The following is a 57,671-nucleotide window of genomic DNA, read 5'->3' on the forward strand; positions in this document are numbered from 1 at the left end:
CGCTGCTGATCGTCTGCGGTGACCCGGAGCGGATCACGGCCGTCCTCGGCGCCCACGCCTGACCCTGTCGGCCAGCAACAGCCCGTCGGTCCTCAAGGCCGTCGGGCTCGCTTGCGTGTGTGTCGTGCGGCCCGGCCCGCCCGTGGTGGCGGCCGCCCCTGCCCCGTGTGGGGACCAGGGGCGTGCCCGCTCGGGTCGCTTCAGCGCGCCGCCGTGTGCCGGTGCGCTTCCGGGGCGCCGCCTGCGCGTCGCGGCAGCGGCCGGTTCTGCATGACGGCAGCGTTCGCGCCGCTGCGTGGCGCCTCCGGCCGCGCAGCCGTCATGCGGCGCGCCTCCGTACGCCCGGTGTCCGTACGCCCGGTGTCCGTACGCCCGGTTTCCGTACGTCCGGCGTCCGGACGGCGCGGTTCGGGGACCGGCAGATCCATGGAGGGCGGCCTGGGGCGGCGCCCGCCGCGGCCCTCTCCCAGCACCTGCCAGCGCTCCGGGGTCAGCGTGATGTACGCCCCGCAGCGGAGCCCGTGCAGGGTGCAGGCATCGCGCAGCCCCCACATCCACGCCCCGTCCGTCTCCGTCCAACGCGGCTCGCCCTCACGGCAGTAGAGCAGTACCGCGGTCCGCACCGGGGCCCGCAACCGCAGATCGTGCGGGATCACTCGACGCAGGTGCGCCAGCAGCGCATTGCGGAACTCCCAGCCGTCGGGCACGGCCGCGAGCTCGGTGAACGAGGCGCTGGCCGTCACCCTGTCGTGCGCGTCGAGCACCGCGACGATCGCCGTCGACGCCCCCGGGCGATGCCGCTCGTGCAGTTCGGCGACGACCTCACGGGGATTGCGCAGCAACGGGATCCCGGCCGAGGCCCATTCGGCGGGCACCAGCATCCGACCCAGTCGCGCGGCGGACTCGGCGGACGCGGGCAAAGACACATGCGGGGGCGGAGCGAAGCCGAAGGTCATGTTCCTCCCTTCGTCAGGCGTCCACGCGTCGGGCGGTGACCGGGCACCAAGGCGCACCACGGCACGGCGCGGCCTGACCACGGACGGCCGGTGGGGGAAGCATTCCAATTCTTCCCGTCGTACACGCATGCGGCAACGAGCAATTCCCGCCGGTGCCGGGAATGACCCGGTAGATCACCGATGTACTTGCCCGCCAGGGCCCCGCCCGTGCCGTATCGCTCCTACCCCTGTACGGCGAGGACCAGCGGAAACACTCCCTCAGCGCCCGCCCTGCGCAGCAGCCGGGCGGTCATGGCCAATGTCCAGCCGGTGTCGGCGTAGTCGTCCACCAGCAACACCGGGCCGCCCGCCGACGCCAGGGCCTGCGCCAACTCCGGCGGCACGCTCAGTGAACCGTGCAGCGCCCGCAGCCGCTGAGCGCTGTTGCTGCGCGGAATCCGGCCCTCGGCGCCGTCGTCCCCCGAGGCCACCGTGCCCAGAAACGGCATCCGGCCGACCCCGGCGATCCGCTCGGCCAGCGACCGGATCAGCTGCGGGCGGCTGCGCGAGGAGAGCGCGACGACACCCACCGGGCGGGCCGGCGCCTCCGCCGCGCCCGACGCCCAACCGCCCGGGCCCTTGGCCCAGTCGGCGAGCACGGTGACCACCGCGGCGGCCACATCGTCGGGCACCGGGCCGTCGGGTGCCTGCGGTGCGAGCATCGGCCGCAGGCGGTTGCCCCACCCGATGTCGGAGAGCCGGCCCAGGGCCCGTCCCGTCGAGGACAGCTCGCCCGCGGGGATGCGCCCCTTGAGGTCGACGCCGACGGCCGGCAGCCCCGTCGGCCACATCCGCCGTGGCTCCACCTCCACCCCAGGGCGCCCCAGCTCACCGCGTGCCGCGTCCAGCGAAGCGGCCGACACCTCGGCGCTGAACTGCGCCCCGGCGCAGTTGTCGCAGCGACCGCAGGCCACCGCGGCCTCGTCGTCCAGCTGCCGCCGCAGGAACTCCATCCGGCAGCCCGTCGTGGTGGCGTACTCCCGCATGGCCTGCTGTTCGGCCTCGCGCTGGCGCGACACCCATGCATAGCGCTCGGTGTCGTACGACCACGGTCGGCCGGTGGACGTCCAGCCGCCCTTGACGCGGTGCACGGCGCCGTCCACATCGAGCACCTTGAGCATGATCTCCAGGCGCGAGCGGCGCAGTTCGACCTGCGGCTCCAAGGCGGGCAGCGACACCGGCCGGTCGGCGGCAGCCAGTACGTCCAGGGTCCGGCGCACCTGCTCCTCGGGCGGGAAGGCCAGCGACGCGAAGTACTTCCAGATCGCTTCGTCCTCACGCCCCGGCAGCAGCAGCACCTCGGCGTGCTTCACCCCGCGCCCGGCCCGGCCCACCTGCTGGTAGTACGCGATGGGCGACGACGGTGACCCGAGATGCACCACGAACCCCAGATCGGGCTTGTCGAATCCCATGCCCAGCGCGGACGTCGCCACCAGCGCCTTGACGCGGTTGGCCAGCAGATCGTCCTCGGCCTGCTGGCGGTCGGCGTTCTCCGTCTTACCGGTGTACGACGAGACCGTGTGCCCCCGGTGACGCAGGAACGCCGTGACCTCCTCGGCGGCTGCGACCGTGAGGGTGTAGATGATCCCCGAGCCCGGCAGCTCGTCCAGATGGTCCGCGAGCCAGGCGAGCCGGTGTGCGGCATCCGGCAGTGGCAGCACGCCCAGGCTCAGGCTCTCCCGGTCCAGCGGCCCGCGCAGCACCAGCGCCTCGGTGGAGCCCTCGCCCGTGCCCAGTTGCTCGGCGACATCGGCCGTCACGCGGGCATTGGCCGTGGCGGTCGTGGCGAGCACCGGCACACCGGGCGGAAGGTCGGCGAGCATCGTGCGCAGCCGCCGGTAGTCCGGTCGGAAATCATGGCCCCAGTCGGAGATGCAATGCGCCTCGTCGACCACCAGCAGACCGGTCGCCGCCGCGAGCTTGGGCAGTACCTGATCACGGAAATCGGGGTTGTTGAGGCGCTCGGGGCTCACCAGCAGGACATCGACCTCACCGGCCGCCACCTCGGCCTGGACGGTGTCCCACTCCTCGGTGTTGGACGAGTTGATCGTGCGCGCCCGGATCCCGGCCCGCGCGGCGGCCTCGACCTGGTTGCGCATCAGCGCGAGCAGCGGGGAGACGATCACGGTCGGCCCGCTGCCGCGCTCGCGCAGCAGCGCCGTCGCGACGAAATAGACCGCGGACTTGCCCCAGCCCGTCCGCTGCACGACCAGCGCCCGGCGGTGGTCGGCCACCAGCGCCTCGATCGCCCGCCACTGATCCTCGCGCAGCCTGGCCTCGCCGCCGGGATCGCCGACGAGTCGGGTCAGGACGGCATCGGCGGCGGCACGCAGATCATCGTTGCTCATGCCTCCATGCAACCCGATGCCACTGACAATGCGCGAACCCCCGCCCGAACCTGTGGACAACTCGCTCCCCCGCGAGTTATCCACAGGGGTCGCGGCGCGACGGCCCGCCGCGAGATCTTCGGGCCATGAATCCGCACAGCGAACCGAGCAAGCGCACCACCGACAGCGATTCCCCCGCTCAGCCCGCCGCCCCGACCCCTCCGAACGCTCCCGGCCCGTCCGAACCGCCGGCTTCCGCCGACTCGCACCGCGCACCCGACCCCGCTCCGCCCACCCGCTCCGCAGAAGATTCCCGCTCCCTCGACTCCGCCGACACCACCAACCCCGCGAATTCGTCTACTCCCTCCGATCCCGCGCCTTCCTCCGCCCCCGCCGACGCGGTCCCGGCGCCGCCCGCCGAGGCCCAGGTCACGCTGCGCAGCCCGGCCGAACTCGCCGACGCCCTGCCGTATCTCATGGGCTTCTACCCGGACGACAGCGTGATCTTGGTCGCCCTCCACGGCGACCGCGGGCGCTTCGGCGGCCGGGTCCGACTCGGCATCCCCAGTGACACCGCACAGTGGCCGGATGTCGCCGACCAGCTCGCCGACTGCCTGGTCAACGCGGGCAAGGACCGTGACGCCCGGCCCGAGGCGATCCTCGTCTACCTCTGCCAGGAGCCCGCGCGGGGCGAGAGCGGCAAGGACGTCAAGGACCGGCTCCGCCCGCTCGCCCAGCGGCTGCGTACGGCCTGCGGCGCGCTCGACGTACCGGTCCTGGAAGCCCTGTGCCTGTCCAACGGCCGCTTCTGGTCCTACTGCTGCCCCGACTTCCGGTGCTGCCCCGCCGATGGCACTCCCATGGTCATGCCCGGCACCTCCGTGATGGCCGCGGCCGCCGCCTACGCGGGCATGCAGGTACGCGGCTCGCTCAAGGAGATGGAGGCCCGGCTGACGCCCCGTACGGGCAGGCGGGCCGCGGAACAGGAGAAGACGCTGGACACGGCAGCCGGCGCGCTGGTGCCGCGCATGCTCGAACGGGACGGTGCGGCGGCCGTCCGGAAGCGCACCCTCGCCCTGGCCGCAGCCATGATCCACCGGTTCCGTCAGGACACCCCCTCGGGCAGCAACCGTGCCCGGGACGCCTGCGACGACGCGCTGATCACCGATGCCGAGGCCGCCGATCTCATCCTTGGCCTCCAGGACCGCGTCACCCGCGACCGGGCGGCGGAGTGGATGGACGGCTCCGTTGCCGCACCGGCCCTGCGGCTGTGGCGCGCACTCGCCCGCCGCTGTGCCGGAGGCTATGCGGAGCACGCGGTGGCGCCGCTCACCCTTGCCGGCTGGGTCTGCTGGTCCACCGAGGACGGGCCGTCGGCGCGCGTCGCCCTCGGCAGCGCCCTCTCGCTCGACCCCGAATACACCTTCGCCCAGCTGTTGTACCGCGCCATCAACGAAGGCCTCGATCCGGAGCCGCTGCGCCGTTGCCTGCGTGAGCAGAACCAGGAGGTGGGGAACGCCGCCGACGGTGCGCCCGCGCCCGACGCCGCATCCGCACCCACCACCGAGGGGACACGACGGCCGGCCGGGCGCTCCGGGCCGGCACGTCGCGGACCGGCCCGCCGCCTCCGCGGACCACGCGGCAACACGGGCCCGGGCACCCGTTCGACGGACGGGCGCGGCAGGCGCCGGACCGGCCGGGACGGCGACCGGAGCCGGCGGTGAACACGCCATGGCTGCGCGGCCGGCGTGACCTGGGCGCCGGCCGGGCCGTTCACCTGAGTGGCGTAGGCCGTACGAAGCCCCGACCTCACCAGGGAGCGCACAGCGTGCCAGGCATCGTCCCCCTCACTCATCAGCTTCCTCGGTCGACCGGCGAGCGGCGTTCAGTGCCGCCCCGGCCCCCGCAACCACAGCCCGTGCACTCCTCACTCGTCTGTGTCGCCCTCCCGGCCCTCGCGGTGTCCCCGCCCTCGGGGCAGTTGACCGGCCAGGGCATGGACGGCTTCTATCGCGACGGACGGCGGATCCTCTCCCGCTGCGAACTCCGGGTCGGTGGCGACGAACCACTGGTCGTCCAGGGGCGGTTGAACGGCGCGGACCGGGCCCGGTTCCTCGGGGTGATCCGCAGGGTGGGAGAGCGCGGACCCGACCCGGACATCCGGGTGGAACGGCTGCGCTCCGCCGACGGCACCGAACGGATCACCTTCCACAGCAGCGCGCCGCGAGCCGTCCGGCTGCCGGTGGAGCTCCATTTGGGAACGGACCTCGCGGAGCTCGGGAGCGTCGCCGTGGGTCTGCCCGGTCCGGAACTGAGAGCCACGGTCCACGGCTCCGGGCTGCGCTGGTCCGGGCCCGGGATGCGTGCGCTGGTGACCGCGTCGCCCACGCCCCAGGACGCGCTCGCCTCAGCGGGCCTGCTGCGCTGGGACCTGGAGCTGCCACCAGGCGGCCGCCGCATCATTGAGCTGGTCACCGCGCTGGAGCACGACGAGGGCGGTTCAGCAGGCCGGCGGCGCCCCGGCACGGTCCTCATCCCGGGCCCGCGCACCGGACCCGGGGTCGTGCGCACCCGCAGCGCCCGGCCCCCGCGGCCCTGGACCGCGGCCCGCCTCGAATGCGACGACCACCGCGCCGACGCGCTCATGGCGGCCGCCCTCGACGATCTCCACGGCCTGGTGATGCGAGACCCGGCCGCCCCCGCGGACACGTTCGTGGCCGGCGGGTTCCCCTGGCGCTGCGGCCTTGCACCCGTCGAGGCCCTGTGGACCGCCCGGATGCTGCTGCCCCTGGGGACCCGGCTCGCCGCGGGCACGCTGCGGATGCTCGCGCGAAGCCAACAAGCCGCACCAGGGGCGGATTTCGGCCGAATTCCCGGCCCGCTCCGGGATGCCGGACCGCATGCCCCGCCGAGCTGCACCGGCGTCGAAACAACCCTGCTGTTCCCCACCGTCCTCGCGGAGGCCCGCCGCTGGGGGCTCCCCGACCACGAGACGGAGCAGCTGCTGCCCGCCGCGGAACGCTGCCTGGGATGGCTGCGGACCGTCACCGACGCACCGGCCGGCGGCCGCGGCGGCTACGTCCCCGACCCCGCGCCCGGCGGACCGTACCGCTGCGAGACCCAGGCCCATGCCCATCGCGCGGCCCTGCTGGGCGCCGACCTCCTCGAAGCCACCGGATCGTCCGACGCGGCGGCACTGCGGGAGTGGGCCGCCGACCTGCGCGCCCGGTTCCGCACGGACTTCTGGTGCGAGGACGGCGCCGGCGGCCGCCCCGCCGCCCTGCTCACGGCGGACGGGCGCCCCGTCCCGCAGCTCGGCTCCACCACTGTCCACCTCCTCGACACGGGGCTGCTCGGCGGTGGAGCCGTGGCTCCCGGCCTGCTGGACGCCATCCAGACCGACCAGCTGGCCAGGGCGTTGGAGAGCCCCGCCATGGACTCCGGGTGGGGCCTGCGCGGAATGGGCACCAAGGAGAGCGGCTACAACCCGTTCGGCCACCGCAGCGGTGCGGTCCGTGTCCACGACACGGCGATCGCCGCCGCCGGACTGGCCGAGGCCGGTCACGAGCAGGCAGCCGGGGCCCTGACCAGGGGCGTCCTCGACGCGGCGGACAGCTTCGCGCACCGCCTCCCGGAGATGTACGCGGGGGAGCAGCGCACCGCCGGCGGCGTCCCCGTACCGCATCCGGCGGCCTGCCGCCCCAGTGCGGTGGCGGCTGCCGGCGCGGTGCACATCCTGATCGCTCTCGCCGGTCTGCGCCCCGATGTCCCGGGCGGGACGGTGTCCCTGCGCCCCCTGCGCACCGCCCCGCTCGGCGCGATACAGCTCACCGGCCTGAGCGTGGCCGAGCAGCCGTTCGCCGTACGGGTCAGCAGGCTCGGCATGGGGATGGTGGAGACGGCAGCGGAGGGTCTGCAACTGGGCTCGTGAGGTGCCGTGGGACCTGTTTATCGTCAGGCGGACGACTATGATCACGCCATGCCTCCCTACGACCCGTCGGCCTTCCCGCCCTTCGCCGTCACTGTCGACCTGGTCGTGCTCACCGTGCGCCGCCACGCCCTGTGTGCGCTGGCCGTGCGACGCGGTGAGCCGCCGTTCCAGGGCCGCTGGGCCCTGCCCGGCGGGTTCGTCCGGGCCGACGAGGACCTCGAGGGCGCGGCCGCGCGGGAGCTCGCCGAGGAGACCGGGCTGCACGCCCACTCCCCGGCCGGACCGGCCCCCGTGTACGGCGCGCACCTCGAACAGCTCGCCACCTACGGCGACCCCAAGCGGGACCCGCGGATGCGGGTCGTCAGCGTCGCGCATCTGGCACTCGCCCCCGACCTTCCCGCTCCCCGGGCCGGTGGCGACGCCCACAGTGCGCGCTGGGCGCCGGTGGACACCCTCCTGGAGCAGGACGACGCCCTCACCCGCGAGGGTGAGATGGCAGCTCCGCTCGCGTTCGACCACGCCCGGATCCTGGCCGACGGCGTCGAGCGGGCCCGCTCGAAGATCGAGTACTCCTCGCTCGCCACGGCGTTCTGCCCGCCGGAGTTCACCGTGGGCGAGCTGCGCCGTGTGTACGAGGCGGTCTGGGGAGTGGCGCTGGACCCCCGCAACTTCCACCGCAAGGTGACCGGGACCCCCGGCTTCCTGGTGCCCACCGGCGGTACGACGACCCGTCAGGGCGGCCGCCCCGCACAGCTGTTCAGGGCCGGTGGAGCGACGCTGCTCAACCCGCCGATGCTCCGCCCCGAAGTCTGAGGTGTCGCACACAAGGCGCGATATCAGAGGGCCGGGCTTCACCCACGGTGACACGACGAGCCGTCAAGATTGAACCATTACGAGAAAATAGGACATATCGCGGGTATCTTGGCCGGGTGAGTCCTTACGTCGCCCCAAGAACTCCCGGCCGGCCTCACGCCCCACGAGGGGCGCCCGGCCCGCCGCCGTCGCGCCCGTCGGTGAACCTCGCGACCGGCGACAGGTCTTCGTCGATGTCCCCGGAGGTGTGACTCCGCGCGGCCGCGATCTCCCAATGCGACGGTGACGGCCCGTCCGGGCTGTAGCCGAGATCTCGAGCGCAAGCCCCGGCCGCCCCCGCATCCCGGGTCCCTGGGGTGGCGTGCTTCGGCATGCCCCATGTTCGCCGCGGTGTGGAATGGCCTGCCCTCGTGGCAAGTTGGACGGAGTGTGGACCGGGCGTGCCCGAGTGAAAAGAGGGACCGGTGAGGTATTCCGTTCCGCCTCCGCCGGATTGCCGGAGAATTCCCTTCAGTTTCCGGTGAGGCGGCGCCGTCACCTGCCCTTCGGTGCCCGCGTCAAGAGGTCGTTCGGAATTGACCAAAGGACGCCGGTTCGTGATGCGGTTCACGAGTCAACCAGCAAGCGGGGGAGGGGTGTTGCTGTGTCGTCCCTGGCCTGCGGTGATGCGCGCCCGGCAGGGTGTGGCTGACCCCGCTGATCGAGTAAGGCATATGTTTTGGCCCCCTGTTGTTATGGCCGCTGCCCATAACTCGCCGCAGAGAGCGCATTTCTTTCCGATAAAGCGTCAATTCGGGGATGGGGGGCGATCACCCTTTCGTGTGCTTTTCACCAAAGACCTCAAGGGTGTTCAGAGTGTCGCCGACAACAGATGCGTGAGTACCCTTGCGCACACCATGATGACCGCGGCTCGCCCCGGCGACACCGGCCTCGCAGGCCCGGGCGAGCTTGACCGCTACCCCTACGCCAACGCCGGCAACGCCGCGAACGCCGCCAGCGCGGCCGGCCAGGACCGTGCAGAGCGCGTTTCGCAGGTCTGGGACGGCTCCGAGGCAGACATCGGCCGGGTCGGCCGTCGCGCCGCCGGAAGTCGCGGACGAGGCCTGCACGGCCAACTCGTCCAGCAGCTCGGCCAGATGATCGTCTCCGGCGATCTCGGCGCCGACCGCCCGCTCGTCCCCGAGGAGATCGGCCAGCGCTTCGAGGTCTCCCGCACCGTCGTCCGTGAGTCGCTGAGAGTCCTCGAGGCCAAGGGCCTCGTCAGCGCCCGCCCGAACGTCGGCACCCGGGTGCGCCCGGTGAGCGACTGGAACCTCCTCGACCCCGACATCATCGAGTGGCGGGCCTACGGGCCGCAACGCGACGACCAGCGCCGTGAGCTGTGTGAGCTGCGCTGGACGATCGAGCCCCTGGCCGCCCGGCTCGCCGCGGGCCACGCCCGTGAGGACATCCAGCAGCGGCTCGCCGACATGGTCGAGATCATGGGCCACTCCGCGGCCCAGGGTGACACCATGACGTTCTCCCGCGCCGACGCCGAGTTCCACTCGCTGCTGCTCCAGCTCGCCGGCAACCGCATGCTCGAGCACCTCTCGGGCATCGTCTCCGCCGCCCTCCATGTCTCGGGCGGCGTCGCGGGTGGCTGCGAGCGGCCGGTCGAGACGTCCGTGGGTCAGCACATGCGGGTCGTCGACGCCATCGGCTCCGGCGACGCCACGGCTGCCGAGTCCGCGATGCGCCAGCTCCTCGCCGCCCATGGCGAGCCCGCCGGACAGGGCTCCGGGACGCCCGCCGACCACGTCGTCCCCGCGCCCCGCGAACACTGAAGGCCCGTACCCGACCGCGTACGGGCCGTGGGCGTCACGCGGCTGCCGTGCCCTGCACGCCCTCCGGGCGGGGCACGCCGCACGCGGCGAAGGCGCAGAAGATCGCCGGATCCGGACCGTCGACCGGATCCGGCGAGAGGTCTCGGGAGGGTTGCATGTCATATGACTGGGAATGGGTCGTTATGGGGTGTGACTCGGGCCACGCAGATTGGGCGTAACACTCTTCAGGGAAGCGCGATGACTTAAGAGGTGATAGCCGAGGAGGGAATAAGAGCGGCGTGAGAGACGCTGTTCAACTCCCCGGTTGCCCCTGCGCCGTCGGTCCATCCCCACCGGCGGTCGTCGGCTCCGATCCACAGTGGACGGGGTCGGAAGCCGTTTCCATCGTTCCGAGAGGTTGTTCGTGTCGGCCAGCACATCCCGTACGCTCCCGCCGGAGATCGCCGAGTCCGAGTCTGTGATGGCGCTCATCGAGCGGGGAAAGGCAGATGGGCAGATCGCCGGCGATGACGTGCGTCGGGCCTTCGAGGCTGACCAGATTCCGCCAACCCAGTGGAAGAACGTTCTGCGCAGCCTCAACCAAATCCTCGACGAGGAGGGTGTGACGCTGATGGTCAGTGCCGCAGAGGCGCCCAAGCGCACCCGCAAGAGCGTCGCAGCGAAGAGTCCGGCGAAGCGCACCGCCACCAAGACCGTCGCGGCGAAGGCCGCCACGGTCAAGAAGACCACCGCAGCCGCGTCCTCCGCCCCCGTGGCGGACCCGTCGGCCGGTGAGTCCGAGTCCGCGCCCGCGAAGAAGGCAGCGGCGAAGAAGACAGCCGCCAAGAAGACTGTCGCGAAGAAGACGACGGCCAAGAAGGCCACCGCCAAGAAGACCGCGTCCAAGAAGGACGTCGACGAGCTCCTCGACGAGGACGTGACCGAGGAGACGCCGGCGCCCGGCAAGGGTGACGCTCCCGAGGCCGCCGAAGGCGCGGAGAACGCCGGCTTCGTCCTGTCCGACGACGACGAGGACGACGCCCCCGCGCAGCAGGTCGCCGCGGCCGGTGCCACCGCCGACCCGGTCAAGGACTACCTCAAGCAGATCGGCAAGGTCCCGCTCCTCAACGCCGAGCAGGAGGTCGAGCTCGCCAAGCGCATCGAGGCCGGCCTGTTCGCCGAGGACAAGCTGGCGAACGCCGACAAGCTCGCACCCAAGCTCAAGCGTGAGCTGGAGATCATCGCCGAGGACGGCCGCCGGGCGAAGAACCACCTCCTGGAGGCCAACCTCCGTCTGGTCGTCTCCCTGGCCAAGCGGTACACCGGCCGCGGCATGCTCTTCCTGGACCTGATCCAGGAGGGCAACCTCGGTCTGATCCGTGCGGTCGAGAAGTTCGACTACACCAAGGGCTACAAGTTCTCGACCTACGCGACGTGGTGGATCCGTCAGGCCATCACCCGCGCCATGGCCGACCAGGCCCGTACGATCCGTATCCCCGTCCACATGGTCGAGGTCATCAACAAGCTCGCGCGCGTCCAGCGCCAGATGCTCCAGGACCTGGGCCGCGAGCCCACCCCGGAGGAGCTGGCCAAGGAACTCGACATGACCCCCGAAAAGGTCATCGAGGTCCAGAAGTACGGCCGCGAGCCGATCTCGCTGCACACCCCCCTGGGTGAGGACGGCGACAGCGAATTCGGTGACCTCATCGAGGACTCCGAGGCCGTCGTCCCGGCCGACGCGGTCAGCTTCACGCTTCTGCAGGAGCAGCTGCACTCGGTTCTCGACACCCTCTCGGAGCGGGAGGCCGGCGTCGTCTCGATGCGCTTCGGCCTCACCGACGGCCAGCCCAAGACGCTGGACGAGATCGGCAAGGTCTACGGCGTCACGCGTGAGCGGATTCGTCAGATCGAGTCGAAGACCATGTCGAAGCTGCGTCACCCGTCGCGTTCCCAGGTACTGCGCGACTACCTCGACTAGTCCGGCCCGCCCGGCGACGTCATGGAGCCCGGTCTCTCCTTTCGGAGGGGCCGGGCTCGCGCATGTCCGGGTGCGCGGGGCGAATCTTGGCGTCACTCTGGGTGTGCGTGCACTGTCCCGGAGTCAGGAGTCCGTATGCGTCCGTCCGCCCACGCTGCCCTTGCAGCCCTCGCGCTGGTTCTCGCCCTGCCGGCGCCGGCGGCCGCGGACGGGTCGGTGATCGGTGGCAGACCCGCGCCGTTGTCGCACAGCCCGTGGGCGGTCGCGCTGGCCTCGCACGAGCGCTTCGGGATCCAGCGCTCCGGACAGTTCTGCGGCGGCGTGCTCGTCGGGCACTCGACGGTCGTGACGGCGGCGCACTGCCTCAGCGCAGAGGTGCTGGGCGTCCCCTGGCGGCAGGTACGGGACCTGCGGATCGTCATCGGACGCGACAACCTCAGCGGTGGCGGCGGCCAGGAACTCAAGCCCGCGAGGGTCTGGGTCAATCCCCGCTACAACACCTGGACCAACGACGGTGACATGGCCGTCCTCACGCTGGCCAGGCCGGTCCCGAACCGGCCCATCGTGGTGGCCAGGCGGCACGACAGCGCCTACCGCCCGGGCAACGCGGCGACGGTCTACGGCTGGGGCGACACGACGGGGGGCGGCAGCTACGCGTCACGGCTGCGGGCGGCGCACGTCAACGTGCTGCGCGACGCGGTCTGCGCCCGTGCCTATCCGGGCAACGCCGACGGCAAGTACCGTGCGCGGTCGATGATGTGCGCAGGGGAGCCGACCGGCGGACGGGATGCCTGCCAGGGGGACAGCGGCGGGCCGCTGGTCGTCCGGGGGCGGCTGGTCGGGCTGGTGTCGTGGGGGACCGGCTGTGGACAGGCGGGCAGTCCAGGGGTCTATACGCGCGCCTCGGCGCTGCTTCCGGCGGTATCCGCACACGGGGCAGGCTGAGCCGCGCCGGGGGCTCTCAGGCCCGCGTGCGGGCGCACGACTGCGGGCGGCCTCCCGGTGGTGCCGGGTGGCCGCCCGCGGTACGGCGCTGTGCCGCTGTTCGCTCGTCGTGGATGCGAAGTGTCAGCGTTCCTCATCGGACGCGGACGCCGGAGAAGCGGTGAGCCGCTCCGTCTCGTCCTGTATTTCCGCGGCGATCTTCTTGAGTTCTGGCTCGAACTTGCGACCGTGGTGGGCGCAGAAGAGCAGTTCTCCGCCGGACATCAGGACGACGCGCAGGTATGCCTGGGCGCCGCAGCGGTCGCAGCGGTCAGCGGCCGTCAGCGGGCTCGCGGGTGTCAGAACAGTAGTCACGTCGCCTCTTCTCTAGCTCGACGAGCTGTCGTACCAGGGTCAACATCCAACCAGGCCGAAAACGTTCCCGCTCGTGCCTTTTCCTCGAAAAATTTCTCCGAGGGGGCCGGGTGCTGCCGGGTGGCGGCGAATGAGCCGTGTTGCGTGGTGGTCTGATTCACGTTGGTTGTTGGTCTCTGTCCTCCCGGCTGGCTTGCCGGTTGTTGATGAGGACGTGCCCGGAGCCTAAATGGTTCATGCCTCGAAGGGAACGTGATGTGCACGTCACTGCGACGTCACCCCAACGAGGGATCGAACGTGTGAGCGAAATTCTACTAGCATGAGCATGCGTACGGGTGGCGTCACATCGGCTCTACCAGGCCTCGGTACCCTCTGACCGGCGACACCGCCACAACCGAGTCCGTGGAATGCGGACTGCCAGAAATTCAGCGAGGAGCGAACCGCGTGACCGCCGAGATGTCCGTGCCGTCCACCGCAGTGCTGACCGGGGCAGACCGGGACGGATCCAACTACACCGCGCGGCATCTGCTCGTCCTCGAGGGGCTCGAAGCCGTCCGCAAGCGCCCGGGCATGTACATCGGCTCGACGGACAGCCGTGGCCTGATGCACTGCCTGTGGGAGATCATCGACAACTCCGTCGACGAGGCGCTGGGCGGCTACTGCGACCACATCGAGGTGATCCTTCACGACGACGGGTCCGTGGAGGTCAGGGACAACGGCCGAGGCATCCCCGTCGATGTCGAGCCGAAGACCGGCCTCAGCGGCGTCGAGGTCGTGATGACCAAGCTGCACGCCGGCGGAAAGTTCGGCGGCGGCTCGTACGCCGCCTCCGGCGGCCTGCACGGCGTCGGCGCCTCCGTCGTCAACGCCCTGTCCGCGAGGCTCGACGTCGAGGTGGACCGCAGCAGCAAGACGCACTCGATCAGCTTCCGCCGCGGCGTACCCGGCATCTTCACCGAATCGGGTCCCGACGCCCCCTTCGACCCGGGCAACGGCCTGCTCAAGGGCAAGCGGATCACCAAGGCGAAGACCGGCACCCGGGTGCGCTACTGGGCCGACCGGCAGATCTTCCTCAAGGACGCCAAGCTCTCCCTTGACACCCTGTACGCCCGCGCCCGGCAGACGGCCTTCCTCGTGCCGGGCCTGACCCTCGTCGTCCGTGACGAGCGGGGCATCGACGGCGCCGGCAAGACGGAAGAGACCTTCCGCTACGACGGCGGCATCAGCGAATTCTGCGAGTACCTCGCGCAGGACAAGGCAGTGTGCGACGTCCTGCGCCTGAGCGGCCAGGGCACCTTCAAGGAGACCGTCCCGGTCCTCGACGACCGCGGCCACATGACCCCGACCGAGGTCACCCGGGAACTCAGCGTCGACATCGCGCTGCGCTGGGGCACCGGCTACGACTCGACGCTCAAGTCGTTCGTCAACATCATCGCGACGCCCAAGGGCGGCACCCACGTCTCCGGGTTCGAGCGGTCGGTCACCAAGACCATCAACGAGGTGCTGCGGTCGAGCAAGCTGCTGCGCGTGGCCGAGGACGACGTCGTCAAGGACGACGCCATGGAGGGCCTCACCGCCGTCGTGACCGTGCGGCTCGCGGAGCCGCAGTTCGAAGGGCAGACCAAGGAGGTGCTCGGCACCTCCGCGGCCTCCCGGATCGTGGCCCAGGTGGTGAGCCGGGAACTCAAGGCGTACCTGACCTCCACGAAGCGGGACGCCAAGCAGCAGGCCCGTGCCGTCCTGGAGAAGATCGTCGCCGCGGCCCGTACGCGCATCGCCGCCCGGCAGCACAAGGAGGCCCAGCGGCGGAAGACCGCGCTGGAGTCGTCCTCACTGCCGGCCAAGCTCGCGGACTGCCGCAGCGACGACGTCGACCGCAGCGAGCTCTTCATCGTCGAGGGTGACTCGGCGCTGGGCACCGCGAAGCTGGCGCGGAACTCCGAGTTCCAGGCACTGCTGCCGATCCGCGGCAAGATCCTCAATGTCCAGAAGTCGTCGGTTTCGGACATGCTCAAGAACGCCGAGTGCGGCGCCATCATCCAGGTCATAGGGGCCGGGTCCGGCCGCACCTTCGACATCGACACCGCCCGTTACGGCAAGGTCATCTTCCTGGCCGACGCGGATGTCGACGGCGCGCACATCCGCTGCCTGCTGCTGACCCTCTTCCAGCGCTACATGCGGCCCATGGTCGAGCAGGGCCGGGTCTTCTCCGCCGTCCCGCCGCTGCACCGGGTCGAGCTGATCAACCCCAAGAAGGGCCAGGACAAGTACATCTACACCTACTCGGACAACGAGCTGCGCCAGACCCTGCTCGAGCTCCAGCGCACGAAGGTCCGCTACAAGGACAGCATCCAGCGCTACAAGGGTCTGGGCGAGATGGACGCCGACCAGCTGGCCGAGACGACCATGGACCCGCGCCACCGCACCCTGCGCCGCATCAACATCAGCGATCTCGAAGCGGCGGAGAAGGCCTTCGACCTCCTGATGGGCAACGAAGTCGCCCCCCGTAAGGAGTTCATCACGAACTCCGCGTCCACTCTGGACCGTTCACGCATCGACACCTGAGTCGTCAGCGTCCGCCGACGGGCGTCTCTCCACCCCGGGGTGGAGAGACGCCCGTCGGCTTTCCACCCGGGACCCACCCTGGCGCCGATCCGCACGGTGACGCCGCTCCATAGCGTCGGAGGCGTCGAAGTTTCCGTCCCATGGAGGGCCAGGTCATGAGCGGCTCGCTCAACATCGTTGTGATCATCGGAGTCATCGCGCTGGTGTTCATCCGGCAGTTCTCGGCGCGGCGGATCTCGTCGGAGGGCAAGGCCTGGTGGCTCGTTCCGGTCGCCCTGATGGTCATGGCACTACGGCAGCCCGGCCTCGTCGACCCGGCGCACCACGTGGCGTCCGGTGTCCTCCTGGGCGCGGAGGTGCTGATCGGGCTGGCCTGCGGCGCCGGCTGGGCCTGGACGACGCGTATCTGGACCGACGACGGCGGCGCGGTGTGGACCAAGGGGAGCTGGGCGGCGGCCGGCGTGTGGGCCTGCGGCATGGCGCTGCGGCTCGGTCTCATGGGGATCGCCGCGGTCCTGGGCGTCCACCAGGGCAGCGCGGCCGCGATGCTCTCCGTCGCGGCGATGCTGCTGACCCGCGCCGGAGTCACCATGTGGCGGGCCCAGGGAATGCAGCCGACGTACCGTATCCCTGTCGCGGGCTGAGATCCCGCGAGCGCCGTGGAAGGGACCGTAGTGCCGCCGAATTCCTGGACGAGCTGGCCGTTGCGGGAATCGCTGGCCCGTGAGGGCGTCACCAGCGCCCGGTTGTGGATCGGCCGGGCGGTGCGCATCGCGGTGGTGGCGGGGCTGGTGTGGACCACCCTGGTGGGGTCGGCCTTCACCGGTTGGCGCCTGGTGGCGTTGTGCGCGGGCATGGCGGCCACACTGCTGACGTTCCGCGGCTTCTTCCGCACGACGCTGGCACAACGCCTGTGGCCGTCCATCGGACTGTTCGTCGTACTGCTGTCCGCGGCCCTGGGCCTCGCCGGCGCGGGGGCGGAGGTGCCCGCCACCGTCCTGTGGTGCTCCTGCGCCGTCGTCGCCATGGAACGGCTGCCACTGGGCGTCGCCGTACCGTGCGCCGTCGGCGCACTGGGCGGGTACGCCGCACTGAACACCGGCAACTGGTGGGCGACCGCCGCGACCGCCGCGGGCCTGGGACTGGCGGGCTACGTCGTACGGCTGGACGCCGAGGCGCGCGGCAACGCCCAGCGGCTGCTTGCCCAGGAACGCGCCGCCCGCAAGGCCGAGGCCGAATCGTCGGCGCTCACCGAACGCGGGCGGATCGCGCGCGAGATCCACGACGTCCTCGCCCACAGCCTCAGTGCCCAACTGGTGCACCTGGAGGCCGCCCGGCTGCTGATCCAGCGCAGCACCGACCTGGAGGCCGACCGGGTACAGCTGCTGGAGCAGGTGACGGCGTGCCGGGGAATGGCCCGAGAAGGGCTGGACGGCACCCGTGAGGCGCTTTCGGCGCTGCGCGGGGAGATGATCCCGGTCGAGGACTTCCTGCGCCGTCTGACCGCCACTGAGAGCGCTCGGCTGGATGTGGCGGGCCGGTCACGCGCCGTGCCGGCCGAGGCGGGCCTCGCGGTCCGCCGTGTCGCCCAGGAGGCCTTCACGAACGTCCGCAAGCACGCACCGGGGGCCCGGGTGAGCGTGCGGCTGGAGTACGCGGCCGACGTGATCGGGCTGGAGGTGCGCGACTCCGGCGGCCGGGGCGCGCCCGGTGAGCTCGCGGGAAGCGGCTCCGGATACGGTCTGCTCGGGATGCGCGAACGCGCCGAACTCCTCGGTGGAACGCTGGAGTCCGGCCCCGACGAGGAGGGTTTCGTGGTGCGGTTGCGGGTGCCCGCATGACGGCGGACGCGACCACGCGGGTCGTGGTCGCCGATGACCAGACGGTGGTGCGCGAGGGGATCGTGATGCTGCTGGGGCTGCTGCCGGGGATCGAGGTCGTCGGATCGGCCGCGGACGGTGAGGAAGCGGTCCGCCTGGTTGCCGGACTCGCCCCCGACGTCGTCCTGATGGATCTGCGGATGCCGCGCTGCGACGGTGTCGAGGCCACCCGTCGTATCCGTGCCGAGCATCCCGGTACCCAGGTGGTGGTGCTCACCACCTATGCGGATGACGAATCGCTCTTTCCGGCACTGCAGGCCGGTGCCCGCGGCTATCTGACCAAGGACGCGGACGGCGACGAGATCGTCCGCGCCATCGCCGACGTGCTCTCGGGGGAGGCCGGGCTGTCGCCCAAGATCCAGCGCCGGCTGCTGGAGCGCTTCACGGAGCCTGTGCGAACGGTGCCGCAGCCGCCCGACGAGCCCCCGGACGGGCTGACCGCCCGCGAGGTGGAGGTGCTGCGGCTGGTCGCCGAGGGCCAGTCCAACCCGGAGATCGCCCGCTCCCTGCACGTCTCCACCGCGACGGTGAAGACCCACATCAACAATCTCTTCGCCAAAGCGGGACTGCGGGACCGCGCCCAGGCCATCCACTACGCGTACCGTCACGGCCTGGCACGGCCGCCCCGATAGCCCGTCACCTGATGGGGTGAAGGGTTCGCAATGAAGAGTCCAGGATCTTCCTTTCTGTCCACTCTTGGGCCACACGGACAACAAACCCGTGCACCAAGGAGAGTTCGGTGGACAAGCAGGACGGCCGTTCGGCCGGTGAGTCAGGGGCCCTACGTCTCGACGACCCCTGGTACGACGCTCTCGCCTCCGGGTGGGGCGAGCTGGATGACGCGACAACACCAGAGGGCGAGTGGGACCGCACGGAGAAACCCGAACCGGTCCCGGTACCCCCGCCCGTACCGGTAGCGGAACCACGGTCCGCACCGCACGACGAGATCTATCTGGCGGTGCAGCGCAGCGCGGCCTTCCAGGAGGTGCGCCGACGCTACCGGCGGTTCGTCCTTCCCGGCACAACGGTCTTCCTGGTCTGGTACCTCGCCTACGTGGTCGCCGCGACCGCCGCGCCGGGCCTCATGGCCCATCGCGTCGTCGGTGCCCTGAACGTCGCGATGCTCGCCGGACTCGGCCAGTTTGCCACCACGTTCCTGCTCACCTGGGCCTACGCGCGCCACGCCCGGCTGCGCAGGGACCGCGCGGCACTCGACATCCGTTGGGAAACCCAGGAACTCACCGGGGGGAACATCCGTTGACCGGCGACCACCAGACCCTCGCACTGGTTTTGTTCAGTGTGTTCATCGCCGTCACCCTGGCGATCACGACCTGGGTGAGCCGCCGCCGGCACGGCTCCGCCGAGGAGTTCTACGCGGGCGGGAGACTCTTCTCTCCCATGGAGAACGGGTTCGCCATCGCGGGTGACTACATGTCCGCCGCGTCCTTCCTCGGCATCTCCGGACTGATCGCCCTCTTCGGCTACGACGGCCTGCTGTACTCGGTCGGCTTCCTCGTCGCCTGGCTTGTCGTCCTCTTCCTGGTCGCCGAACTTGTCCGCAACTGCGGCCGGTTCACCCTCGCCGATGTCGTCGCCGCCCGGATGCGGGAGCGCCCCGTCCGCATCGCGGCCGGCACGGCCTCCGTCACGGTGTCCGTGCTGTACCTCGTCGCGCAGATGGTCGGTGCCGGCAGTCTGGTCGCCCTGCTCCTGGGCGGCGCCAGTCAGCAAGCCCGTACCTGGATGGTGATCGGAGTCGGCGCCCTGATGGTGGTCTACGTCGCCTTCGGCGGCATGCGGGCCACGACCTGGATCCAGATCGTCAAGGCGGTACTGCTCATGGGCGGCGCCATCGCCCTGACCGTCCTGGTACTCATCCGGTTCCACGGCGACTTCAATACGCTGCTGAACACCGCCGCCGAACGCAGCGGACACGGCAGCGAGTTCCTCACTCCCGGCCTCAGGTATGGCGGCGGCTGGACCGCCCGGCTCGACTTCATCAGCCTCGGCATCGCCCTGGTCCTGGGAACCGCCGGACTGCCGCACATCCTCTCCCGCTTCTACACCGTCCCCACGGCACGCTCCGCCCGTCGCTCCGTCGTCTGGTCCATCGGTCTGATCGGTGGCTTCTACCTGATGACCATCGTGCTCGGCTTCGGCGCCGCAGCCGTACTGGGCAGCTCCGCGGTTCATGCGTCCAACGCGGCCGGCAACACCGCGGTCCCGTTGCTCGCCCTCAACCTGGGAGGCGGCGCCGGTTCGACCGGAGGGACGGTTCTCTTCGCCGTGGTGGCCGCGGTCGCGTTCGCCACCATCCTGGCCGTGGTCGCTGGCATCACGCTCGCGTCGTCGGCCTCGGTCGCGCACGACCTGTATGCCTCGCTGCGACGCCCGCGCGGCACCGTGCAGGACGCCCAGCGCGCCGAGGTGGCCGTGGCGCGCATCGCGGCGGTGGCGGTCGGCGCGGTTGCCATCGGCCTCAGCCTTCTCGCCCAGGACCTGAACGTCGCCTTCCTGGTGGGGCTGGCCTTCGCGGTCGCGGCTTCGGCCAACCTGCCGGTCCTGCTGTACACCCTCTTCTGGCGCCGCTTCACCACCCGGGGCGCGGTCTGGTCCGTGTACGGCGGCCTGATCCCGGCGATCACCCTGGTCGTGCTCTCGCCGGTGGTCTCGGGTGGCGCGGAGTCGATCTTCCCCGGAGTGGACTTCGCCGTCTTCCCGCTCGAGAACCCCGGTGTCGTATCGATCCCGCTGGGCTTCCTGATGGGCTGGCTGGGAACGCTGCTCTCCCCGGAGGCTGCTGACGAAGCACGACATGCAGAGACAGAGGTACGGGCGCTCACGGGGGCCGGTGCGGCTTAGGTAGTTGACCGACGAGTCCGGGGGCGGGCAGGCCCTGGGCTCGGAGGGCATGATGCGGGGGTGGGTGGGATCGCGACGGTTGCGCGACGCTCCGGACCTCAGCTCCCGTACGCGTCGTCACCTCCACGCCTGTCGCCCTCCGGGGGTGGCGGTTCGCCGGTCTAGACCCACTCGTAGCGGTGCTCGGGTCGGCCGGTCTCGCCGTACTTGAGGGTCAGGCGCACCCGTCCTGCGCGCTCCAGGAGCTTGAGGTAGCGCTGCGCCGTCTGCCGGCTCAGCCCGGCCTGCATGGCGACGTCTTGCGCGGACAGCGGGGCATCGGCCGAGCGCATGACCGAGCGCACACGGTCCGCGGTGGCGGTGGAGTGTCCCTTCGGCAGCTCAGCGGGTCCCGCGTTGGCGGATGCCAAGGCGCCGAAGATCCGGTCCACTTCGGACTGCTCCGCCTGACCGCCGCCTGCAAAAGTGCGGTGCAATGCGGCATAGCCTTCCAACTTGGAGCGCAGGCCCGCGAAGGTGAACGGCTTGACCAGATACTGCAGTGCGCCGTGCCGCATGGCAGCGTGCACGGTGGCGATGTCGCGCGCGGCCGTCACCATGATCACGTCGGTCAGCACACCTCGGCGTCGCAGGTCGCCGACGAGCTGGAGCCCTGTCCTGTCGGGAAGATAGTGATCCAGGAGGATCAGGTCGACGGGGTGGCTCTCCAGGGCCGCGAGCGCCTCCGCGGCGGTGTGCGCGACACAGCTGACCCGGAACCCGTCAGTCTTGGCGACATACGCCGCGTTGATCTTCGCCACGTGCACGTCATCGTCCACGATCAGTACGTTGATCATTGGCAGCTCCCTGTTGCGCCTTCGGGAAGGCGCGTGCCCGAAGTGGCCGGTCCGGTGCCGTGGGTTTCTGCGACTGCTTCCTGGAGGGGCGTTTCACGCCCCGCTGGAAGCTCATCGGACAGCGCGTCAGGGACCGTCACCGTGAATTCCGCCCCACCACCAGGGCGCTCGCCGACCTCGGCGCTGCCTCCATAGCGCTCGGCGAGACGCCGTACGAGGGCCAGGCCGATTCCGCGCCGCCCATGGGCAGGCGGGTCCTTGGTCGTCCAGCCCTCGGTGAAGATCTCGGCGCGACGTGCTTCGGGCACGCCCGGCCCGTTGTCGCTGACTCGCAGTACGGCGGTCCGGTCGATGGTGCGCACCGCCACTTCCACGAGCGCGTCCTGCCCACCCGACGCAGCGTCCAGGGCGTTGTCCACGAGGTTGCCGAGCACGGTGACGAGGCTGTGCGGATCGATCAGACGGTCGGGCAGGTACGCATCGGGCGAGATGCTGAGGGAGACGCCGCGCTCGGTGGCGACGGTGGCCTTGCCCACAAGGAGGGCGGCCAGCAGCGGATCGTGGATGCGCTCGGTGACCTGCTCGGCGGTCGCGCGATGCACGCCCACCGCCTGGGTCACGAACTCCACGGCCTCTTCGTGCAGTCCGAGTTCGAGCAGGCCGAGGAGCGTGTGCAGGCGGTTGGCGTGCTCGTGATCCTGGGCGCGCAGGGCATCGATGAGACCGCGGGTGCCGTCCAGCTCGCGGCCGAGTCGTTCCAGCTCGGTGCGGTCGCGCAAGGTGACCACGGCACCCCCGTCCTCGGTCGGCATGCGGTTCGCCACCAGAACCCGGTGACGGCTGACGGCCAGCAGGTCAGCTCCTGACACACGGCCGGCCAAAACGTCGGTTGTACGACCGGGAGGCAGGGCCGTGTCCAGGGGACGGCCGATGTCCTCGGTGCGGAGCTCCAGGAGGCGCTGTGCCTCGTCGTTCATGAGGCGAATACGGCCATGCCTGTCGAGCGCGAGGAACCCCTCCCGGATGCCGTGCAGCATGGCTTCCCGCTCGGCGAGCAACGCGGAGATGTCGGAGAACGCCAGGTCGTGCGTGCGGCGCTGGAGGCGGCGGGAAACCAGGTAGGCGGCGAGAGCGCCCACGGCCAGTGCCCCGCCGGCGTAGGCGAGCAGCTGGGGGACGGTGGAGAGGAGCCGTTCCTGGACGCTCTTGTACGCGATGCCGACGGACACCGCTCCGATGATCTTTCCTTGCTCGTCACGGAGCGGGACCTTGCCGCGTGCGGACCGGCCGAGAGTGCCTTCGTCAATCTGCATGACTTCCCGGCCGGAGAGCACGACGCTGGGGTCGGTCGAGACATGGCGTCCGATCTCGGTCGGATCGGTGTGAGACCAGCGGACCCCCCGCTTGTCCATGATCACCACATACTCGGCTCCGGTGGCGGCGCGAATCCGTTCCGCCTCGTTCTGCACGGGGCCGTGCAGTGTCGGCCGGGAGGACTCCAGGGCGTCGTCTAGGCGTGACTCGGCTGCGGTGGTCTGTGCGATGGACAAGGCGCGGCGCATCGCTTGATCGTCGAGTTGCGCGCTGAGCGGGGCGAGGAACAGGCCGGTGGCCAGTGCGGTGACTCCTGCGGCGATGGCCAGCTGCACCATCAGGACCTGGGAGAACACCTTCCGTGGCCAGCCCAGGTGCGGGCGACGAAACCTGGAGGTCGCCGACCCGTAGTCGGGCCGGCCCCGCTGATCGTCGGACGCGTGCGGGGCACCGTGGCGCGCGCTGCTGAGGCGGGAGGGCTTTGCAGCGGTGGGAAGCGGCACGGGACCCGAGGGCTCTGTGGCGCTCGGGCGCGGAACGGAATCCTCCTTTTCGCCCATACGAACGAACAGTAAGCGTGGTGAGGGGCGGGCCGGTAATCCCCCACGGTCACGAATTCGGAGCGTGGCCGCGCCACGACGCAGACGTGATTCCTTTCCGGCCGCGTTCCGATCACGGGCTTGCACGGAAGATGAATTCGGTCCGTGCGTGCGGTTATCCACAGGCCTGTCGGCTGCGGAACGTGCGCACTTAGCCTCGAAAGGTGAGTCGACTGGGCTCTGCGGGCGGCGGTCTGAGGCTGACCGATTGCACGGCGAGGCGCACGCGGAGTGTGCGGAAGGGAGTGGTCATGCGGTGGACGGGGGAGGGCTGCGGGGCCTGGCGAAAGCCGCGGAGGATGGCTGGCGAGATGCTGCGCGGTCGCCGCCGGGCCGGGGGCGAGCCGTCCCGGAATGGCTGGTCAGTGCGTTTCGCCTGCAGTCTCACTCTGTCCTCGCGCGGCCGCCGGCCGACAGAGAATCCTTGCCCCACCACCGAGACAGCACCGTCGAGCCACCGTGCTCACCCACCACGAGATGAGCGTCGAGTAGGCAGAGACGAGGTCCCCGATGTGCGTCGGGTGCGGGAGGACCCCGATGAAGGGCCCGGCGGGTGGGCGGCAGAACCCTCGCGGTCAGCTGCCGACAGCTTGCGCCGTCCTCCCGGGCATGCGGTTCACCGAGTCGATGGAGACAACGGCCATTCGCGCCGGTGGACCGAGCGGCGCACCACAGCTGGCGGGCGCCGCAGCACCATCGGCCCGTTGTTCGACGGTGACCTGCCAGCTGCGGCCGTCGGAGTGCGCCACGGTGACGGCCCACGCGGAGGAGGCTCCCGTGATGGCAGAAGCTCCGGGCGTCGCGCTGTCGGCCGGCCTCGGTTCGGGCCGCACCGTGTCGGTCCGTACGACGTCGAGTGCGTCCGCCCGGTCCTCTCCGAGCAGCTCGCGGATCGCCAGGTCGGCGGCCTGGCCCGGCCGGTCCCACGCCGAGCGGCCACGACTGTGGTCGATCGTGATCCGTCCGTCGCGCGCCGCTTCCACGGCCTCCTTGACGAGGGGGGCCGAGGCGCGCCCGTAGGCGTAACCGAAGGGCAGGACGAACAAAGTGGGGGAGAAGCGATGCCCTCCGATGTGGGTGACCTCCCAGGCCTCGGCTCCGCCCGCAGCGAGCTCGGCGGCCAGCGGGCGCCCGAGCAGGGCGCAGCAACGGTCCCGCTTGCCGTTGGTGCACACGAGGACCAGCGGTTCGCCGATGTACGGTTCCCAGAGGCTGGCGTGCTCGCCCGCTCCCAGAGCCGTGAAGTCCAGACCGAGAGCCGCCCGCGGGTCGCTGACGGTGGTGGTGCGGATCCAGGTGCGTCCGGGGGCGGTGTGCGCGAGGAAAATCCGGTGCCGGGACGTGCCGTTGCAGTCGGCATGGCGCCCGGGTCGGCGGATCAGGGCGACGCGCACGCCCGTCCCCTCGGTCGCGGCCTCCAGGGCCCGGCCGACATCAGGGTCGAGGTGACTGTTCGTCAGCGCTTGGGCTCCCCAGGGCCCCGTCTGCTCGATGAGCAGCCAGGTTCGGGCGGTGGCCGCGGTCGCGGTGAGCGATTCGGCCGATTCACGGGAAGCGGTGGCACAGGTACTCACATAGGTGAGCCTAACCTCATTCGCTGTGCGCCCGACGCCGGGTGGTCCCCCAGCGGGTGACGGCGATGGCCTGCGTTGCCTTCCGTGGGAGGTTTTGCGGACGGCTCAGCAGTGCCTCGGCCGGTCGCGCCGGGCAGAGCCCGTGTCTCGGCGTCGGCTCGTTAATGCTTGTTCGGTCATGCTTGTGAGGAGAGGCGCCCGCCCCCTGTGAACTCATCGCTCACGGCAATGGCTGCGGTGGACGGGGGCCGTGGTACTGGCCGCTGGGCCGCAGTCGGAGGGGCTGCTCGGAGTATTCCTCCAGGGCGTGGGCGATCCAGCCGGCCGTACGGGCAATAGCGAAGATCGCTTCTCCGGCCTCGGCCGGCATGCCTGTGGAAGTGGTCAGTACGGCCAGCGCCAGGTCGACATTTGCGTGCAACTCCGTGTGCCGGGCTGTGGTGGTGATCACTTCACGGGCGGCCTGCAGAGCGAGGTGGGCTCGCGGTACATCCTCCAAAAGCCGGAACAGAGTGCGAGCCCGCGGGTCCTCAACGGGATAGAGGGGATGGCCGAGTCCTGGCACCTGTTGGCCGGCCCGTAGGTGATCGGCCACGACCGCGGCCGCGCTGCCCCGGTCCAGCACCTCCGCCAGCATCCGGTGGGCAAGTCCACTCGCTGCGCCGTGCAGCACGCCGTCCAAGGCCCCGAAGCCGGCCGAAACGATCGCATACGGATGGGCGCGGGCAGAGGCGGCGACCCGGACCGCGAGCGTCGAGGCGGCGAGATCGTGGTCGATGAGCAGGACCATCGCGGCGTCCAGCACGCGGAGTGCCTCGGGAGTGGCCGGTTCCGAGGTCAGTCGTGACCAGAGGCGTGCGGCGAGGGTGCCGTCGGCCGGTGCCGTCGGGGCGTGCGTCGGCAAGGCGTCGACGAGGGTGGGGATGAGGCTGCGGGCGATGTCGACGACGGTGTCCTCGGACAGGTCGAAGCGGAGGGGGTCCGCGGCCGCGGCGGCGATCACGCCGACCCGTAGCCGGTCCATCGGTCCGCTGTGTGCGGGCAGCGCCCCCACGGCGCGTTGGGTGGCGGACAGGGTGTCGCGTGGCGCCGTGAAGCGGATGCCGGGGTGCAGTTCGCGGGTCCACAGCCACTCGGCGACTTCTTCGTAGCTGTATCGGGCGGCGAGTTGTGAGGTGTCGACGCCGCGGAAGTAACAGTGATCACGGTCGATCAAGGTGATGCCGGTGCGGATCGCCAATTCGCTGCCGGGTGCTGAGGGTTCGCGGCGACCGACGCGACGGGCCAGTGCCTCGACCTCTCTCCCGTCGAAAGTGCTGCCGCGGCTGCCCGGCTCCCGGCGGCTGGTCAGTTGGCCGCGGCTGACATAGGCGTACACCGTTTCCGGCTTCACGCCGAGCCGTTCGGCTGTTTGCCGGGTGCTCAGTCGCTGTCCGCCCCGGCCCGGCGCCGCTTCTTGCTGGTCTGCCATGGGATCACCGTATCGGGATCGTCCACATTGATGGAATCAATATTGACAAGTGTTGAGTCAAGGATGGACAGTCGAATCAATTATTCGGGTGAGGGAGAGCAGGAGATCAGCCATGCCGATCGCCGAGGTGAACGCGCCGGTTGACGCACCCCGCGGACTTGCGGGCGTCATTGTCACCGAGACCCAATTGGGCGACGTCCGGGGCGCGGAGGGCTTCTATCACTACCGTCAGTACTCCGCCGTAGAGCTGGCCGCAGCCCGCAGCTTCGAGGACGTGTGGTACCTGATGTTCCACGGCGAGTTGCCCGACGCGGCGCAGCTGGCCGCCTTCCGGGCCGAGACGGCCGCACTGCGCGCCGTACCTGCGCCCGTACGCGAGGCACTGCCTGCCCTCGCCCGGGCCGGTACGCGCTCCGGACCGCTCGCCGGGTTGCGCACCGCGTTGTCGCTGCTCGGCGCGACGGCCGGCTTCCGGCCGCTGTACGACATCGACGCCGACCGCCGCCGCACCGACGCCCTCGCGGTATGCGCCGCAGTGCCGACGCTGATGACCGCGCTGCACAGGCTGGGGCGGGGCCTCCAGCCCGTCGAGCCGCGTTCGGATCTCGGTCACGCGGCCAACTACCTGTACATGCTCACCGGCGAAGAGCCGGACCAGGAGCGAGTCCGGGCGATAGAGGCGTATCTGATCTCCACCATCGACCACGGATTCAACGCCTCGACCTTCACCGCACGCGTCATCGCCTCCACCGGCGCCGACCTCGCGGCCTGCCTCGTGGGCGCCGTCGGCGCGCTCTCCGGCCCGTTGCACGGCGGTGCTCCCAGCCGTGCACTGGACATGCTCGACGAGATCGGTATCCCCGACCGCATCGACTCCTGGGTCCGTGACAGCATCCAGCGCGGCGACCGGATCATGGGGTTCGGGCACTCCGTCTACCGCACCGAGGACCCGCGCTCGAGGATGCTGAGAGGGGTCGCCGAACGGTTCGGCGGGCCGCTGGTGGACTTCGCCGTCCAGGTGGAGGCGCGGGTCGAAGCGCTGCTGGCCGAACTCAAGCCCGGCCGTGAGCTGCACACGAACGTGGAGCTTTACGCGGGCGTCGTCATGGAGCTGTGCGGGTTGCCGCGGGAGATGCTCACGCCCACGTTCTGCGCAGCCCGCGTGGTCGGCTGGAGTGCCAACATCCTGGAGCAGGCCGAGGACTCGAAGATCATCCGTCCGGCCGCCCGTTACGTGGGCCCGCCCCCGCCGCAGCCGCTGCCCGCCGTCGCGTCCCGCTAGTGAGTGGTGCGGGGGTCGAGCCGGGCCCCCGCAGCCGGCCGTCCGTTACGATCGACAGCTCGTCCGCCGCCGGTCCGCGCGGCCCGCCACCCGCACCATGGAGGCGCCCCTTGGTCACGCAACAGATCCCGGTCGTCGTACTCGCGGGCTTCCTCGGATCGGGCAAGACCACCCTCCTCAACCATCTGCTCGGCAACGGCGACGGCACCCGTATCGGCGCGATCGTCAACGACTTCGGCAGCATCGAGATCGACGCCATGACCGTCGCCGGACAGGTGGACTCGATGGTCTCGCTCGGCAACGGCTGCCTGTGCTGCGCCGTCGACACCAGTGAACTGGACACCTACCTGGAACGGCTCGCCCGCCCCGCCGCCCGCATCGATGTAATTGTCATCGAGGCCAGCGGCCTGGCCGAGCCGCAGGAACTCATCCGGATGATCCTCGCCAGCGAGAACGACCGGATCGTCTACGGCGGGCTGATCGAGGTCGTCGACGCCGCCGAATTCGACGACACCAGGGTCCGTCACCCCGAACTGGACCGGCATGTGGGCATCGCCGACATCGTGGTGCTCAACAAGGCCGACCGCATCGCCGACGCGGCACGACAGGAACTCATCTCCACCCTCGCGGACCTCGCCCCCGGCCGGCCGGTGATCTGCACGGCGTACGGCCGGGTCGACCCCGAGCTGTTCTTCGACCGCGCAATGGGGGAGGGCGACGACCCGGCCGTACGGCAGCTGTCCTTCGAGGACCTGCTGCGCGAGGCCGCGGCGGGCGAGGATGCCGCTCACCACTGCGGCGGCGACTGCGCTCACCCCGGCCATGCCCATGAGGGCGGTCATCTCCACGCCGCCTACCAGAGCGTGGAGTTCACCTCGGCCGAGCCGATGCACCCGCGCCGGCTCATGGACTTCCTCGACAGCCGCCCGTCCGGTCTCTACCGCATCAAGGGGTTCGTCCACTTCGACGTGCCGGAGAACCGCCAGAGGTTCACGCTGCACGCCGTAGGCGACTTCCTGCGCTTCTACCCCGAGCCGTGGCCGAAGGGCGAGGAGGGGTGCACCCAGCTCGTCATGATCGGCAGCGGCATCGACGCACCGGCGCTGCGCAAGGAGCTGGAGAACTGCCGGGACAGCACCCCGTCGGAGGCCGGCGCCCACAGCATGTGGGGCGTGCTGCGGTACGTGGCCTCGCGCGAGGAGGAGTGGTGACGCCGCCGGGCCGATGAGTAACCGGCCCGACCGCGTCCACTCGTCCCTCGTGTCCGCTGCCGCCTACACCGGCCCGGCCAGCGCCGCCACCGGCTTCGTCAGCGGCACCCCCGAGCCGTCCCGCCGCGGGTCCACCTCGGGCAGCTCGACGGGCGACCCCTTGGCGTCCGCGGCCCGCACCGGTGTCGGCCCCACCCACGCCAGGGTCAGACAGTCCTCGCCCTTCAGGAACCGCTGACAGCGCACCCCGCCGGTCGCCCGCCCCTTGCGCGGATACTGGTCGAACGGGGTGAGCTTGGCCGTCGCCACCGAATCGTCCAGCGTGCCGTGCGAGCCGGCGACCGTGAACACCATGGCATCGGCGGCCGGATCGACCGCGGAGAACGAGAGCACCTTCGCGCCCTCGCCCAGCTTGATGCCCGTCATACCGCCCGCGGGCCGGCCCTGCGGCCGTACCTGCGCGGCCGGATAGCGCAGCAGTTGTGCCTCGTTGGTGAGGAAGACCAGGTCCTCCTCACCGGTGCGCAGCTCGGCCGCGCCCACGATGCGGTCGCCCTCCTTGAGGGTGATGACTTCCAACTCCTCCTTGTGGGAGGGGTAGTCGGGCACCACCCGCTTGACCACGCCCTGTTCCGTGCCGAGCGCCAGGCCCGGTGAGGCCTCGTCCAGCGTGGTCAGGCAGATCAGCTGCTCGCCGTCCTCCAGCGACAGGAACTCCGAGAGCTGTGCACCGCCGGAGAGACTGGGCGCGGACGCCGTCTCCGGGAGCTGTGGCAGATCGATCACCGAGAGCCGCAGCAGCCGGCCCAGGGACGTCACCGCGCCCACCTCGCCACGGGTCGTCGCCGGCACCACCGAGACGATCACGTCGTGCTTGACGCGCCGGGCGTCGGAGTCGAAGGGCACCTCACCGGTGACCGTACGGGCGAGCAGGCCCGTCGAGGACAGCAGCACCCGGCACGGGTCGTCGGAGACCTCCAGGGGCACCGCGCCGACCGTGGTGCCCGAGGACTCCAGCAGGACCGTGCGGCGGTCCGTGCCGTACTTCTTCGCCACCGCAGCCAGCTCGCCGGACACGAGCTTGCGCAGCTCCGCGTCCGAGTCCAGGATCTGCGTCAGCTTCTCGATCTCGTCCTTCAGACGGTCCCGCTCCGATTCCAGCTCGATCCGGTCGAACTTGGTCAGCCGGCGCAGCGGGGTGTCGAGGATGTACTGCGTCTGGATGTCACTCAGCGAGAAGCGCTCGATCAGCCGCTCCTTGGCCTGCGCGCTGTTCTCGCTGGAGCGGATCAGGCGGATCACCTCGTCGATGTCCACCAGGGCCGTCAGCAGGCCCTCGACCAGGTGAAGACGGTCGCGCCGCTTGCCGCGCCGGAACTCGCTGCGCCGGCGCACCACGGTGAAGCGGTGGTCGACATAGACCTCCAGCAGCTCCTTGAGGCCCAGCGTCAGCGGCTGGCCGTCCACCAGCGCGACGTTGTTGATGCCGAAGGACTCCTCCATCGGCGTGAGCTTGTAGAGCTGCTCCAGGACGGCCTCGGGGTTGAAGCCGTTCTTGACCTCGATCACCAGCCGCAGGCCGTGCTCGCGGTCGGTCAGGTCCTTGACGTCGGCGATGCCCTGGAGCTTCTTCGAGCCGACCAGGTCCTTGATCTTGGAGATGACCTTCTCGGGGCCGACCGTGAACGGGAGTTCGGTGACGACCAGGCCCTTACGGCGGGCGGTGACGCTCTCGACCGTGACCGTGGCGCGGATCTTGAAGGTGCCGCGGCCCTTCTCGTACGCGTCCCGTACGCCGTCGAGCCCCACGATACGGCCGCCCGTCGGCAGGTCGGGACCCGGCACGAACCGCATCAGGGTGTCGAGATCGGCGTTCGGATGCTTGATCAGATGGCGGGCCGCGGCGATGACCTCGCCCAGGTTGTGCGGCGGCATGTTCGTCGCCATGCCGACGGCGATGCCGGACGTGCCGTTGACCAGGAGGTTGGGGTACGCGGCCGGGAGGGCGACCGGCTCCCGCTCCTGGCCGTCGTAGTTCGGCGCGAAGTCGACGGTGTCCTCGTCGATGGACTCCGTCATCAGGGACGTCGCGGAGGCCATCTTGCACTCGGTGTACCGCATCGCGGCGGGCGGGTCGTCATTGCCCAGCGAGCCGAAGTTGCCGTGGCCGTCCACCAGCGGCAGCCGCATCGAGAACGGCTGCGCCATGCGCACCAGGGCGTCGTAGATGGACGCGTCACCGTGCGGATGGAGCTTACCCATCACCTCGCCCACGACGCGGGCGCACTTGACGTAGCCGCGCTCGGGCCGCAGGCCCATCTCGTTCATCTGGTACAGGATCCGGCGGTGCACGGGCTTGAGACCGTCGCGGGCGTCCGGCAGGGCGCGCGAGTAGATGACCGAATACGCGTACTCGAGGAAGGAACCCTGCATCTCGTCGACGACGTCGATGTCGAGGATCCTCTCCTCGAAGTCGTCCGGCGGCGGGGTCTTCGTGCTGCGGCGGGCCATCGCGGCTGCGGCTCCTTCTGCTGCGTCTACTGCCGATAACGGAAAGCGTCGGTCAACCCGTCGGGTCAACCGGGCGGGGGCTCAGCCCGCGCATATCTCAGAGTCTGACGCCGACCATTGTGGACCGCCCCACCGACAACGCCGACCGCGACTCCCCCTTCGGCCCCCGGAGAAGCCGCACGGGGCGCACGTGCAGGCCGGTTGCCCGGGAACTTCGCCAGATGCCGACGCGCTTGCATACAGTGACAGAACTTCCTCGCAAGCGGATCGAAGGGACGTACATGCCCATGGGTCACACGGCCACAGAACAAGCCGGTTCCGGCGGCCTGACAGCGACCGAGCACCGGCTGGCCAACGGCCTGCGCGTGGTGCTCTCCGAAGACCACCTGACACCGGTCGCAGCGGTCTGCCTGTGGTACGACGTCGGCTCCCGCCACGAGGTCAAGGGCCGTACGGGCCTCGCTCACCTCTTCGAGCACCTGATGTTCCAGGGCTCCGCGCAGGTGTCGGGCAACGGCCACTTCGAGCTGGTGCAGGGCGCCGGCGGCTCGCTCAACGGCACCACGAGCTTCGAGCGCACCAACTACTTCGAGACCATGCCCGCCCATGAGCTGGAGCTCGCGCTCTGGCTGGAGGCGGACCGGATGGGCTCGCTGCTGACCGCGCTCGACGACGAGTGCCTGGAGAACCAGCGCGACGTCGTCAAGAACGAACGCCGCCAGCGCTACGACAACGTCCCCTACGGCACGGCCTTCGAGAAGCTGACGGCCATGGCGTACCCGGAGGGGCACCCGTACCACCACACGCCCATCGGGTCGATGGCCGATCTCGACGCGGCCTCGCTGGAGGACGCCCGGGCGTTCTTCCGTACGTATTACGCACCCAACAACGCCGTGCTGTCCGTGGTCGGCGACATCGACCCCGAGCAGACCCTGGCCTGGGTGGAGAAGTACTTCGGTTCGATCCCCTCGCACGACGGCAAGCAGCCGCCGCGCGACGGCTCGCTGCCCGACGTCATGGGCGGCCAGCTGCGCGAGGTCGTCGAGGAGGACGTGCCCTCCCGTGCCCTGATGGCGGCCTACCGGCTGCCGCACGACGGCACCCGTGAGGCGGACGCCGCGGATCTCGCGCTGACCGTACTGGGCGGCGGCGAATCCTCCCGTCTGTACAACCGGCTGGTGCGCCGTGACCGCAGTGCGGTGGCCGCCGGCTTCGGTCTGCTGCGGCTGGCCGGCGCGCCCTCGCTGGGCTGGCTGGACGTGAAGACGTCCGGCGGGGTGGAGGTCCCCGGCATCGAGCGCGCGGTCGACGAGGAGCTGGCCCGCTTCGCCGCCGAGGGCCCGACCCCGGAGGAGATGGAACGCGCCCAGGCCCAGCTGGAGCGGGAGTGGCTGGACCGGCTCGCCACGGTCAGCGGCCGCGCCGACGAACTGTGCCGCTTCGCCGTCCTGTTCGGCGACCCGCAGCTGGCGCTGAACGCCGTGCAACGCGTACTGGACATCACCCCCGAGGAGGTGCAGGCGGTCGCCAAGGCCCGGCTGCGCCCCGACAACCGCGCGGTGCTGGTCTACGAGCCGACCGAGTCGAACGACGCCGCCGACACCGAGGAAGGGCAGGCGGACCAGTGAGCGACGCCACCACCCACGCCGACACCCCTGTGAGCACGATGGACTTCCACCCGCAGCCCCGGGGCGGCGCGCCCAAGCCGTGGGCCTTCCCGGCGCCGGACCGCGGCCAACTGCCCAACGGCCTCACCCTCCTGACCAGCCACCGCCCCGGCCAGCAGGTCGTCGCCGTGGAGATCAACCTCGTCGCGCCCCTGGACGCCGAGCCCGAGGGCCTGGACGGCGTCGCCACGATCATGGCGCGGGCGCTGTCCGAGGGCACCGACAAGCACGACGCGGAGGAGTTCGCCGCCGAGCTGGAGCGCTGCGGCGCCACCCTGGACGCGCACGCCGACCACCCCGGTGTGCGGGTCTCTCTCGAAGTGCCGGCCTCCCGGCTGCACCGCGCGCTCGGCCTGCTCGCCGACGCCCTGCGCGCTCCTGCCTTCCCGGAGAGCGAGGTCGAGCGGCTGGTCCGCAACCGCCTCGACGAGATCCCGCACGAGCTCGCCAACCCGGCCCGGCGCGCCGCGATGGCGCTGTCCAGGGAGCTGTTCCCGGCCACGGCCCGGATGTCGCGTCCGCGCCAGGGCACCGAGGAGACCGTCGCCCGCATCGACGCGGCGGCCGTCCGCGGCTTCTACGACGCCCATGTGCGGCCCGCCACGGCCACCGCGGTCATCGTCGGTGACTTCACCGGCGTCGACCTGGACGCGGCGCTGGCCGACACCCTCGGCGCCTGGACCGGCTCGACGTCCGAGCCGCTGAAGGCCGCGCCGATCACGGCCGACGACACCGGCCGCGTGGTGATCGTCGACCGCCCCGGTGCCGTCCAGACGCAGCTGCTCATCGGCCGGGTCGGCTCCGACCGTCACGACCGGGTGTGGCCCGCGCAGGTCCTCGGCACGTACTGCCTGGGCGGGACCCTCACCTCCCGTCTGGACCGGGTGCTGCGCGAGGAGAAGGGCTACACCTACGGGGTGCGCGCGTTCGGCCAGGTCCTGCGCTCCACCGCCCCCACGTCCCCCGAGGGGGCCACGGGCGCGGCGCTGCTCGCCATCAGCGGCTCGGTGGACACCGCCTCCACCGGCCCGGCGCTCGATGACCTGTGGAAGGTGCTGCGCACGCTCGCGGCAGAGGGGCTGACCGACGACGAGCGGGATGTCGCCGTGCAGAACCTCGTCGGGGTCGCGCCGCTGAAGTACGAGACCGCGGCGGCCGTCGCGGGCACGCTCGCCGACCAGGTCGAGCAGCAGCTCCCGGACGACTTCCAGGCGCAGTTGTATGCCCGCCTCGCGGAGACCGGCACGGTCGAGGCGACCGCGGCGGCGGTCAGCGCGTTCCCCGTGGACCGGCTGGTGACGGTCCTCGTGGGTGACGCCGCGCAGATCGCCGAGCCGGTCAGGGAGCTGGGCATCGGCGAGGTGACCGTCGTCGGCGGCTGACCCCGTCCGTATGACGAAAGGTCATATATCGACAAAGCGGCTCCCGTGGTGCTCGTTCGCCACGGGAGCCGCTGTATGTCCGTTTTCGTACGGCTGGTTGTCCAGGTTCTTGTGGCATCCCGCACAAAAAACGGCATCTGTTTGCCCAACGAAAGTGGCCCCGTTTAGCGTCGTTGCGGCTGTTCGTCACAAGTCCGCCACAACAGTGGCACCGGACAGTCATCGCCGAATCCCCGTACGGTGCGAGCCAGGGGAGCCGGGGACCCACACGTCCCCTGGGGTGAATCGGACTCCTCTCGCGAGGAGCCCGTAGGAGACCTTCCTGCTCCGAACCCGTCAGCTAACCCGGTAGGCGAGAAGGAGGGAAAGGACAAGCCCGTACATGGCGTTCATCCGTGCCACCGGGAAGCACCGCCGCGCCGACCGTCCTACCCGGACGACCCGCAACGTCGCCGGTATAGCCACCCTCGCGGCGGGCGGTGTGGTCGCCTCGGTGGCCTCCCCGGCCCTGGCCGCGACGGAGGTAACGCCCGCCCATGACACCGGTCTGCAGCAGGCCGTCGTGATGGGTGACGAGCTCGCCGGCCATGTCGCGGCCCAGGCCGACGCGCAGCGCGCCGCCGCGGAGTCCGCCGCCGCACAGGCGAAGGCCGAGGCCGCAGCGAAGAAGCAGGCCGACGAGGCCAAGCGGCGCGCCGAGGCCGCCCACAAGGCCAAGGTGCGCGCCGCCCGCGATGCCGAGCGCAAGCGGCTGAACACCTTCACCGCGCCGGTCGCCGGCTCCTACGTCTCCACCGGCTACAAGGCGTCCAGCAGCCTGTGGTCCTCGGGCAGCCACACCGGCATCGACTTCCACGCCGCCTCCGGCACCGGCGTCCATGCCGTCGGCGCGGGCACCGTCGTCGAGGCGGACTGGGGCGGCTCGTACGGCAACAACATCGTGATCAAGATGAACGACGGCACGTACACCCAATACGGTCACCTGTCGTCGTTCGCCGTCTCGGTCGGCCAGAAGGTCACCCGCGGCCAGCAGATCGCCCTCTCCGGCGCCACCGGCAACGTCACCGGCCCGCACCTGCACTTCGAGGCCCGCACCGGCCCGGACTACGGCTCGGACATCGACCCGATCAGCTACCTGCGCGCGCACGGCGTCAACGTCTGACCTGCCGCTCGCCCGCCCCACGCCCCGGGAGCGATGCCGAGCACTGCGCGTCCCCCGAAGCCCCGGTCCCGCGACCGGGGCTTCGGCGTATGCGGCGCGGTATTCCGGCGGCGTCTTCGCGGGCAATGCAGTGCATGCACCGGAGACGAGGCCGGCGTGCCCACGACTTCCGGCCAAAAGTATCCCTGAATATTCGGCGCCCATCGGAAAATCCGTGCCGGTCCAATAGAGTCATGGAAAAGACGCCGACCGGCGGCGTTTCCAGGGGATTACGGCGGAGGCTCGGAAGATGCGAGGCCATATTTCCGCGCATGTGGTGTGCACGGCGATTCGCGACGACATTGTCTCCGGTGCGCTGGCGCCCGGCAGCCGGCTGATCGAGGAGATCCTCGCGGCCCGCTACGGGGTATCCAGAGTGCCGGTCCGTGAGGCGCTGCGCACCCTGCAGTCCGAAGGCTTCGTCACCACCCGCCACCACGCCGGGGCCTGCGTCGCCGAGCCCACCGCACAGGAGGCGGCCGATCTCCTGGACGTCCGCGCCCTGCTGGAGCCGCTGGGCGCCGCCCGCGCGGCCGCCCGCCGCAGCCCGGCCCATCTCAAGGTGCTCCGCGGTCTGGTGCGGCTCGGCCGTGAGCGGGCCCGGCACGGCGATCCGGGCGATCTGCGCCAGTTGGACGACTGGTTCCACGAGACGCTGGCCCAGGCCGTCGGCAGCCCCAGCCTGACGGCGCTGCTGACCCAGCTGCGGCGCAAGATCGAGTGGATGTACGTCGTGGAGCCGCCGGCGCGCACCGCCGAGTTGTGGGACGAGCACGGTGCCGTCCTGGACGCGGTGGCCCGGGGGGACGCGGAGCGGGCCCGCGCCTTGATGGCGGCTCATGTCGAGCGTTCGCTCCCGGTGTACCGGCTCCGCCGCCCGCTCAAGACCGCGGTGAGCGATCCGAAACCGCCCGTCAACACGGTGCGCGTCCGCTCTTAACAACCGTCCCGTAGAAAGGAGGTCTCGCACAAGAAAAAGTGCGGGACGTGTGGAACGGGCTTCGGTGAGCGGGAGTGCGATCCGTTCGGCGTAAATGGTTCCGAAATTCTGGGGTCGTTCCACCGCACTGTAAATGGTGATTGTTGAGTGCTGAATGGAGCCTCGCTTGCACCGCTGGGTCGTACGTCATTCCTGACCATGCGCGCTATTTCTCGCGCTGAATTTCCAGGCGGTCGGGGAAATTCTGTGCACCTGCACGACGCAAGGGCCCGCGCGGTGGCGCGCATGCCGTGGCCCAGCCCCGGACTCAGGGGGCAGCAAGAACGGCCCTGTCGCGGCGACCGGTCACCGGTCGCCGCGACAGGGCCGCCACGTACAGCAGAGAACCTGTGGGCTCAGACGGTCTCGGGGAGTTCGTCGAGACCCTCGGCGACGAGCTTGGCCAGGCGGTCGAGCGCGGCCTCGGCGCCCTCGGCGTCGGAGGCCAGCACGATCTCCTCGCCGCCCTGGGCGCCCAGGCCCAGGACCGCGAGCATGGAAGCGGCGTTCACGGGGTTGCCATCAGCCTTGGCGATCGTTATCGGGACGCCGGAGGCGGTGGCCGCACGGACGAAGATCGACGCGGGGCGGGCGTGCAGGCCCTCGGCCCAACCGACATTGACGCGGCGCTCTGCCATGGTGTTGCCCTTCAAAGTCGTGACTGTTGTCTAGACCAGTCTCTCACGCTGCCGGACCTGCTCCAGCGGACGCGCCAGCCGGCCCTCACCACCCCTGATCCCCAAGGGAGGCCCGGCCGGCCGGGCCCGCCGCACGGTCCACGGCATCACCGGCCCGCCTTGCACCCGAGCGTACGCGCGCCGGGCCCGCTGTCGGTGCCCGGTCGTACGCTGTCCGCATGCAGAAACCGCAGGACCACGCGTACCCGACCCACTGGGAAGCAGACGTGGTGCTGCGTGACGGCGGGACGGCGCGGATCCGCCCCATCACCCCCGACGACGCCGAGCGGCTGGTCTCGTTCTACGAACAGGTCTCGGACGAGTCGAAGTACTACCGCTTCTTCGCGCCCTACCCGCGCCTGTCCGACCGCGACGTACACCGTTTCACCCACCACGATTACGTCGACCGGGTCGGCCTCGCCGCGACGGTCGGCGGCGAGTTCATCGCCACCGTCCGCTACGACCGGATCAACGACCAGGGGCTGCCCGCCAAGGACCCCGAGGACGACCAGGCGGAGGTCGCCTTCCTGGTCCAGGACGCCCACCAGGGCCGCGGCGTCGCCTCCGCCCTCCTGGAGCACATCGCGGCCGTCGCCCGGGAGCGCGGCATCCGCCGGTTCGCCGCCGAGGTGCTCCCGGCGAACTCCAAGATGATCAAGGTGTTCACCGACGCCGGCTACACCCAGAAGCGCACCTTCGAAGACGGCGTGGTCCGGCTGGAGTTCGACCTGGAGCCGACCGAGCAGTCCATGGCCGTGATGCGCGGCCGCGAGCAGCGGGCCGAGGCCCGCTCCGTCCAGCGGCTGCTCACCCCGCGCTCGGTCGCCGTCATCGGCACCGGCCGCGCCACCGGCGGCGTCGGCCGCACCGCCCTGCGCAGCCTCCTGGAGTCCGGCTTCACGGGCCGGGTGCACGCCGTCAACCACGCCTTCCCCGACGGGATGCAGCGGCTGGACCCCGAAGGCGTACCGGCCGTCCGTGCGCTGCGGGAGATCCCCGACCCGGTCGATCTCGCCGTCGTCGCCGTGCCCGCGGACCGCGTCCCCGACGTCGTCCGCGACTGCGGCGAACACGGCGTCCAGGGGGTGCTGATCCTTTCCTCCGGTTACGCCGAGGCGGGCCCGGACGGCAGGGAACGCCAGCGCGCCCTGCTCGGCCAGGCCCGCTCGTACGGCATGCGGCTCATCGGGCCCAATGCCTTCGGGCTGATCAACACCGCCCCCGGTGTCCGGCTGAACGCCTCCCTCGCGCCCCGGATGCCCGGTGCCGGCCACATCGGCCTGTTCACCCAATCCGGTGCCATCGGCATCGCCCTGCTCAGCGGACTTCATGCGCGCGGCCCGGGCGACGGCGGCATCGCCGGCATCTCCGCCTTCGTCTCGGCCGGCAACCGCGCCGACGTCTCCGGGAACGACCTGCTCCAGTACTGGTACGAGGACCCGGACACCGATGTCGTGATCCTCTATCTGGAGTCCATCGGAAACCCCCGCAAGTTCGCGCGGCTCGCCCGCCGCACCGCCGCCGTCAAACCGGTCGTGGTTGCCAAGGGAGCCCGGCACAACGGCACGGCCCCGCCGGGCCACGCCGTGCCCACCGTCCGCGTTCCGGACAGCACCGTCGCCGCCCTGATGCGCCAGGCCGGCGTGATCCGCGTCGACACGGTCACCGAGCTGATCGACGCCGGACTGCTGCTGGGCTCCCAGCCGCTGCCGGCCGGCTCACGGATCGCCATCCTGGGCAACTCCGAGTCGCTGGCACTGCTGGCCTACGACGCCTGCCTGACCGAACGGCTGCGCCCACAGCGGCCCCATGTCCTCTCCTCGGCCGCGACACCCGACGACTTCCGGGCCGCACTCGACGAGGCGCTGGCCGGCGACGGCTGTGACGCCGTGGTCGTCACGGCCATCCCCTGGGTGGGGGAGGGGTCCGCGGTCTCCCCGGGCGGAGGTGAGGGCGCCGCGCTCGCCTCCGCCCTGCGCAGTGCCGCCGAGGCCCACCCGGAGAAGCCGGTCACCGTCGTCCATCTCGCCATGGACGAACTGGCGGAGACCCTCGCGGCACCGGCACCTGAGCAGACGGAGGCGGCCGGGCCCGACACCCGGACGGCCCGTCCCGGGACGCCGGCTCAGGCACCTGCCCCGCCGTCCCCGGAGTCCCCGCCGCCCTCACGGCACCCGTCGTACCCCGCACGCCCCGTGATCCCCCCGGGGCCGCCGCCGACCCTCCTCGCACCACGGGCCAGGGCCCGCGACACCGAGGTCACCGCCCCGCCCCCGCGCCGTACCGCGCCCCTGCGCATCCCCGCCTACCCCGCCGCGGAGCGTGCCGTCCGTGCGCTCGCCGAGGCCGTCCGCTATGCCGCCTGGCGCCGGGAGGCCGCCGACCCGGGCCGGGTGCCCGAGTACGACGACATCCAGGAGGCGGCGGCCGGCGCCGACATCGAGCGCCTCCTCGACCGGCTCACCCGGGACGTCCCCACCGGCCGCTCGGTCCCCGTGCCGCCCGAGGACGCCGAGGCCCTGCTCGCCCGCTACGGCATCCACACCCGCCCCGTCCTCCCCGCCCCCGACCCGGACACCGCCGTCCGCGCCGCCGCCCGCCTCGGCTACCCGGTGGCCCTCAAGACCACCGCGCCCCATCTGCGGCACCGCGCCGACCTCGGCGGCGTACGCCTCGACCTCGCCGGCGAGCGGGAACTCCGTCGCACCTACGCCGAATTGACCGATTTCCTCGGTTCCCCGGAAGAGCTGCGTCCGGTCGTCCAGTCGATGGTGCCGCGCGGCGTCGACACGGTCATCCGGGCCGCCATCGACCCGGCCGCCGGCGCCGTCCTCTCCTTCGGCCTGGCCGGGGCGCCCTCCCAGCTGCTCGGCGACATCGCCCACCGCCTCATCCCGGCCACCGACCGCGAGGTTGCCGAACAGATCCGCTCGATCCGGGCTGCCCCGCTGCTCTTCGGCTGGCGCGGGTCCCAGCCCGTGGACACCGCCGCGCTGGCCGAGCTGCTGCTGCGGGTCTCCCGGCTGGTCGACGACCACCCCGAGGTCGTCGGCGTGGACCTCGAACCGGTGGTCGTCGCCGCCCACGGACTCTCCGTTCTGGGCGCCTCCGTCCGCCTGGCCAGGCCCCCTGCCACCACTGACCTCGGCCCCCGCCGGCTGCCCGTCTACTGAGGCTCTCGCGGCCCGGTACGCCCCGTAAGATGGACCCCATGGCTAAGACCGGTACGACGACCCAGGGACTGCGTGCGGCGATCGAGCGCAGTGGCTATTACCCGACGCTCGTGGCCGAGGCGGTGCAGGCCGCGGTCGGCGGTGAGCCGGTGGTGTCGTACCTCGTCCATCAGGAGACGACCTTCGACGCCAACGAGGTCCGCCGTCATGTCACGGTCCTGGTCCTGACCGGCACCCGCTTCATCGTCAGCCACACCGACGAGCAGGCCGCCGACGCCACCTCCCCGTCGCCCTACGCCACCACCTCCACCGAGTCCGTCAAACTCGGCCGGATCTCGTCCGTGGTGCTCAGCCGCGTGGTCGCCAACCCCGAGTCGTACACCCCCGGCCAGCTGCCCCGCGAGGTCGTGCTGACCATCGGCTGGGGCGCGGTCGCCCGCCTGGACCTGGAGCCCGCCGCCTGCGGTGACCCCAACTGCGAGGCGGACCACGGCTACACGGGCTCCTCCACTGCCGACGACCTCTCGCTGCGGGTCAGCGAGGCCGGCGACGGACCGGACTCGGTGCGTGAGACGCTCACCTTCGCCCAGGCGCTCTCCGAGGCCACCGCGGCCACCACCGCCCGCTGATGGCCCACACCGTCCCCGCCTGGCCGGAGCCCGAACCGCTCGACCCGCTGGCCGCCCCCGCACCGCGGTACGGCACCGGCTCGCTCGCCGATCTGCTGCCCGGCATCGCCGCGGGGCTGGGGATGCCCGGCATGCCCACCTCACTGGAGCTGGCCCCCGCCGACCGTGCCTGCGTCTTCCTGATCGACGGCCTCGGCTGGGAGCTGCTGCGCGCCCACCCGGAGGAGGCGCCGTTCCTGACCTCCCTCCTGGACACGTCGTGCAACGGCACCGGCCGCCCGCTCACCGCCGGCTTCCCCTCCACCACCGCCACCTCCCTCGCCTCGGTCGGCACCGGCCTGCCGCCGGGCGCCCACGGCCTGCCCGGCTACACCTGCGAGGACCCGGCGACCGGCGAGCTGATGAACCAGCTGCGCTGGTACCCGTGGACCGACCCCCATGCCTGGCAGCCGTACCCGACGGTCTTCCAGCGCGCGGACGCCGCCGGCATCCACACCTGCCAGGTCTCCGCGCCGAACTTCCAGCACACCCCGCTCACCAAGGTCGCGCTCAGCGGCGGCACCTTCCACGGCAGGCTCTCCGGCGAGGAACGGATGGACCTCGCCGCCGAGCAGCTCGCCGCCGGTGACCGCTCGCTGGTCTACACGTACTACTCCGAGGTCGACGGCAAGGGGCACCGCTACGGCGTCAACTCCGATGCCTGGCGCGGCCAGGTGATGTACGTCGACCGGCTCGCCCAGCGGCTGGCCGAGCAGCTCCCGCCGCGCAGCGCCCTGTACATCACCGCAGACCACGGCATGATCGACATCCCCTTCGACCCGGAGTCCCGCATCGACTTCGACGAGGACTGGGAACTGCGCGCCGGCGTACGTCTGTTGGGCGGCGAGGGCCGGGCCCGGCACGTCTACGCCCATCCGGGCGCGGCCGCCGATGTGCTCGCCGTGTGGCGTGAGGTGGTCGGTGAGCAGATGTGGGTCGCGAGCCGCGACGAGGCCATCGCCGCCGGGTGGTTCGGCCCGTCGGTCGACGACCGGGTGCGTGCCCGGATCGGCGATGTCGTGGCGGCCGCCCACGCCGACATGGTGATCATCGCGACCGAACGGGAGCCCCGGGAGTCGGAGATGGTCGGGATGCACGGTTCGATGACCCCGGTGGAGCAGCTGGTGCCCCTCCTGGAAGTCCGTACCTGACCCGCACGCCCCCCATGCACGTCGATACGCCCCCCACGAGCCCGAAAGGCCCGCAACTTCCCATGCCCGAGCTGGTGTTCTTCTCCGGAACCATGGACTGCGGAAAGAGCACCCTCGCTCTGCAGATCGAGCACAACCGCTCCTCCCGCGGCCTGCAAGGGATGATCTACAGCCGCAACGACCGGGCCGGCCGCGGCAAGCTCTCCTCCCGCCTCGGCCTGGTCACCGAAGCCGTCGAGGCGGCCGATGACATGGACTTCTACGCCCATGTCATCGGACACCTCTCCTCCGGCGGCCGGGTCGACTACGTCATCGCCGACGAGGCGCAGTTCCTGGCCCCTGAACAGATCGACCAGCTCGCCCGCGTCGTCGACGACCTGGAACTGGACGTCTTCGTCTTCGGCATCACCACCGACTTCCGCAGCAAACTCTTCCCCGGCTCCCAGCGCCTGGTCGAACTGGCCGACCGGATAGAGGTGTTGCAGGTCGAGGCGCTGTGCTGGTGCGGCGCCCGCGCCACCCACAACGCCCGTACCGTCGACGGCCGGATGGTCGTCGAGGGCGCGCAGGTCGTCGTCGGCGACGTCGTGGGAGACGTGGACAGCCCCCAGGCCGAGGTCGGTTACGAGGTGCTGTGCCGGCGCCATCACCGCCGCCGCCAGACCTCGGCCACGGCCCGCGCGGCCGCCCTCTCCCCGGACGTCCTGCCCGTCGACGGCGCGAAGTAGCGGCCAGGCGCCGGCGCCCGCGCTTCGCACGCCCCACGCACTGCCGGGGCGCCCGGTGGGCGCTCGCCCCCGCGCGCAGGGAACCCAACGCCCCGCCGGCCCGTCCCCACGGGCATGACGCACCCTCCGGTCCTGCTGCGCCCCGCCGTCCCCGCCGATCTCGACGCGCTCGTGGAACTGCACACCCGGGCCCGCACCGCGTACTACCGCGCGGGCGGGCTCCCCGCGGCACGGATCGACACCCCGACGGGCCGGCGCGGCGACGCGAGGGCTGGGCGCGCTCGATCCGCTCGGCCACCAGGACGGTACGGTGCGCGCTGCGGAACGACACCGTGGTGGGCGTGGTCGCCATGGGCCCGCCGCTCGGTCCCGGGAACGAGGTCGGGACCGTGGGTGAGCTGTACCGGATCCATGTGTTGCCCGGGCTGTGGGGACAGGGCATCGGCGGCCAACTGCACGCGGCCTTCGTGCGGTTCCTGCGTGAGGCGGCGCTGCCCATGGGTCGCGTCGAGGCGTGGGAGCGCAACGACCGTGCACGGGCCTTCTCCGCGTGCCACGGCTGGCGGCCGGACGGACACCGGCGACCGGGACCGGCGGGCGCATGCTACGTCAGGATGAGCCTGGACACGGCCTTCGCCTGAGCCCCACCAGCCCCTGGGGCAACGGGCGTTTCAGGCCTGCTGGATGATCGTGAAGACCGCGCCCTCGCTGTCGGCGACGGTCGCCACCCGGCCGTGCGCGGAATCCCGAGGCGCGTGCAGCACCTGCCCACCCAGTTCGGTGACCCGGCGGGCCGCCGCGTCCGTATGGGGGACGGCGAAATACGTCATCCAGTGGGAGCCACGGTCTCGGGGCAGGCCGGTGCCGACCCCGTGGACACCGGCCACCGGGCGGCCCTTGAGCCGCAGCGTCAGGTAGTCGAAGCCCGCCGTGGCCACCGGCTCCGCCTCGAAGCCGAAAACATGCTCGTAGAACGGGCTGACCGAACCGGTGTCCCGGGTGACCAGCTCGTTCCACACGGGCGTGCCCGGGTCGCCGGTGTGCGCGGTGCCCATCAGCGACTTGCCCTGCCAGATGCCGAAGATCGCGCCCTGCGGATCGGAGGCGATCGCCATCCGCCCCGTGTCGTCCTCCGCGTCCAGCGGCCCGACGCCCACCGTTCCCCCGCAGGAACGGATCTGCTCGGCCGTCACATCCGCGTCGTCGCTGGCCAGATAGGTGGTCCAGGAGACCGGGAGGTGGCGGTCGGGCGCCAGCTCACCGACCCCGGCGACTTCCTGGCCGTCGAGGAAGGCCCGGGCGTACGGACCGAAGTGCTGCGGCCCCGGGCGGAACTCCCAGCCGAACAGCGCGCCGTAGAACTCCTGCGTCGCGGACATGCTGTGGGCCAGGAGGCTCACCCAGCAGGGCGCGCCGGACATCCGCCGGGTCGCCGCCTCGGTCGTCATGGTCGCTTTCTCCTCGGAGTGTCGGGGGTGCCGACCCTGTGCGGTACGGGCACGGGTCCCGAGCAGATGCTCGCACCCGGTGACCTGGAGTGCGCCCCGGCCGCGCCGTCCACGGCGCGTTCGCGGGGGAGAATGCCCGATTTATGGCCCCCGGGCCGTTTCGGTGATGTGACAACGCGGCGCGACTGCGTCATACGGAGGGTGGGCTACCGCCTTCTGTACGTAGCTGTTGCTACGCAAGGATGAGTCCCATGAACGTCATCATCACCGCTACCGAACTCGCGAGCGAGCTGGCGCAGCCCGCCGCCCCCGTCCTCCTGGACATCCGCTACCAGCTCGGCGGCCCGCCCGGGCGCCCCGAGTACGAGGCCGGCCATGTGCCCGGCGCGGTCTACGTCGACCTCGACAGCGAGCTGGCCGCACCCCCCGGCCCGGCCGGTCGGCACCCGCTGCCCGACCTGGACGTGTTCGCCGCGGCCATGCGCGCCGCGGGCGTCCGCGCGGACCGCCCCGTGGTCGTCTACGACGGCGGCCAGGGCTGGGCGGCCGCCCGCGCCTGGTGGCTGCTGCGCTGGACCGGCCACCCCGACGTGCGTGTCCTGGACGGCGGCCTCGCCGCCTGGCAGGCCTCCGGGGGCGCCCTGAGCACCGATCAGCCGACGCCGCCCGCGGGCGACTTCACACCGCTGCCCGGCGCGCTCCCGTTGCTGACGGCGGACGACGCGGCCGCGGTGGCCCGCCGCGGCGTCCTGCTGGATGCCCGCGCCGCCGAGCGTTACCGCGGCGAGGTCGAGCCCATCGACCCGGTCGCCGGCCACATCCCGGGGGCCGTGTCCGCGCCGACGACCGAGAACGTCGCCGAGGGCGGCACCGTCTTCCGCGAGGCCGCGGAACTCGCCAAGAGGTTCGCCGCGCTGGGCGCCACGGCGGACACCGAGGTCGGGGTCTACTGCGGCTCCGGGGTCTCCGCCGCGCATCAGGTTCTGGCGCTCGCCGTCGCGGGCGTCCCCGCCGCCCTGTACGTCGGCTCCTGGAGCGAGTGGACGGCCGACCCCGCCCGCCCGGTCGCCACCGGCCCGCAGGCCGGCTGAGCCCCCGTCACACGCCCGTCCGCCCGCCCCCTGGAAGCAGGGGACGGGCGGACGGGCAACACCGCACGGGGAGCGTCGCCGCGCTACTCCGGCTTCTTCCGCCGGGTGCCGAAGACGATCTCGTCCCAGCTGGGCACCGCCGCACGGCGACCGGGCCGGACGCCGTCCGCCTCGGCCTGCCGGTCCGTCGTCCCGGTCAGCCGGTCACGGTGGCCGGCCACCGCACGCGGCATCAGCACATCGGCGTACGCGGAACCCGCACCCGCGCTGGCCGCCGGGGCGGGCGGCTCCTCGACCTCGGCCTCGGATTCCTCGTCGCTCTGCGGCGCCTTCGCGCTCTCCGGCACGATCATGTCGCCACGGAAGCTCGGCACCGCCTCCAGCAGGCTGGTCAGCGAATCCCGCTCGCGCTCCCGTTCACCGACGGCCTCCTCGGCGTCGCGCGACTCGTCCTCCTCGCCGCCGGACTGCCCCGCACGCTCGGACGACTGCCGGTCCAGGGTGCGGTCCAGCGGCCGGTCGCGCGGCAGCCGCGCGATCCGCGGCACGAACGGGAAGCTCGGCTCGGGAGTGTCGTCGCTCTCGCCGATCAGCGCCCTGGCTTCGTCGTCCACGGCCTGGACGAGCCGCCGGGGCGGGTCGTACGTCCAGCTCGCCGCGTGCGGTTCGGTGGCGACGCGGTAGACGAGCAGCACCTCCCAGGTGCCGTCGTCACGGCGCCAGGAGTCCCACTGGACGCTCTCCTTGTCGGCGCCGCGCAGCAGCAGCCGCTCCGCGACCGCCTCGCCGAGCTGGGGGCCGGTGTTCTCGCCGGGGCGCCGCACCGGTGTCTTACGGGCCCGCTCGGCCATGAAGGCACGCTCGGCGAGCACCGGGCCCTCGAAGCGGCGCACCCGGTCGACGGGGATGCCGGCGAGCTGGGCGACCTCCTCGGCGGAGGCACCGGCTCTTATACGGGCCTGGATGTCCCGCGGCCGCAGATGGCTCTCGACCTCGATCTCGATCTGGCCCAGCCGTGCGCGGTCATTGCGGACGGCGGCGCGCAGCCGTTCGTCGATCGGAAGCGTGTACTCGGTGCTGTCCGCAGCTTTGAGCACCAGCCGTGTGCCGTCGTTGGAGACGGCCACGACACGCAGTTCGGGCATGGGGACCTCCCGGGTGGTGCCTGCCGACGTCACGTGCGTCGCTGCTTCCGCTAGTCGAGTGTGGCCTGCCCGGGTGCAGCCTGCCACAACATTGCCGAGTTGCCCGGCGTGTCGAGGCTTGGCCCTGAAACGCCGTTATGACACGGTTACCTGTTCGCAACGCTCAGTGACCGTGCCGCTTGCCCTGTCGCCGTTCACCCGTGCCGGTCGACGGCGCCCCGGGGCGAGTGCCGCCTTCACAGCCCCTCCCGTGGGTTCCGGGCAGCCGGACGGGAACCGGGGCCAGGGCTCGCCACAGTACTCCATTCGGACCACTGACGTGGACCGCCGCGCCGCCGAACTTCTGGGCGGGCAACGGAGTTGAGTCGTCTTGTCGATCTCTCTACCTGGCACGTAGGTGGCAAGTTTCACAGATTCCCCAAAATCGGAACTATTGGGTACTCCGAATGGTCACTTCTCCATGCAAGGTGGATCGAAGGGGCTACCAAAGGTCGGAGATGGACGTAGAAACCGAAAGCGACACGAAGAAGAAGGAGAAGCGGATAGACCTGAGCGTGGCTCAGGTGTCCGGCAGCGCGCTCGCCGCGGCTGCCGCGGCGTATCTCGCAGGCCAGCTCGGCGTCTACGGAACCATCATCGGCGCGGGTGTGGTCAGTGTCGTGGCCACCACCGGGGGCTCGATCTTCCAGCATCTGTTCCGGCGTACCGGCGAACAGATCAAGGAAGCGTCGGTCATCACCCGGCCGAAGCCGCGCCACTTCTCCGCCGGCCGCGGTCGATCCGGCACCCCCGACGCACGGCACCCCGCCTCCACGATGGTGCTGCCGACCTTCGACCGGCAGGGAACGGAGGACGAGGTCACCTCCGTCGCCGCCCGGACGCCCGGGCCCGACACGGCCCGTACCCAGCTGTTCCCGCGCGCGGACGCGTCCGGCACCCGCGACCCGCAGGGGGCCTCGGAGGCCGAGGACGCGACGCGCATGCTGCGCGCCGTCGATCCCGCCGCCCCCGGGGGGCACACACCGGAGCGGCCGGCCGACCGTACGCAGCTGGTGCCGCGTCTCGACGAGCGGACCGCGATGCTCGGTCAGGCCGGGGCCCGCCCGCACGGCGCCCCGCCCGTGGGGCACCCGGCCGGACCGGCCGAGACGCTCAGCACCACGACGTACGGCTCCCGGCTGCGCGGCTGGAAGCGGCCGGCGCTCGGCGCGCTCGCGGTCTTCGCGCTCGCCATGGGCACGGTCACGGCCACCGAGCTGATCACGGGGCAGACGCCGAGCGGCGAGAAGGGCACCTCGCTGGGCAACATCACCCAGACCGGGGGATCCGGCCGGCACCAGCCCAGCAGCCCGCAGTCGCCCGGATCCGGTGAGTCCCCGGACGGCGGCAAGCGGCACGGCGACGGCGGTCAGCCGTCCCCGGACCCGAGCCCCTCGGGGGACACCGGCAAGGGCAAGGACAACAACAGTCCGTCGCCGGATCCCAGCCCGTCCAAGGGCGGCGAGACCTCGCCCGACCCGAGCCCCTCGACACCGGACCCGTCCACGAGCGGTTCCTCCGGCGACGCAGGCACCGGAACGGGTGACGGCACCACCGGGGGTGACACCCCGGGGAACCCGCAGCACCAGCGGGGGTCCGACGGACGCAACCCCGCGCCCGGGGCCTCCTGACCCCGCACGGCCCGTCCGAAGCGACGGTCCGCCGAGCGGAACCGACCCGGCCGCGGCCCGGTGACCTGTGAAGGCACCGGGCCGCGGCCGTCGTAGCTGCTCAGTCCCCCAGGACCCGCCGCAGATACGGGTTGGCGAACCGGCGGTCCGGGTCAAGGCGGTCGCGGACCGCGGTGAACTCGGCGAACCGCGGATAGGCCTCGGCGAGGTAGGCGGCATCGCGGGTGTGCAGCTTGCCCCAGTGCGGACGGCCCCCGTGTGCCGTCATGATCCGCTCGGCGGCGGCGAAGTACGCCTGGTGCGGCGTCCCCCGGAACATGTGCACGGCGACATAGACGGTGTCCCGGCCCGAGGCGGTGGACAGCGGGATGTCGTCGGCCGGAGCGGTGCGCACCTCCACCGGGAAGCTGATCCGGAAGTCCGAGCGCTCCACCAGTGCCCGCAGCTCGCCGAGCGCCGCGACGGCGGCCGTGCGCGGCAGCGCGTACTCCATCTCCACGAACCGCACCCGCCGCGGGGAGGTGAACACCCGGTGGGGGATGTCGGTGTAGGTACGGGCCGACAGCGCGCGGCTGGAGAGCTTGGCGATGCCGGGGATCGCGGCCGGCACCGCCCGTCCCACGGTGCACACGAGCTGGAAGACCCCGTTGGACAGCAGTTCGTCCTCGACCCAGCCGCTGACCTTCCCGGGGGGCGCCGCCGGGCCCTGGCTGCGGTTGTTGCGCTTGGTGTTGCAGCTGCCGGTGTGCGGGAACCAGTAGAACTCGAAGTGTTCGTTCTCGGCGACCAGCTCGTCGAAGCGGTCCGTCACCTCGTCGTAGGGCATCGGCTCCTCGCGGGCGGCCAGCAGGAACTCCGGCTCCACGGCGAAGGTCAGCTCGCTGATCACGCCCAGCGCGCCCAGGCCCAGCCGCGCCGCGGCGAAGACCTCGGGTCGCTCGTCGGCGGAGCAGGTCAGCCGCGAGCCGTCGGCGGTGACCAGCTCCAGGGCGGTGATCTGGGCGGCGAGCGACGCCGAGTCGCGGCCGGTGCCGTGGGTGCCGGTGGCGGTCGCCCCGGAGACGGTCTGTTCCATGATGTCGCCCATGTTGGTCAGCGACAGCCCGTGTGCGGCCAGCGTCTCGTTGAGGTGCCGGAGCGGGGTGCCGGCGGCCACGGTCACCGTGCCGGCCGCGCGGTCGATGCCGCGGATCCCGGTCAGCCGGTCGGGGCGGATCAGCAGCCCGTCGGTGGCGGCGGCCGGGGCGAAGGAGTGGCCGGTGCCGGCCGCCTTGACCGTGAGCCCGTCCGCGGCGGCCGCCTGGATCGCGTCGGCCAGTTCCTCGGTGCTCGCGGGGGCCACGCTCCGGGCGGGCCGGGCGGCGACATTGCCCGCCCAGTTGCGCCACACCCCGCTCGTCGAGCCGCGTCCTCCCGAGCCGCCGACGGCGTCGCTGACTGCCATGGTGACGTCCCCTCCCGCGTCCGGCCCACGTGGCGTGGGCGCATGATGCCGGTCGCCGACGGCGTGCCGTCCGGGCCCGGGACGCGCTCACACGCGCGGGATCCGGCCGCGGTCGCCCGGCTCCCGGACATGACGTACCGACGGTAACTCCCGAAGGGGCGGCGTGGGTTCACTTCGCGGTCCCGGGTAGGACCGGTGGTGCGCCGGCTCGCAGGGCGCGCGAGCGGGCCGGGGCGTGCGGCACCTCGGACGCGCCCTAGACGACGCTCTGCTCGTCCTGCGGCCGCGGGACCGCGCCGGCGTGCGCGGACGGCGTGCCGGCGGCCGCGGGCTCCGTCACCGGGGACGCGGCCTTGGGGCGGAGCCTGCGGTAGCCCGCCAGGGCCACCAGCGCGCCGAGCACGCCCGCCGCCGCCGGCACCAGATACCCCCGGGCCGCGCCGGCGGCGTCGACCACCCAGCCGGCCGCCGACGACCCCAGCGCGACACCCACCGCCAGACCCGTGCTGGTCCAGCTCATGCCCTCGGTCAGCTGGGAGCGCGGCACATGCTCCTCGACCAGCGCCATCGTGGTCACCATCGTCGGGGCGATGGACAGCCCCGCGAGGAACAGCGCCACGGCCAGCAGCGGCAGCGAGTCCACCAGCTGCAGCGGCACCATGCTCACCGCGATCGCGCAGACCCCCACCACGAACCGCCGGGACGCGTGCCCCCGCAGGTGCAGCAGCCCGAAGACGGCGCCGGCCGCGCACGAGCCGAGCGCGTAGACCGCCAGCACCACGCTGGCCGCGGCCTTGTGCCCGGTCTCCTCGGCGAAGGCCACCGTCACCACGTCGATCGCCCCGAAGATCGCACCGGTCGCCACGAACGTCACCACCAGCACCTGCAGCCCCCGCGAGCGCAGCGCCGATCCCTTGACGTGCAGCTCCCGCGGATGCGGCACCGGCTCCGTCCTGCGCTGCGCCGTCAGCCAGAAGACACCGACGGCCAGGAAGACGGCGGCCAGCAGCGGGCCGGCCTCCGGGAACCACGCGGTGGACAGGCCGATGGACAGGATCGGCCCGAAGATGAAGCACGTCTCATCGACGATCGACTCCCACGCATAAGCGGTGTGCAGCTCACGCGGGGAGCCCCGGTAGATCTCCGCCCAGCGGGCCCGGATCATCGAGCCGATGCTGGGCACGCACCCCGCCCCCGCCGCGAAGACGAACAGGACCCAGTCCGGCCACCCCTGCTGCGCGCTCAGCAGCAGACCGGCGACCGCGGCGATCGACACCAGGGTGGCCGGGCGCAGCACCCGGCTCTGGCCGTGCCGGTCCACCAGCCGGGAGATCTGCGGGCCGAGCACCGCCGCGGACAGCGCGAGGGTCGCGGACAGCGCGCCCGCCAGGCCGTAGCGGCCGGTCAGCTGGGAGATCATCGTGACGATGCCGATGCTCATCATCGACAGCGGCATCCGGCCCAGCAGCCCGGCGGCGGAGAACGTCTTGGTACCGGGGCGGCCGAAGATGGCGCGGTAGGGACTGGGCAACGGGGGCGCTCCGCCGGTGAGGACCGAAGATCGGTAAGGAATGTCTGCAGCCGATACAGCTTACGGGCCCGGCGTCGCCGGCCGCCTCCAAATTCCGGGCTCGGCCGCAGCAGGCTTCCCCCGCTCCTCCCCGGGGCCGCTCCGCCGCCCCGGAGGAAGGGTGGCAGGATCGATGGCATGCCCGAAGAGTGCGATCCCCGTCCTTATGACGCCCTGCTGCTGCTGTCCTTCGGTGGCCCGGAGGGGCCCGATGACGTCGTCCCGTTCCTGGAGAACGTCACCCGCGGCCGCGGCATCCCCCGTGAGCGCCTCAAGGAGGTGGGGCAGCACTACTTCCTGTTCGGCGGCGTCAGCCCCATCAACGCCCAGAACCGTGAGCTGCTGGACGCGCTGCGCAAGGACTTCGCCGAGAACGCGCTGGATCTGCCCGTCTACTGGGGCAACCGCAACTGGGCGCCCTACCTGACCGACACCCTGCGCACGATGGTCCACGACGGGCACCGCCGGATCGCCGTCCTGGCGACCAGCGCCTACGCCTCGTACTCGGGCTGCCGGCAATACCGCGAGAACCTCGCCGACGCGCTCGCGACCCTGCAGGCCGAGGGCCTGGAGCCGCCCCGGGTCGACAAGCTGCGGCACTACTTCAACCACCCCGGCTTCCTGCGCCCGATGATCGACGGGGTGCTGGCGTCCCTCGCCGCCCTGCCCGACCGGGTGCGCGACGGAGCCCACCTCGCCTTCACCACGCACTCCATCCCCACCGCCGCCGCCGACACCTCCGGCACGCCCGCCGAGCACACCCGGGACGGCGCGGGCGGCGCCTACGTCGCCCAGCACCTCGACGCGGCCCGGGTGATCGCGGACGCCGTCCGCGCGGAGACCGGCGTGGACCACCCCTGGCGGCTCGTCTACCAGTCCCGCAGCGGCGCCCCGCACGTCCCCTGGCTGGAGCCCGACATCTGCGACCACCTGGAAGCGGCGCACGCCGACGGCGTCCCGGCCGTCGTCATGGCCCCCGTGGGCTTCGTCTCGGACCACATGGAGGTCAAATACGACCTCGACACCGAGGCCACCGCCAAGGCCGCCGAACTGGGACTGCCGGTCACCAGGTCGGCCACCGTGGGCGCCGACCCGCGGTTCGCCGCGGCCGTCCGCGACCTCCTCCTGGAGCGCGCGGCCACCGAACGGGGCGCCGCCCCCGAGCGCTGCGCCCTGGGCACCCTCGGCGCGGGCCACGACCTGTGCCCCGTCGGCTGCTGCCCGGCGCGCAGCCCCCGCCCGGCCGCCGCCGGCGCCGACTGGCGCGGCCCGGTCGCCGGGGCCCCCGCCTGAGCCGTACGCCCGCCCCACCCCCTCCCGAGCGAGCAAGGAGCACCGTGCCCGACCCGCTGTACCCCAAGACCCCGCGCACCGACGCCACACCGGCCGACGCGCTCCACGACGAACTCCTCGAGCTGGCCCTGGAGGCCGCCCGCCGCGCCGGCGACCTGCTGCGCGACGGCCGCCCGGCCGACCTCGGCGTCGCCGCCACCAAGTCCAGCCCCATCGACGTCGTCACCGAGATGGACCTCGCCTCCGAGAAGCTGATCACCGGCTTCCTCGCGGAGCACCGCCCCGACGACGGCCTCCTGGGGGAGGAGGGCGCCAGCAGCGACGGCACCAGCGGCATCCGCTGGGTCATCGACCCCGTCGACGGCACCGTGAACTATCTCTACGGGCTGCCGTCCTGGTCGGTGTCCATCGCGGCGGAGAAGGACGGCGAGGCGGTCGTCGGTGTCGTCGCCGCCCCCGTGCGCGGCGAGACCTACCAGGCCGTTCTGGGTCGCGGCGCGTTCAACAACGGCGAGCGTCTCCACCACCGGCCCGCCCCGCCGCTCTCCGAGGCCCTTGTGGGCACCGGCTTCGCCTACCGCGCCGAGCGCCGGGCCGCCCAGGCCGAGGTGCTGCGGACACTGCTGCCGCAGGTCCGCGACATCCGGCGCGGCGGCTCGGCCGCCATCGACCTGTGCGATGTGGCCTGCGGCCGGCTCGACGCCTACTACGAGCGCGGGCTGAACCCCTGGGATCTGGCGGCCGGAGCCCTGATCGCCCGCGAGGCCGGCGCGCTCACCGGCGGCCGCCCCGGCTCCGCGCCCTCCCACGAGCTGACCCTCGCCGCCTCCCCGGCCCTCTTCGCGCAGCTCCAGCCGCTGCTGGAGGACCTCGGCGCCTGGCACGACTGAGCTGCGCCCGCACGTGGGCATGACAGCGCCCCGGCACCATCCCCTGGATGCCGGGGCGCTGCGTCGTACGCCGGGAAACGGTCAGGCGTTGCTGACCGCGCCGTAGCGCACGCCGTGCTCGGTCGCCAGTCGTTGCAGGTCCTCGAGCTCTGCCTGCTCGACCTCGGCGAGGAAGTCGTCGCCCGCAGCCCGGGCCCGGTCCAGATCAGCTTCGGTGTTCTGTATGCGCTGCAAAATGCCTGCGGTGAACGCGTCCATGTGCGCCCCCTCGTCGTGGGTCGGTGGCACGGGGGTGTGCCGACGGGTGGGTGATCACTGCGTGGTCCCTGCGATGGAACGGTGCGTGGCAAAGGGTGCTTTAAGTTGCCTGATAAACAGGGTGTGATCGCGGGTGTGCAGTCGTCCTCCCCACCCGGTACCCCGGGGAAACCTCAACCCACCCGAGAATCATGGCCGTCGGGTGTCCCGGGCCGCCCTCCACCCCTCCGCACCCCTCTTACCGCCGGTTTATGGCTCTTCGGGGCAGGATGGAAGGGCTTTCAGACAAGTTGTGCCTGCCCGCGAGGGCCCTGAGGAAGGACTAGCGACGTGCGTGTTCTCGTCGTCGAGGACGAGCAGCTGCTCGCCGATGCGGTGGCCACCGGACTACGCCGGGAGGCCATGGCCGTCGACGTGGTCTACGACGGCGCTGCCGCCCTGGAGCGGATAGCGGTCAACGACTATGACGTGGTCGTGCTCGACCGTGACCTCCCGGTCGTCCACGGTGACGACGTCTGCCGCAAGATCGTCGAGCTGGGAATGCCCACCCGGGTCCTGATGCTCACCGCCTCCGGCGACGTCAGCGACCGCGTCGAGGGCCTGGAGATCGGCGCGGACGACTACCTCCCCAAGCCGTTCGCCTTCACGGAGCTGACCGCCCGGGTGCGCGCCCTGGGGCGGCGTACGACCGTCGCGCTGCCGCCCGTGCTGGAGCGGGCCGGCATCAAGCTCGACCCCAATCGCCGCGAGGTCTTCCGCGACGGCAAGGAGGTCCAGCTCGCCCCTAAGGAGTTCGCGGTGCTGGAGGTCCTGATGCGCAGCGAGGGCACGGTCGTCTCGGCCGAGCAGCTCCTGGAGAAGGCCTGGGACGAGAACACCGACCCGTTCACCAACGTCGTGCGGGTCACGGTCATGACGCTGCGCCGCAAGCTCGGCGAGCCCGCGGTGATCGTCACCGTCCCCGGCTCGGGATACCGGATCTGACCGGCGATGCCCTCCCTGCCCTCGTTCTCCAAAGCGGCCGCACCGCCGCCGCCCCTGCCCCCCAAGCCCACCTGGGATCCCCGGCCCGCGGTCAGCATCCGGCCGTTCCCGTGGCTGCGCCCCACGATCCGCATCCGCCTGACCCTGCTGTACGGCGGCATGTTCCTGATGGCCGGCATCGTGCTGCTGACGATCATCTACATGCTGGCCGCGGACGCGCTGCACGACGGCAGCACGCTGCCCCTGAAGATCCTCGGCGGCAAGTTCCAGTCGACCAGTGACCAGTGCGACCTGCCCACCAAGACGTCGGGACCGCTGCTCCAGGCCGCCGTCGACCAGTGCCTGCAGCACCAGCGGGCGCTGGCCCTCAACGACCTCCTCAACCGCTCGCTGCTGGCGCTGCTGGGGCTGACGGTGGTGGCCTTCGCGTTCGGCTACGCCATGGCCGGCCGGGTGCTGGCGCCGCTGGGCCGGATCACCCGCACCGCGCAGCGGGTGGCGGGCTCGGACCTGCACCGCCGCATCGAGCTGGGCGGACCGGACGACGAGCTCAAGGAGCTCGCGGACACCTTCGACGAGATGCTCGACCGCCTGGACCGGGCCTTCGAGTCGCAGCGGCGCTTCGTGTCCAACGCCTCGCACGAGTTGCGTACCCCACTGGCGATCAACCGCACGCTGCTGGAGGTCCAGCTCGCCGATCCGGACGCGTCCCCCGAGCTGGCGCAGCTCGGCAAGACGCTGCTGGCCACCAACGAGCGCAGCGAGCAGCTCGTGGAGGGCCTGCTGCTGCTCGCCCGCAGTGAGAACAAGGTCGTCGACAAGAAGCCGGTCGATCTGGCCGAGGTCGCCTCGCAGGCCGTGGAGCAGACCCGTGAGGAGGCCGGCGGCAAGGGCGTGGAGCTGCGCGGGGTCCGCCAGCAGGCGTTCGTCCAGGGCAACGGCGTCCTGCTGGAGCGCATCGCGCTGAACCTCGTCCAGAACGCGGTGCGCTACAACGTGCCCGAGGACGGCTGGGTGGAGGTCACCACCGAGCCGCAGACGGGCTGCGCGGTGCTGGTGGTCGCCAATACGGGGCCGGTGGTCCCCGCCTATGAGGTGGAGAACCTCTTCGAGCCGTTCCGGCGGCTGCGGACCGAGCGCACCGGCAGCGACAAGGGCGTGGGACTGGGCCTGTCCATCGTGCGCTCGGTGGTCCGGGCACACGACGGCACGATCACCGCCGCGCCCCGTGAGGGCGGCGGGCTGGTGATGCGGGTGGTCCTGCCGCTCTGACGCAGGCCACAGGGCGGTTGTACGCCTGCTGGAGGCACTGCGCGCCCCGGTGCGCGGTGCTCGGACATCCGTGCGTACGATCGCCCGTCTCGCGGCCGCACACCGCCTCGCCTCCCGGTTTGACGTGAAGGGGGGTCGGCGGGGATCCTTCGCCGAGTTCGCTTTGCGCGGAATTGAACCGGTCCGCCCACCGGTCCGTGCGTGTGTGATCCCTCACAGGCGCGAAATTCCAGCCATCTACTCTCCGTGAGCAAAATAGCCGTCGGAATGCCTGGGACGTCCGGGTTTCCGGGGGGTCGGATCACGGGAAGTACAGGTGATGGGCTGCGCGAGGTGCGACATTCGGACCGTGTACGGTCCTGATCGCCATCCAAACCGATCACCTCTTCAGGGGTGCGGTTGGGTGTCGATTGAGTAACAGACCTTGATGTGAGGCAAAATCTCCGCCTCAGGTCGGGCACAAGTCCGGCCTCTCACGCGTTACGAGCGCTGAGACACCGCAGACACCCAGAGGGGGAGAGCGAAAATGGCTACGGATTACGACACCCCACGCAAGACCGACGACGACCTCAACGAGGACAGCATTGAAGAGCTGAAGTCGCGGCGGAACGACAAGTCCGCCTCGGCGGTCGACGTCGACGAGTTCGAGCAGGCCGAGGGCCTGGAGCTGCCCGGCGCGGACCTGTCCAACGAAGAGCTGGCCGTGCGCGTGCTGCCCAAGCAGCAGGACGAGTTCACGTGCATGAGCTGCTTCCTGGTCCACCACCGCAGCCAGCTGGCCGCGGAGGACAAGAACGGGCAGCCGATCTGCCGCGACTGCGCGGCCTGAGCCCGGTCTGCCCATGGCAGGCATGAACCCGTTCCGTAAGGGCCCCAAGGGCGGCCAAGGTCCAGCGGCAGGCGCACGATCACACCAGGAAAACGCGCCCGTGCCCGCAGACCCGACCGCCCTCCCCACGGAGCTGACGAGTGGAGCACCGCAGGAGCGAGGTCACGAGGCCTCGCTCGAGGCCCTGACCGGCCGCGGTGCGGCAGGACGCGGTGGCAGGGTGCGGGCAGCGATCGCCGTGATCGCCGACCGCATCATCGACACCGCCCCGCGGATCCCGGTCCGCGATCTGGCGACGCTGCGCGCCCAGTTCCCCGGACTGACCCCCGAGGAACTGGCCGACAAGCTCGTCGCGGGCGCCTGCGCGGCCACCGCGACCGTCGGAGCGGGCGTCGGCGCGGCGGCGATGCTGCCCGTACCGCCCGCCATGCCGGCCGAGCTGGCCGCCGAGGTCACCGGCGTCGCCTCGGTCGAGATCAAGCTGATCGCCGAGCTGCACGAGGTCTACGGCCTGCGGCCGGCGGGCAACTTCCGGCAGCGCGCGATGGCCTGCGTGACCTCCTGGACCGAGGAACGGGGCATCGACGTCACCAAGCCGGCCTCGCTGAACTTCGCCCTCGGCGGGCAGATGCGGCGGGAACTGCGCCGGCAGATCATGAAGCGCACCCTGCGCAACCTCCCCAACCTCACACCGTTCATGATCGGCGCCGCCGTCGGCGCGTTCATGAACCGCCGGGACACCGGAAAGCTCGCGGAACGGATCCGTAAGGACCTGCGCGCACACCAGGTCTCCTGGGATGCCCTCCCCGGCTCGGGGCCGGCCGCCCCGCCGCACGACTGACGGTGCCGCAGCCGCCCGCCACCCGCCCTACGGCGGAAGCGGGCACCCGGCCTCCGGTCA

At 71.5% G+C, this 57,671-nt stretch carries 48 protein-coding genes and 1 riboswitch (2 of these 49 only partly in view); of the genes, 32 read left to right on the forward strand and 16 right to left on the reverse strand.

Annotated elements, in window-relative coordinates; genetic code table 11:
• Positions 1-62: the 3' end of a hypothetical protein gene (locus ACQP17_RS27020; protein WP_433858584.1), read on the forward strand. The gene continues 589 nt to the left of window position 1, outside the view; only the last 62 of its 651 coding nucleotides appear in the window; its start codon lies beyond the left edge, outside the window; its stop codon occupies positions 60-62.
• 138 nt (positions 63-200) lie between these two features.
• Here the strand turns inward: ACQP17_RS27020 and ACQP17_RS27025 are convergent, their stop codons facing one another.
• Positions 201-956, reverse strand: coding sequence for a hypothetical protein (locus tag ACQP17_RS27025; RefSeq protein ID WP_433858585.1), 756 nt, complete (start codon positions 954-956; stop codon positions 201-203).
• A 221-nt stretch (positions 957-1,177) separates the two neighbouring features.
• A complete protein-coding gene (locus ACQP17_RS27030; protein WP_433858586.1) occupies positions 1,178-3,343 on the reverse strand; it encodes a RecQ family ATP-dependent DNA helicase in 2,166 nt (721 codons plus the stop codon).
• A gap of 125 nt (positions 3,344-3,468) precedes the next feature.
• Here ACQP17_RS27030 and ACQP17_RS27035 point away from each other — a divergent pair, with 125 nt between their 5' ends.
• The 4 genes from ACQP17_RS27035 (at position 3,469) to ACQP17_RS27050 (ending at position 9,889) form a co-directional block, all read left to right on the forward strand.
• Entirely contained in the window at positions 3,469-5,046 is a 1,578-nt protein-coding gene (locus ACQP17_RS27035; RefSeq protein ID WP_433858587.1) for a DUF4192 domain-containing protein, read from the forward strand.
• Between the two features lie 272 nt (positions 5,047-5,318).
• A complete protein-coding gene (locus ACQP17_RS27040) occupies positions 5,319-7,253 on the forward strand; it encodes a glycogen debranching N-terminal domain-containing protein (protein ID WP_433860016.1) in 1,935 nt (644 codons plus the stop codon).
• 48 nt (positions 7,254-7,301) lie between these two features.
• Positions 7,302-8,066: an NUDIX hydrolase gene (locus ACQP17_RS27045; RefSeq protein WP_433858588.1), complete on the forward strand. Its 765-nt coding sequence runs from the start codon at positions 7,302-7,304 to the stop codon at positions 8,064-8,066.
• An 821-nt stretch (positions 8,067-8,887) separates the two neighbouring features.
• Positions 8,888-9,889, forward strand: coding sequence for a FadR/GntR family transcriptional regulator (locus tag ACQP17_RS27050; RefSeq protein WP_433858589.1), 1,002 nt, complete (start codon positions 8,888-8,890; stop codon positions 9,887-9,889).
• A gap of 34 nt (positions 9,890-9,923) precedes the next feature.
• Here ACQP17_RS27050 and ACQP17_RS27055 read toward each other — a convergent pair whose 3' ends face one another.
• Positions 9,924-10,046 carry a hypothetical protein gene (locus ACQP17_RS27055; RefSeq protein ID WP_433858590.1) on the reverse strand — a complete coding sequence of 41 codons (123 nt, stop codon included), beginning with the start codon at positions 10,044-10,046 and terminating at the stop codon, positions 9,924-9,926.
• A 240-nt stretch (positions 10,047-10,286) separates the two neighbouring features.
• Between ACQP17_RS27055 and ACQP17_RS27060 the strand changes: the two genes are divergently transcribed.
• Both ACQP17_RS27060 and ACQP17_RS27065 read left to right on the forward strand, forming a co-directional pair.
• The gene (locus ACQP17_RS27060; protein ID WP_364881153.1) at positions 10,287-11,846 is read left to right on the forward strand and encodes an RNA polymerase sigma factor; all 1,560 of its coding nucleotides are present in this window, start codon (positions 10,287-10,289) and stop codon (positions 11,844-11,846) included.
• Between the two features lie 135 nt (positions 11,847-11,981).
• On the forward strand, positions 11,982-12,791 hold the full coding sequence (locus ACQP17_RS27065) for a serine protease (RefSeq protein ID WP_433858591.1): 810 nt from the start codon (positions 11,982-11,984) through the stop codon (positions 12,789-12,791).
• A gap of 123 nt (positions 12,792-12,914) precedes the next feature.
• Here the strand turns inward: ACQP17_RS27065 and ACQP17_RS27070 are convergent, their stop codons facing one another.
• Positions 12,915-13,145 (reverse strand): DUF7455 domain-containing protein, encoded by a 231-nt coding sequence (locus ACQP17_RS27070; RefSeq protein WP_003981845.1) that lies wholly within the window; start codon positions 13,143-13,145, stop codon positions 12,915-12,917.
• Positions 13,146-13,589: 444 nt separating this feature from the next.
• On the opposite strand from ACQP17_RS27070, the gene ACQP17_RS27075 reads away from it, so the two are divergent.
• The 6 genes from ACQP17_RS27075 to ACQP17_RS27100 all read left to right on the forward strand — a co-directional run bounded on the left by ACQP17_RS27075 (position 13,590) and on the right by ACQP17_RS27100 (position 20,452).
• A complete protein-coding gene (locus ACQP17_RS27075; protein WP_433858592.1) occupies positions 13,590-15,710 on the forward strand; it encodes a DNA gyrase/topoisomerase IV subunit B in 2,121 nt (706 codons plus the stop codon).
• 155 nt (positions 15,711-15,865) lie between these two features.
• A complete protein-coding gene (locus ACQP17_RS27080; RefSeq protein ID WP_433858593.1) occupies positions 15,866-16,354 on the forward strand; it encodes a DUF1453 domain-containing protein in 489 nt (162 codons plus the stop codon).
• A 30-nt stretch (positions 16,355-16,384) separates the two neighbouring features.
• Positions 16,385-17,551, forward strand: coding sequence for a sensor histidine kinase (locus ACQP17_RS27085; RefSeq protein WP_433858594.1), 1,167 nt, complete (start codon positions 16,385-16,387; stop codon positions 17,549-17,551).
• On the forward strand, positions 17,548-18,222 hold the full coding sequence (locus tag ACQP17_RS27090) for a response regulator transcription factor (protein WP_433858595.1): 675 nt from the start codon (positions 17,548-17,550) through the stop codon (positions 18,220-18,222). Before ACQP17_RS27085 ends, ACQP17_RS27090 begins: the two co-directional genes overlap by 4 nt.
• A gap of 107 nt (positions 18,223-18,329) precedes the next feature.
• Positions 18,330-18,851: a DUF485 domain-containing protein gene (locus tag ACQP17_RS27095; protein ID WP_433858596.1), complete on the forward strand. Its 522-nt coding sequence runs from the start codon at positions 18,330-18,332 to the stop codon at positions 18,849-18,851.
• Complete coding sequence (locus tag ACQP17_RS27100; protein ID WP_433858597.1) at positions 18,848-20,452, forward strand: solute symporter family protein; 1,605 nt, start codon at positions 18,848-18,850, stop codon at positions 20,450-20,452. The genes ACQP17_RS27095 and ACQP17_RS27100 overlap by 4 nt, the downstream gene beginning before the upstream one ends.
• Positions 20,453-20,613: 161 nt before the next feature.
• Here the strand turns inward: ACQP17_RS27100 and ACQP17_RS27105 are convergent, their stop codons facing one another.
• The 4 genes from ACQP17_RS27105 to ACQP17_RS27120 all read right to left on the reverse strand — a co-directional run bounded on the left by ACQP17_RS27105 (position 20,614) and on the right by ACQP17_RS27120 (position 26,246).
• Positions 20,614-21,288 (reverse strand): DUF7342 family protein, encoded by a 675-nt coding sequence (locus ACQP17_RS27105; protein WP_433858598.1) that lies wholly within the window; start codon positions 21,286-21,288, stop codon positions 20,614-20,616.
• Positions 21,285-22,940 carry an ATP-binding protein gene (locus tag ACQP17_RS27110; RefSeq protein WP_433860017.1) on the reverse strand — a complete coding sequence of 552 codons (1,656 nt, stop codon included), beginning with the start codon at positions 22,938-22,940 and terminating at the stop codon, positions 21,285-21,287. Before ACQP17_RS27110 ends, ACQP17_RS27105 begins: the two co-directional genes overlap by 4 nt.
• Before the next feature lie 836 nt (positions 22,941-23,776).
• Positions 23,777-24,775, reverse strand: a complete 999-nt coding sequence (locus ACQP17_RS27115) for a sucrase ferredoxin (RefSeq protein ID WP_433858599.1) — start codon at positions 24,773-24,775, stop codon at positions 23,777-23,779.
• Positions 24,776-24,995: 220 nt separating this feature from the next.
• Positions 24,996-26,246, reverse strand: a complete 1,251-nt coding sequence (locus tag ACQP17_RS27120) for a citrate/2-methylcitrate synthase (protein WP_433858600.1) — start codon at positions 26,244-26,246, stop codon at positions 24,996-24,998.
• 112 nt (positions 26,247-26,358) lie between these two features.
• Between ACQP17_RS27120 and ACQP17_RS27125 the strand changes: the two genes are divergently transcribed.
• Positions 26,359-27,528, forward strand: a complete 1,170-nt coding sequence (locus tag ACQP17_RS27125) for a citrate synthase/methylcitrate synthase (RefSeq protein WP_433858601.1) — start codon at positions 26,359-26,361, stop codon at positions 27,526-27,528.
• A gap of 110 nt (positions 27,529-27,638) precedes the next feature.
• Entirely contained in the window at positions 27,639-28,739 is a 1,101-nt protein-coding gene (locus tag ACQP17_RS27130; RefSeq protein ID WP_433858602.1) for a CobW family GTP-binding protein, read from the forward strand.
• Between the two features lie 63 nt (positions 28,740-28,802).
• Here ACQP17_RS27130 and ACQP17_RS27135 read toward each other — a convergent pair whose 3' ends face one another.
• Positions 28,803-31,250, reverse strand: a complete 2,448-nt coding sequence (locus tag ACQP17_RS27135; protein ID WP_433858603.1) for a DNA gyrase/topoisomerase IV subunit A — start codon at positions 31,248-31,250, stop codon at positions 28,803-28,805.
• Between the two features lie 287 nt (positions 31,251-31,537).
• Between ACQP17_RS27135 and ACQP17_RS27140 the strand changes: the two genes are divergently transcribed.
• From ACQP17_RS27140 to ACQP17_RS27155, 4 genes are all read left to right on the forward strand, one after another.
• Positions 31,538-32,878 carry a M16 family metallopeptidase gene (locus ACQP17_RS27140; protein ID WP_433860018.1) on the forward strand — a complete coding sequence of 447 codons (1,341 nt, stop codon included), beginning with the start codon at positions 31,538-31,540 and terminating at the stop codon, positions 32,876-32,878.
• A 38-nt stretch (positions 32,879-32,916) separates the two neighbouring features.
• Entirely contained in the window at positions 32,917-34,299 is a 1,383-nt protein-coding gene (locus ACQP17_RS27145) for a M16 family metallopeptidase (RefSeq protein ID WP_433860019.1), read from the forward strand.
• Positions 34,300-34,512: 213 nt separating this feature from the next.
• Positions 34,513-34,669, forward strand: a riboswitch (cyclic di-AMP (ydaO/yuaA leader).
• Positions 34,670-34,681: 12 nt separating this feature from the next.
• Positions 34,682-35,461 carry a M23 family metallopeptidase gene (locus ACQP17_RS27150; protein ID WP_433858604.1) on the forward strand — a complete coding sequence of 260 codons (780 nt, stop codon included), beginning with the start codon at positions 34,682-34,684 and terminating at the stop codon, positions 35,459-35,461.
• A 289-nt stretch (positions 35,462-35,750) separates the two neighbouring features.
• Complete coding sequence (locus tag ACQP17_RS27155; RefSeq protein WP_433858605.1) at positions 35,751-36,440, forward strand: GntR family transcriptional regulator; 690 nt, start codon at positions 35,751-35,753, stop codon at positions 36,438-36,440.
• 395 nt (positions 36,441-36,835) lie between these two features.
• Here the strand turns inward: ACQP17_RS27155 and ACQP17_RS27160 are convergent, their stop codons facing one another.
• Positions 36,836-37,117: an HPr family phosphocarrier protein gene (locus ACQP17_RS27160; protein ID WP_189096295.1), complete on the reverse strand. Its 282-nt coding sequence runs from the start codon at positions 37,115-37,117 to the stop codon at positions 36,836-36,838.
• A gap of 218 nt (positions 37,118-37,335) precedes the next feature.
• Between ACQP17_RS27160 and ACQP17_RS27165 the strand changes: the two genes are divergently transcribed.
• From ACQP17_RS27165 to ACQP17_RS27185, 5 genes are all read left to right on the forward strand, one after another.
• On the forward strand, positions 37,336-40,329 hold the full coding sequence (locus ACQP17_RS27165; protein ID WP_433858606.1) for a GNAT family N-acetyltransferase: 2,994 nt from the start codon (positions 37,336-37,338) through the stop codon (positions 40,327-40,329).
• 38 nt (positions 40,330-40,367) lie between these two features.
• A complete protein-coding gene (locus ACQP17_RS27170) occupies positions 40,368-40,958 on the forward strand; it encodes a DUF5998 family protein (RefSeq protein ID WP_159743002.1) in 591 nt (196 codons plus the stop codon).
• Positions 40,958-42,148, forward strand: a complete 1,191-nt coding sequence (locus ACQP17_RS27175; RefSeq protein WP_433858607.1) for an alkaline phosphatase family protein — start codon at positions 40,958-40,960, stop codon at positions 42,146-42,148. The genes ACQP17_RS27170 and ACQP17_RS27175 overlap by 1 nt, the downstream gene beginning before the upstream one ends.
• A 62-nt stretch (positions 42,149-42,210) precedes the next feature.
• Positions 42,211-42,876 (forward strand): thymidine kinase, encoded by a 666-nt coding sequence (locus tag ACQP17_RS27180; protein WP_433858608.1) that lies wholly within the window; start codon positions 42,211-42,213, stop codon positions 42,874-42,876.
• A complete protein-coding gene (locus ACQP17_RS27185) occupies positions 42,783-43,517 on the forward strand; it encodes a GNAT family N-acetyltransferase (protein ID WP_433858609.1) in 735 nt (244 codons plus the stop codon). Before ACQP17_RS27180 ends, ACQP17_RS27185 begins: the two co-directional genes overlap by 94 nt.
• A gap of 30 nt (positions 43,518-43,547) precedes the next feature.
• Here ACQP17_RS27185 and ACQP17_RS27190 read toward each other — a convergent pair whose 3' ends face one another.
• Positions 43,548-44,324, reverse strand: coding sequence for a VOC family protein (locus ACQP17_RS27190; RefSeq protein ID WP_433858610.1), 777 nt, complete (start codon positions 44,322-44,324; stop codon positions 43,548-43,550).
• Between the two features lie 251 nt (positions 44,325-44,575).
• On the opposite strand from ACQP17_RS27190, the gene ACQP17_RS27195 reads away from it, so the two are divergent.
• Positions 44,576-45,415, forward strand: coding sequence for a sulfurtransferase (locus ACQP17_RS27195; RefSeq protein ID WP_433858611.1), 840 nt, complete (start codon positions 44,576-44,578; stop codon positions 45,413-45,415).
• A gap of 83 nt (positions 45,416-45,498) precedes the next feature.
• On the opposite strand, the gene sepH is transcribed toward ACQP17_RS27195, so the two are convergent.
• Complete coding sequence (gene sepH, locus ACQP17_RS27200) at positions 45,499-46,560, reverse strand: septation protein SepH (protein ID WP_433858612.1); 1,062 nt, start codon at positions 46,558-46,560, stop codon at positions 45,499-45,501.
• Between the two features lie 497 nt (positions 46,561-47,057).
• Between sepH and ACQP17_RS27205 the strand changes: the two genes are divergently transcribed.
• On the forward strand, positions 47,058-48,230 hold the full coding sequence (locus ACQP17_RS27205) for a hypothetical protein (RefSeq protein WP_433858613.1): 1,173 nt from the start codon (positions 47,058-47,060) through the stop codon (positions 48,228-48,230).
• A gap of 100 nt (positions 48,231-48,330) precedes the next feature.
• Here the strand turns inward: ACQP17_RS27205 and ACQP17_RS27210 are convergent, their stop codons facing one another.
• Both ACQP17_RS27210 and ACQP17_RS27215 read right to left on the reverse strand, forming a co-directional pair.
• Complete coding sequence (locus tag ACQP17_RS27210; protein ID WP_433858614.1) at positions 48,331-49,674, reverse strand: D-arabinono-1,4-lactone oxidase; 1,344 nt, start codon at positions 49,672-49,674, stop codon at positions 48,331-48,333.
• Between the two features lie 256 nt (positions 49,675-49,930).
• The gene (locus ACQP17_RS27215) at positions 49,931-51,205 is read right to left on the reverse strand and encodes an MFS transporter (RefSeq protein WP_433858615.1); all 1,275 of its coding nucleotides are present in this window, start codon (positions 51,203-51,205) and stop codon (positions 49,931-49,933) included.
• 177 nt (positions 51,206-51,382) lie between these two features.
• Between ACQP17_RS27215 and ACQP17_RS27220 the strand changes: the two genes are divergently transcribed.
• A complete protein-coding gene (locus ACQP17_RS27220) occupies positions 51,383-52,537 on the forward strand; it encodes a ferrochelatase (protein WP_433858616.1) in 1,155 nt (384 codons plus the stop codon).
• Positions 52,538-52,581: 44 nt separating this feature from the next.
• Positions 52,582-53,427 (forward strand): inositol monophosphatase family protein, encoded by an 846-nt coding sequence (locus tag ACQP17_RS27225; protein ID WP_433858617.1) that lies wholly within the window; start codon positions 52,582-52,584, stop codon positions 53,425-53,427.
• An 81-nt stretch (positions 53,428-53,508) separates the two neighbouring features.
• Here ACQP17_RS27225 and ACQP17_RS27230 read toward each other — a convergent pair whose 3' ends face one another.
• Complete coding sequence (locus tag ACQP17_RS27230) at positions 53,509-53,685, reverse strand: hypothetical protein (RefSeq protein WP_018093452.1); 177 nt, start codon at positions 53,683-53,685, stop codon at positions 53,509-53,511.
• Between the two features lie 330 nt (positions 53,686-54,015).
• Between ACQP17_RS27230 and ACQP17_RS27235 the strand changes: the two genes are divergently transcribed.
• From ACQP17_RS27235 to ACQP17_RS27250, 4 genes are all read left to right on the forward strand, one after another.
• Entirely contained in the window at positions 54,016-54,669 is a 654-nt protein-coding gene (locus ACQP17_RS27235) for a response regulator transcription factor (protein WP_006602630.1), read from the forward strand.
• A gap of 6 nt (positions 54,670-54,675) precedes the next feature.
• A complete protein-coding gene (locus ACQP17_RS27240; RefSeq protein WP_433858618.1) occupies positions 54,676-55,941 on the forward strand; it encodes a sensor histidine kinase in 1,266 nt (421 codons plus the stop codon).
• 526 nt (positions 55,942-56,467) lie between these two features.
• Complete coding sequence (locus tag ACQP17_RS27245) at positions 56,468-56,770, forward strand: DUF4193 domain-containing protein (protein WP_003982531.1); 303 nt, start codon at positions 56,468-56,470, stop codon at positions 56,768-56,770.
• A gap of 13 nt (positions 56,771-56,783) precedes the next feature.
• The gene (locus tag ACQP17_RS27250; protein WP_433858619.1) at positions 56,784-57,611 is read left to right on the forward strand and encodes a hypothetical protein; all 828 of its coding nucleotides are present in this window, start codon (positions 56,784-56,786) and stop codon (positions 57,609-57,611) included.
• A 57-nt stretch (positions 57,612-57,668) separates the two neighbouring features.
• On the opposite strand, the gene ACQP17_RS27255 is transcribed toward ACQP17_RS27250, so the two are convergent.
• On the reverse strand, positions 57,669-57,671 hold the 3' portion of the coding sequence (locus tag ACQP17_RS27255; RefSeq protein ID WP_364875268.1) for a DUF3093 domain-containing protein. Its footprint extends 441 nt past the window's final position; only the last 3 of its 444 coding nucleotides appear in the window; the start codon falls outside the window, past its right edge; it ends in the stop codon at positions 57,669-57,671.

Source organism: Streptomyces kronopolitis (assembly GCF_050953795.1).
Lineage (GTDB): Bacteria > Actinomycetota > Actinomycetes > Streptomycetales > Streptomycetaceae > Streptomyces > Streptomyces kronopolitis_A.

Excerpts from the sequence above, each read along its gene's own strand:
- ACQP17_RS27025 (WP_433858585.1), bottom strand. The coding sequence starts at position 956 with ATGACCTTCGGCTTCGCTCCGCCCCCGCATGTGTCTTTGCCCGCGTCC.
- ACQP17_RS27030 (WP_433858586.1), bottom strand. The coding sequence starts at position 3,343 with ATGAGCAACGATGATCTGCGTGCCGCCGCCGATGCCGTCCTGACCCGA.
- ACQP17_RS27035 (WP_433858587.1), top strand. The coding sequence starts at position 3,469 with ATGAATCCGCACAGCGAACCGAGCAAGCGCACCACCGACAGCGATTCC.
- ACQP17_RS27040 (WP_433860016.1), top strand. The coding sequence starts at position 5,319 with ATGGACGGCTTCTATCGCGACGGACGGCGGATCCTCTCCCGCTGCGAA.
- ACQP17_RS27045 (WP_433858588.1), top strand. The coding sequence starts at position 7,302 with ATGCCTCCCTACGACCCGTCGGCCTTCCCGCCCTTCGCCGTCACTGTC.
- ACQP17_RS27055 (WP_433858590.1), bottom strand. The coding sequence starts at position 10,046 with ATGCAACCCTCCCGAGACCTCTCGCCGGATCCGGTCGACGGTCCGGAT.
- ACQP17_RS27065 (WP_433858591.1), top strand. The coding sequence starts at position 11,982 with ATGCGTCCGTCCGCCCACGCTGCCCTTGCAGCCCTCGCGCTGGTTCTC.
- ACQP17_RS27080 (WP_433858593.1), top strand. The coding sequence starts at position 15,866 with ATGAGCGGCTCGCTCAACATCGTTGTGATCATCGGAGTCATCGCGCTG.
- ACQP17_RS27090 (WP_433858595.1), top strand. The coding sequence starts at position 17,548 with ATGACGGCGGACGCGACCACGCGGGTCGTGGTCGCCGATGACCAGACG.
- ACQP17_RS27105 (WP_433858598.1), bottom strand. The coding sequence starts at position 21,288 with ATGATCAACGTACTGATCGTGGACGATGACGTGCACGTGGCGAAGATC.
- ACQP17_RS27110 (WP_433860017.1), bottom strand. The coding sequence starts at position 22,940 with ATGGTGCAGCTGGCCATCGCCGCAGGAGTCACCGCACTGGCCACCGGC.
- ACQP17_RS27120 (WP_433858600.1), bottom strand. The coding sequence starts at position 26,246 with ATGGCAGACCAGCAAGAAGCGGCGCCGGGCCGGGGCGGACAGCGACTG.
- ACQP17_RS27125 (WP_433858601.1), top strand. The coding sequence starts at position 26,359 with ATGCCGATCGCCGAGGTGAACGCGCCGGTTGACGCACCCCGCGGACTT.
- ACQP17_RS27135 (WP_433858603.1), bottom strand. The coding sequence starts at position 31,250 with ATGGCCCGCCGCAGCACGAAGACCCCGCCGCCGGACGACTTCGAGGAG.
- ACQP17_RS27140 (WP_433860018.1), top strand. The coding sequence starts at position 31,538 with ATGGGTCACACGGCCACAGAACAAGCCGGTTCCGGCGGCCTGACAGCG.
- ACQP17_RS27145 (WP_433860019.1), top strand. The coding sequence starts at position 32,917 with ATGGACTTCCACCCGCAGCCCCGGGGCGGCGCGCCCAAGCCGTGGGCC.
- ACQP17_RS27150 (WP_433858604.1), top strand. The coding sequence starts at position 34,682 with ATGGCGTTCATCCGTGCCACCGGGAAGCACCGCCGCGCCGACCGTCCT.
- ACQP17_RS27155 (WP_433858605.1), top strand. The coding sequence starts at position 35,751 with ATGCGAGGCCATATTTCCGCGCATGTGGTGTGCACGGCGATTCGCGAC.
- ACQP17_RS27160 (WP_189096295.1), bottom strand. The coding sequence starts at position 37,117 with ATGGCAGAGCGCCGCGTCAATGTCGGTTGGGCCGAGGGCCTGCACGCC.
- ACQP17_RS27165 (WP_433858606.1), top strand. The coding sequence starts at position 37,336 with ATGCAGAAACCGCAGGACCACGCGTACCCGACCCACTGGGAAGCAGAC.
- ACQP17_RS27170 (WP_159743002.1), top strand. The coding sequence starts at position 40,368 with ATGGCTAAGACCGGTACGACGACCCAGGGACTGCGTGCGGCGATCGAG.
- ACQP17_RS27175 (WP_433858607.1), top strand. The coding sequence starts at position 40,958 with ATGGCCCACACCGTCCCCGCCTGGCCGGAGCCCGAACCGCTCGACCCG.
- ACQP17_RS27180 (WP_433858608.1), top strand. The coding sequence starts at position 42,211 with ATGCCCGAGCTGGTGTTCTTCTCCGGAACCATGGACTGCGGAAAGAGC.
- ACQP17_RS27190 (WP_433858610.1), bottom strand. The coding sequence starts at position 44,324 with ATGACGACCGAGGCGGCGACCCGGCGGATGTCCGGCGCGCCCTGCTGG.
- ACQP17_RS27195 (WP_433858611.1), top strand. The coding sequence starts at position 44,576 with ATGAACGTCATCATCACCGCTACCGAACTCGCGAGCGAGCTGGCGCAG.
- sepH (WP_433858612.1), bottom strand. The coding sequence starts at position 46,560 with ATGCCCGAACTGCGTGTCGTGGCCGTCTCCAACGACGGCACACGGCTG.
- ACQP17_RS27205 (WP_433858613.1), top strand. The coding sequence starts at position 47,058 with ATGGACGTAGAAACCGAAAGCGACACGAAGAAGAAGGAGAAGCGGATA.
- ACQP17_RS27210 (WP_433858614.1), bottom strand. The coding sequence starts at position 49,674 with ATGGCAGTCAGCGACGCCGTCGGCGGCTCGGGAGGACGCGGCTCGACG.
- ACQP17_RS27220 (WP_433858616.1), top strand. The coding sequence starts at position 51,383 with ATGCCCGAAGAGTGCGATCCCCGTCCTTATGACGCCCTGCTGCTGCTG.
- ACQP17_RS27230 (WP_018093452.1), bottom strand. The coding sequence starts at position 53,685 with ATGGACGCGTTCACCGCAGGCATTTTGCAGCGCATACAGAACACCGAA.
- ACQP17_RS27240 (WP_433858618.1), top strand. The coding sequence starts at position 54,676 with ATGCCCTCCCTGCCCTCGTTCTCCAAAGCGGCCGCACCGCCGCCGCCC.
- ACQP17_RS27245 (WP_003982531.1), top strand. The coding sequence starts at position 56,468 with ATGGCTACGGATTACGACACCCCACGCAAGACCGACGACGACCTCAAC.
- ACQP17_RS27250 (WP_433858619.1), top strand. The coding sequence starts at position 56,784 with ATGGCAGGCATGAACCCGTTCCGTAAGGGCCCCAAGGGCGGCCAAGGT.